53 protein-coding genes and 1 pseudogene (1 of these 54 running past the window's edge) are annotated in these 57671 nt (G+C 48.4%); 26 read left to right on the top strand and 28 right to left on the bottom strand.

Features of this window, described 5'->3' with window-relative positions:
• The 9 genes from K0504_RS09120 to K0504_RS09080 form a co-directional block, all read right to left on the bottom strand.
• Positions 1-303 carry the beginning of a TrlF family AAA-like ATPase gene (locus K0504_RS09120; RefSeq protein ID WP_220103878.1) on the bottom strand. Its footprint begins 2325 nt before the window's first position, so 303 of the gene's 2628 nt are visible here — the first part of the coding sequence; the start codon lies at positions 301-303; its stop codon lies beyond the left edge, outside the window.
• Positions 296-1693, bottom strand: coding sequence for a restriction endonuclease subunit S (locus K0504_RS09115; RefSeq protein ID WP_220103877.1), 1398 nt, complete (start codon positions 1691-1693; stop codon positions 296-298). The genes K0504_RS09120 and K0504_RS09115 overlap by 8 nt, the downstream gene beginning before the upstream one ends.
• Positions 1686-2732 (bottom strand): PDDEXK nuclease domain-containing protein, encoded by a 1047-nt coding sequence (locus K0504_RS09110; RefSeq protein WP_220103876.1) that lies wholly within the window; start codon positions 2730-2732, stop codon positions 1686-1688. The genes K0504_RS09115 and K0504_RS09110 overlap by 8 nt, the downstream gene beginning before the upstream one ends.
• A complete protein-coding gene (locus K0504_RS09105; protein WP_220103875.1) occupies positions 2729-5170 on the bottom strand; it encodes a type I restriction-modification system subunit M in 2442 nt (813 codons plus the stop codon). The genes K0504_RS09110 and K0504_RS09105 overlap by 4 nt, the downstream gene beginning before the upstream one ends.
• Positions 5171-5179: 9 nt before the next feature.
• Positions 5180-5404 (bottom strand): helix-turn-helix domain-containing protein, encoded by a 225-nt coding sequence (locus K0504_RS09100; protein WP_220103874.1) that lies wholly within the window; start codon positions 5402-5404, stop codon positions 5180-5182.
• A 272-nt stretch (positions 5405-5676) separates the two neighbouring features.
• Positions 5677-7419, bottom strand: a complete 1743-nt coding sequence (locus tag K0504_RS09095; protein ID WP_220103873.1) for a DUF927 domain-containing protein — start codon at positions 7417-7419, stop codon at positions 5677-5679.
• Positions 7406-7648 carry a helix-turn-helix transcriptional regulator gene (locus tag K0504_RS09090; RefSeq protein ID WP_100973327.1) on the bottom strand — a complete coding sequence of 81 codons (243 nt, stop codon included), beginning with the start codon at positions 7646-7648 and terminating at the stop codon, positions 7406-7408. The genes K0504_RS09095 and K0504_RS09090 overlap by 14 nt, the downstream gene beginning before the upstream one ends.
• Before the next feature lie 331 nt (positions 7649-7979).
• On the bottom strand, positions 7980-9230 hold the full coding sequence (locus tag K0504_RS09085) for a type II toxin-antitoxin system HipA family toxin (protein WP_220103872.1): 1251 nt from the start codon (positions 9228-9230) through the stop codon (positions 7980-7982).
• Positions 9227-9532, bottom strand: coding sequence for a helix-turn-helix domain-containing protein (locus K0504_RS09080; protein ID WP_036984862.1), 306 nt, complete (start codon positions 9530-9532; stop codon positions 9227-9229). Before K0504_RS09080 ends, K0504_RS09085 begins: the two co-directional genes overlap by 4 nt.
• 318 nt (positions 9533-9850) lie before the next feature.
• On the opposite strand from K0504_RS09080, the gene K0504_RS09075 reads away from it, so the two are divergent.
• Positions 9851-11164, top strand: coding sequence for an ATP-binding protein (locus K0504_RS09075; protein ID WP_220103871.1), 1314 nt, complete (start codon positions 9851-9853; stop codon positions 11162-11164).
• Between the two features lie 144 nt (positions 11165-11308).
• On the opposite strand, the gene K0504_RS09070 is transcribed toward K0504_RS09075, so the two are convergent.
• From K0504_RS09070 to gltS, 5 genes are all read right to left on the bottom strand, one after another.
• On the bottom strand, positions 11309-12427 hold the full coding sequence (locus tag K0504_RS09070; protein WP_220103870.1) for a hypothetical protein: 1119 nt from the start codon (positions 12425-12427) through the stop codon (positions 11309-11311).
• 10 nt (positions 12428-12437) lie between these two features.
• A complete protein-coding gene (locus tag K0504_RS09065; RefSeq protein ID WP_220103869.1) occupies positions 12438-13442 on the bottom strand; it encodes a YecA family protein in 1005 nt (334 codons plus the stop codon).
• Positions 13443-13460: 18 nt separating this feature from the next.
• Positions 13461-14810: a type II toxin-antitoxin system HipA family toxin gene (locus tag K0504_RS09060; protein WP_220103868.1), complete on the bottom strand. Its 1350-nt coding sequence runs from the start codon at positions 14808-14810 to the stop codon at positions 13461-13463.
• On the bottom strand, positions 14800-15090 hold the full coding sequence (locus K0504_RS09055) for a helix-turn-helix domain-containing protein (RefSeq protein WP_001011876.1): 291 nt from the start codon (positions 15088-15090) through the stop codon (positions 14800-14802). Before K0504_RS09055 ends, K0504_RS09060 begins: the two co-directional genes overlap by 11 nt.
• Positions 15091-15493: 403 nt before the next feature.
• Complete coding sequence (gene gltS / locus K0504_RS09050; RefSeq protein WP_220103867.1) at positions 15494-16723, bottom strand: sodium/glutamate symporter; 1230 nt, start codon at positions 16721-16723, stop codon at positions 15494-15496.
• Between the two features lie 321 nt (positions 16724-17044).
• On the opposite strand from gltS, the gene K0504_RS09045 reads away from it, so the two are divergent.
• Genes K0504_RS09045 through K0504_RS09030 form a run of 4 tightly spaced genes read left to right on the top strand, consistent with a single transcriptional unit; the run spans position 17045 to position 20549 of the window.
• The gene (locus K0504_RS09045) at positions 17045-18184 is read left to right on the top strand and encodes an ABC transporter permease (protein WP_220103866.1); all 1140 of its coding nucleotides are present in this window, start codon (positions 17045-17047) and stop codon (positions 18182-18184) included.
• Complete coding sequence (locus tag K0504_RS09040) at positions 18181-18957, top strand: ABC transporter ATP-binding protein (protein ID WP_220103865.1); 777 nt, start codon at positions 18181-18183, stop codon at positions 18955-18957. The genes K0504_RS09045 and K0504_RS09040 overlap by 4 nt, the downstream gene beginning before the upstream one ends.
• Positions 18954-19952: an MlaD family protein gene (locus K0504_RS09035; protein WP_220103864.1), complete on the top strand. Its 999-nt coding sequence runs from the start codon at positions 18954-18956 to the stop codon at positions 19950-19952. The genes K0504_RS09040 and K0504_RS09035 overlap by 4 nt, the downstream gene beginning before the upstream one ends.
• 3 nt (positions 19953-19955) lie before the next feature.
• Positions 19956-20549 carry a PqiC family protein gene (locus K0504_RS09030; RefSeq protein WP_220103863.1) on the top strand — a complete coding sequence of 198 codons (594 nt, stop codon included), beginning with the start codon at positions 19956-19958 and terminating at the stop codon, positions 20547-20549.
• A 9-nt stretch (positions 20550-20558) separates the two neighbouring features.
• On the opposite strand, the gene K0504_RS09025 is transcribed toward K0504_RS09030, so the two are convergent.
• Together K0504_RS09025 and K0504_RS09020 are read right to left on the bottom strand one after the other, a co-directional pair.
• Positions 20559-21008, bottom strand: coding sequence for a GNAT family N-acetyltransferase (locus tag K0504_RS09025; protein WP_220103862.1), 450 nt, complete (start codon positions 21006-21008; stop codon positions 20559-20561).
• A gap of 259 nt (positions 21009-21267) precedes the next feature.
• Positions 21268-21462, bottom strand: a complete 195-nt coding sequence (locus tag K0504_RS09020) for a hypothetical protein (protein WP_220103861.1) — start codon at positions 21460-21462, stop codon at positions 21268-21270.
• Between the two features lie 358 nt (positions 21463-21820).
• Between K0504_RS09020 and gmk the strand changes: the two genes are divergently transcribed.
• The 6 genes from gmk to recG all read left to right on the top strand — a co-directional run bounded on the left by gmk (position 21821) and on the right by recG (position 28254).
• Positions 21821-22453, top strand: a complete 633-nt coding sequence (gene gmk, locus K0504_RS09015; RefSeq protein ID WP_220103860.1) for a guanylate kinase — start codon at positions 21821-21823, stop codon at positions 22451-22453.
• A gap of 45 nt (positions 22454-22498) precedes the next feature.
• Positions 22499-22774: a DNA-directed RNA polymerase subunit omega gene (gene rpoZ, locus K0504_RS09010; protein ID WP_220103859.1), complete on the top strand. Its 276-nt coding sequence runs from the start codon at positions 22499-22501 to the stop codon at positions 22772-22774.
• Between the two features lie 31 nt (positions 22775-22805).
• Positions 22806-24914 (top strand): bifunctional GTP diphosphokinase/guanosine-3',5'-bis pyrophosphate 3'-pyrophosphohydrolase, encoded by a 2109-nt coding sequence (gene spoT, locus K0504_RS09005; protein ID WP_220103858.1) that lies wholly within the window; start codon positions 22806-22808, stop codon positions 24912-24914.
• 19 nt (positions 24915-24933) lie between these two features.
• Positions 24934-25314, top strand: coding sequence for a RidA family protein (locus K0504_RS09000; protein ID WP_220103857.1), 381 nt, complete (start codon positions 24934-24936; stop codon positions 25312-25314).
• Positions 25315-25391: 77 nt separating this feature from the next.
• Positions 25392-26084 carry a tRNA (guanosine(18)-2'-O)-methyltransferase TrmH gene (trmH, locus tag K0504_RS08995; RefSeq protein ID WP_220103856.1) on the top strand — a complete coding sequence of 231 codons (693 nt, stop codon included), beginning with the start codon at positions 25392-25394 and terminating at the stop codon, positions 26082-26084.
• 85 nt (positions 26085-26169) lie between these two features.
• Complete coding sequence (gene recG, locus K0504_RS08990) at positions 26170-28254, top strand: ATP-dependent DNA helicase RecG (RefSeq protein WP_220103855.1); 2085 nt, start codon at positions 26170-26172, stop codon at positions 28252-28254.
• A gap of 679 nt (positions 28255-28933) precedes the next feature.
• Here the strand turns inward: recG and K0504_RS08985 are convergent.
• Both K0504_RS08985 and K0504_RS08980 read right to left on the bottom strand, forming a co-directional pair.
• Complete coding sequence (locus K0504_RS08985) at positions 28934-29683, bottom strand: hypothetical protein (protein WP_220103854.1); 750 nt, start codon at positions 29681-29683, stop codon at positions 28934-28936.
• A 52-nt stretch (positions 29684-29735) separates the two neighbouring features.
• Positions 29736-30689: a bifunctional GNAT family N-acetyltransferase/hotdog fold thioesterase gene (locus K0504_RS08980; protein WP_220103853.1), complete on the bottom strand. Its 954-nt coding sequence runs from the start codon at positions 30687-30689 to the stop codon at positions 29736-29738.
• A 62-nt stretch (positions 30690-30751) separates the two neighbouring features.
• Between K0504_RS08980 and K0504_RS08975 the strand changes: the two genes are divergently transcribed.
• Complete coding sequence (locus K0504_RS08975; RefSeq protein WP_220103852.1) at positions 30752-31426, top strand: polyamine aminopropyltransferase; 675 nt, start codon at positions 30752-30754, stop codon at positions 31424-31426.
• Here the strand turns inward: K0504_RS08975 and dtd are convergent.
• Together dtd and K0504_RS08965 are read right to left on the bottom strand one after the other, a co-directional pair.
• Entirely contained in the window at positions 31423-31857 is a 435-nt protein-coding gene (gene dtd, locus K0504_RS08970; protein ID WP_220103851.1) for a D-aminoacyl-tRNA deacylase, read from the bottom strand. The genes K0504_RS08975 and dtd overlap by 4 nt on opposite strands.
• The gene (locus K0504_RS08965) at positions 31854-32726 is read right to left on the bottom strand and encodes a virulence factor BrkB family protein (RefSeq protein WP_220103850.1); all 873 of its coding nucleotides are present in this window, start codon (positions 32724-32726) and stop codon (positions 31854-31856) included. The genes dtd and K0504_RS08965 overlap by 4 nt, the downstream gene beginning before the upstream one ends.
• A gap of 123 nt (positions 32727-32849) precedes the next feature.
• Here K0504_RS08965 and K0504_RS08960 point away from each other — a divergent pair, with 123 nt between their 5' ends.
• Both K0504_RS08960 and K0504_RS08955 read left to right on the top strand, forming a co-directional pair.
• Complete coding sequence (locus K0504_RS08960; protein WP_220103849.1) at positions 32850-33083, top strand: TMEM43 family protein; 234 nt, start codon at positions 32850-32852, stop codon at positions 33081-33083.
• Positions 33083-33721 carry a DUF2959 domain-containing protein gene (locus K0504_RS08955; RefSeq protein WP_220103848.1) on the top strand — a complete coding sequence of 213 codons (639 nt, stop codon included), beginning with the start codon at positions 33083-33085 and terminating at the stop codon, positions 33719-33721. The genes K0504_RS08960 and K0504_RS08955 overlap by 1 nt, the downstream gene beginning before the upstream one ends.
• A 58-nt stretch (positions 33722-33779) precedes the next feature.
• On the opposite strand, the gene K0504_RS08950 is transcribed toward K0504_RS08955, so the two are convergent.
• The 3 genes from K0504_RS08950 to typA form a co-directional block, all read right to left on the bottom strand.
• On the bottom strand, positions 33780-34808 hold the full coding sequence (locus tag K0504_RS08950) for a Glu/Leu/Phe/Val dehydrogenase dimerization domain-containing protein (RefSeq protein ID WP_318837955.1): 1029 nt from the start codon (positions 34806-34808) through the stop codon (positions 33780-33782).
• Between the two features lie 228 nt (positions 34809-35036).
• Positions 35037-35633: a 3-keto-disaccharide hydrolase gene (locus tag K0504_RS08945; RefSeq protein WP_220103846.1), complete on the bottom strand. Its 597-nt coding sequence runs from the start codon at positions 35631-35633 to the stop codon at positions 35037-35039.
• 169 nt (positions 35634-35802) lie between these two features.
• Complete coding sequence (gene typA / locus K0504_RS08940; protein ID WP_220103845.1) at positions 35803-37617, bottom strand: translational GTPase TypA; 1815 nt, start codon at positions 37615-37617, stop codon at positions 35803-35805.
• 467 nt (positions 37618-38084) lie between these two features.
• Between typA and glnA the strand changes: the two genes are divergently transcribed.
• The 4 genes from glnA to glnG all read left to right on the top strand — a co-directional run bounded on the left by glnA (position 38085) and on the right by glnG (position 42866).
• Complete coding sequence (gene glnA / locus K0504_RS08935) at positions 38085-39494, top strand: glutamate--ammonia ligase (RefSeq protein ID WP_220103844.1); 1410 nt, start codon at positions 38085-38087, stop codon at positions 39492-39494.
• A gap of 91 nt (positions 39495-39585) precedes the next feature.
• Positions 39586-40137, top strand: a complete 552-nt coding sequence (locus K0504_RS08930) for a DUF4124 domain-containing protein (protein ID WP_220103843.1) — start codon at positions 39586-39588, stop codon at positions 40135-40137.
• 194 nt (positions 40138-40331) lie between these two features.
• On the top strand, positions 40332-41411 hold the full coding sequence (gene glnL / locus K0504_RS08925) for a nitrogen regulation protein NR(II) (protein WP_220103842.1): 1080 nt from the start codon (positions 40332-40334) through the stop codon (positions 41409-41411).
• A gap of 6 nt (positions 41412-41417) precedes the next feature.
• Positions 41418-42866, top strand: a complete 1449-nt coding sequence (gene glnG / locus K0504_RS08920; protein WP_220103841.1) for a nitrogen regulation protein NR(I) — start codon at positions 41418-41420, stop codon at positions 42864-42866.
• 71 nt (positions 42867-42937) lie between these two features.
• On the opposite strand, the gene glgX is transcribed toward glnG, so the two are convergent.
• The 3 genes from glgX to K0504_RS08905 form a co-directional block, all read right to left on the bottom strand.
• Entirely contained in the window at positions 42938-45010 is a 2073-nt protein-coding gene (gene glgX / locus K0504_RS08915) for a glycogen debranching protein GlgX (RefSeq protein WP_220103840.1), read from the bottom strand.
• 77 nt (positions 45011-45087) lie between these two features.
• The gene (gene glgC, locus K0504_RS08910) at positions 45088-46317 is read right to left on the bottom strand and encodes a glucose-1-phosphate adenylyltransferase (RefSeq protein WP_220103839.1); all 1230 of its coding nucleotides are present in this window, start codon (positions 46315-46317) and stop codon (positions 45088-45090) included.
• A gap of 290 nt (positions 46318-46607) precedes the next feature.
• On the bottom strand, positions 46608-47462 hold the full coding sequence (locus K0504_RS08905) for an endonuclease/exonuclease/phosphatase family protein (RefSeq protein WP_220103838.1): 855 nt from the start codon (positions 47460-47462) through the stop codon (positions 46608-46610).
• 60 nt (positions 47463-47522) lie between these two features.
• On the opposite strand from K0504_RS08905, the gene K0504_RS08900 reads away from it, so the two are divergent.
• Together K0504_RS08900 and K0504_RS08895 are read left to right on the top strand one after the other, a co-directional pair.
• Positions 47523-49004 carry a phospholipase D family protein gene (locus K0504_RS08900; protein ID WP_220103837.1) on the top strand — a complete coding sequence of 494 codons (1482 nt, stop codon included), beginning with the start codon at positions 47523-47525 and terminating at the stop codon, positions 49002-49004.
• 158 nt (positions 49005-49162) lie between these two features.
• Positions 49163-50293: a methyl-accepting chemotaxis protein gene (locus K0504_RS08895; RefSeq protein ID WP_220103836.1), complete on the top strand. Its 1131-nt coding sequence runs from the start codon at positions 49163-49165 to the stop codon at positions 50291-50293.
• A 61-nt stretch (positions 50294-50354) separates the two neighbouring features.
• Here K0504_RS08895 and K0504_RS08890 read toward each other — a convergent pair whose 3' ends face one another.
• Entirely contained in the window at positions 50355-50702 is a 348-nt protein-coding gene (locus tag K0504_RS08890) for a DUF1820 family protein (RefSeq protein WP_220103835.1), read from the bottom strand.
• A 238-nt stretch (positions 50703-50940) separates the two neighbouring features.
• Here K0504_RS08890 and K0504_RS08885 point away from each other — a divergent pair, with 238 nt between their 5' ends.
• Genes K0504_RS08885 through K0504_RS08865 form a run of 5 tightly spaced genes read left to right on the top strand, consistent with a single transcriptional unit; the run spans position 50941 to position 56685 of the window.
• Complete coding sequence (locus tag K0504_RS08885) at positions 50941-51537, top strand: YhgN family NAAT transporter (RefSeq protein ID WP_225918064.1); 597 nt, start codon at positions 50941-50943, stop codon at positions 51535-51537.
• On the top strand, positions 51537-51857 hold the full coding sequence (locus tag K0504_RS08880) for a putative signal transducing protein (protein WP_220103834.1): 321 nt from the start codon (positions 51537-51539) through the stop codon (positions 51855-51857). The genes K0504_RS08885 and K0504_RS08880 overlap by 1 nt, the downstream gene beginning before the upstream one ends.
• A gap of 2 nt (positions 51858-51859) precedes the next feature.
• Entirely contained in the window at positions 51860-52429 is a 570-nt protein-coding gene (locus tag K0504_RS08875) for a YjaG family protein (protein ID WP_220103833.1), read from the top strand.
• Between the two features lie 48 nt (positions 52430-52477).
• Entirely contained in the window at positions 52478-53536 is a 1059-nt protein-coding gene (locus K0504_RS08870; RefSeq protein ID WP_220103832.1) for an efflux RND transporter periplasmic adaptor subunit, read from the top strand.
• On the top strand, positions 53533-56685 hold the full coding sequence (locus K0504_RS08865; protein WP_220103831.1) for an efflux RND transporter permease subunit: 3153 nt from the start codon (positions 53533-53535) through the stop codon (positions 56683-56685). The genes K0504_RS08870 and K0504_RS08865 overlap by 4 nt, the downstream gene beginning before the upstream one ends.
• Here K0504_RS08865 and rsmD read toward each other — a convergent pair.
• Complete coding sequence (gene rsmD, locus K0504_RS08860) at positions 56661-57242, bottom strand: 16S rRNA (guanine(966)-N(2))-methyltransferase RsmD (protein ID WP_220103830.1); 582 nt, start codon at positions 57240-57242, stop codon at positions 56661-56663. The two genes, K0504_RS08865 and rsmD, sit on opposite strands and share 25 nt — an antisense overlap.
• Before the next feature lie 215 nt (positions 57243-57457).
• Here rsmD and K0504_RS08855 point away from each other — a divergent pair.
• A pseudogene (locus tag K0504_RS08855) lies at positions 57458-57671 on the top strand (hypothetical protein); the annotation flags it as partial.

Below are 57671 nucleotides of genomic sequence, written 5' to 3'. Positions count from 1 at the left end.
GGAAAATATCACCAAGGTATGCACACCAGCCTGACCATCCTTGATGGATAACTCAATGCCCGGCAACAAACCAATGCCTGATTTTTTGGCTTTTTTGCACAGTGCCTTAAATTCATCTACATCAAATTTATTGTGGTTGGTGATAACCCCAAGACCAATGCCCGCATTCGCAAGCGCCGCAACATACTGGTTAGCATAGTCATTTTCTTCACCAGTATAAGTAAATTCTTTATCGGCCCGAGTATGGAGGTGGAAGTCGGCTTTTAACCAACGACTTCCGTACGCAAATACAGATTCACTCATGAATAACCTCCTTTGATGACTTGATTAATCGCGTCTTACCCGTCAGCAGTTCTTGCATCATGCCTTGTTTGATTTGGCGGGTTTTGCCAAGGCGTTGTTCCAGTGCCTGAATCTCTGCGTCCATATCGGATAGGATGGTGGCGATGGCGGTTTGTTCGTACTGAGAATTGGGGACTATCAAATTAAACTCTAAAACATCATCAGTATTCACATAGATCTGTGTGCCAGGCTTAGCCATCCCCACGATTCTTTTGTGAACTGAATCAGAATTGATGAGAAAGTGTAAGAATTTCGATTGCACACCTTCTTTAGGTGTAAGCCTCATCGTTCGCTGATTCATGACATAGGTATCATCTGCTTCAATTAAAAGCACTCTGCCAATTATTGTCCCGACAGCCGTCTTATCGTTTAGGATCATTGTTAAGTCATCACAGCTAAGTACAAATCTTCCAATCTCATTTTTAAATTGTTTGTCAATATAACTACCTGTTTCGATATATCTACCTGATTCAGAATAGTTACCTATAGAAATTACCTTGTAGCCATCATTTGAATTGAAGTATTGCTCTTGAGCTTTCCCATTTTGATAACCGCATAAACTACCTAAAGCGTGTACCTCCCAATCATCCGGTATTTCCCCTAACTCACTTGGTTTGGTGCCTTTTGGCATGCCATCTTCCCGCAAAGCAAATTGCGGCAGGCGGGTGCGGCCGGTGAGGAGTTGTTGCATAGTGGCGGTTTTGATGGCCTGTTTTTTGGCAATCAGTTTTTCCAACTCGCGGATCAGCGCATCGACATCGGACAGCGCATTGGCGATGGCGGTTTGTTCTTCTTTTGGAGGTAGAGGTAGTTCTATCAACCTCATTTTGTTCATTCCAAAAGCTGCTTGCGAGGTAGAATGTAATTCCGATTTGAGTGTTTTTTGGAAGAGTTCCGAGTAGAAAAACTCCATCAAATAGACTGGTTCAATGTTCTTCGGCTGCAATAAAATGACATTAGCGCTTAGCGCAAATCTAAAGGGAACTTGAGGTACAAACTTTGGCACTCCAATAGTTCCAATTTTCCCAAAAACAATATCTCCTTTTTGGAGTTGGAAGCTTTTTTCTTGCTTGTCTACTGCTTTAGATATAATTTTCCTACTTGCAGTCCAGTCAACTTCCTTACTGTTAATGAAATCACTGATGCCAATGTATGGCTCACCATTCGATGATTCTGGTGGCGTTCTGTGATCTGGTTGCGGGTCAATAATACCGGCTAGTTCTTCTATTGTCGCAACATCCCAATCTTCAGGAATCACCCCCACTTCTGTCTGCTTATAACCAACAGGCACAGCCTTCTCTGCTGCTTCCACCAGATATTTTGCACTCACTTCTGCAACCTGATTACTCATCTCTTAACTCCTGCTGTTGCAGTTGTGCTGCGGCCTGTTCGCGTTCGCGCTCCAGTTCCCGTTTCAGCTCTTCTTCCGTCGGCAGGTAAGGCAGGTATTTGGCCGCAAATAGCTGTTTCTGATCCGCCAATACTGAGTACTTCACCACCGCTTCGCTTTTTTCGCTGCATAGCACTAGGCCAATGGTGGGGTTGTCGTCATCACCCTTGCGCTGTTCATCGTACAGACGCACATAGGTATCCATCTGGCCAATATCTTGGTGTTTCAGCTTGCCCAGTTTCAGATCAACCAGCAGAAAGCACTTGAGCTTGAAGTTGTAGAACACTAAGTCGATATAAAAGTCTTCATCCTCAAAGCGGATACGCTGCTGGCGTTCAACAAAGGCAAAGCCTTTGCCCAGCTCTAGCAGGAATTGTTGCAGGTTGCTGATAATGGCCTGCTCCAGCTCGCTTTCTTGGTAGCTGTTATCTTGCAGGTTTAAAAAATCGAGAATGTAAGGGTCGCGCAGGTAATCCTTGGCGCTTTCTGCCAAGGGTTGCGTATTGGCTTGCGCTTCTTGTTCGACTGGCGCTTTTTCTTGACTGGCTAACAGGCGCTCGTAGTAGAGCGTGCTGATTTGGCGTTCCAGTGCGCGGGCGCTCCAGCTTTGGCTGATGGCCTCTTGTAAGTACCAATCACGCGCTGCGGGATTTTCCAGACGTAACAGGGTGCGATAATGAGACCAACTCAATTCGGTACGCAGTGTGTTCCGAATTGGAAAGGTTTGATAAAACGCCCGCATATTGCGCAAGTTTCGCTCATCAAATCCTTTGCCTAAGCGCTCGGTGAGCTGCCGAGAAAGCTGCTGCAACTGCTGTTTGCCGTAGGCGGCGCGGCTTTCGCCCTGCTGCTCCTGCTCAACAATCAAACGGCCAATTTGCCAGTAGCTTTGCACCATTGCGCTATTCACTGATTGGCGAACTTGGTTTCTGGCTTGCTCAATCTGGCCGGCAATCGCCTCCACCAGTTTGCTCAAGCCCGTGGTGTTTAATGCTGTCATAGCGCCCACTCCAGCCCCATCGCTTTTAAGTGAGCCGCCACTTTTTCGCTGAGGTTTTCTACCGATTGAGTGATGGCAGGCAGGGGTTCGCTGTAGCGCTCTTCCAGTTCTTTTACACGATTGGCCAATTGCTGGGTAACGCGCTCGATTTCGGCGATGATATGGCTTTCAAGCGTTGCCAGCCATTTATCGTCCACAATCAGGGATTTGATCTCATCGATACTGAGTTTGGGATATTGCTTACATACCGCTAAATCGAGCGCATCTTGCGCTTCTTTTAGGGCTTTTTTAGCATCGGCCTCAGCATCAAACAGCTTTTTGACTTGTTTTAGTGCGGCTTTTTCATCCGGGTCGCTGGCGAGTTTTAAGCGCGCCGTGACCGTGGATTTTGTGACTTTGTCTTTGTCGTTCAGCGCATCATTCAGCAAACCGTCTTCGCCACCGCCGGAGCCTGATGAAGAGTTTTCTTCAAGGTAGGTTTCTAGCTCTTGGCTGGCGCTATCTAATAGCGATTGCAGCGTATCGACTTTGGCTTGTTCAGCAGCAAAAAAGCGCGCGACGATGAGCGCAGGGGGAATAAGTTCGGCTTTGTATTTGGCTTTACCAATCATTAAATCAGGGGTTTCTTTGAGCTTTTCGCCTTTATTCACCACCAATTCACGCAGTACCTTGCCCGCTGGCCAGCCGTCTTGCACCAGTACATACACATCGTCTTGCATGCTATCGGCCCAGTAATCCATCAGGATCTGGTAGATGTCGTATTTACTCAGTAGCGGCGTTTGGGCATAGCTTTGCAGCAAATCTTCGCTGATGCGATGAATAATATGTTTAGGTAATTCACCTTGCTCAATGGTGTGCAGGTTTGAGCGCTGCGACCACTCAGTAAAGGGCACTAGGCTTTGTGCAGCAAAGGTTTTGAACTCGTCATGGTTCAGAATGGTGCTTTTCACCTCTGAGGCTTTGACCAAGGCTTCGCTATACCCTTCACGCGCATGTTCAAATAACGTTGCTCGAATATTCGGGAAAACTTGCCAGTAACGCTCTAACGCATCGATGTCGCGGTTTGGAATGCCGCCTTGAAGATGAGCGCTTAAATCGTGTAAGTCTTCCGGTTCGCTGGAATCAATATAACGCGGAATATTCAGGTTGTAGTCGTTACCGGCAATTTCACTGAGCGGCACCATACGCGAGTAGCGTGGCAGTTCTAACTGCTTGGTAAAAACATCGACGATTTTGTGAATATCCTGGCTGCGCAATCGGTTTTTGTTGCCATCTTTGATAAAGCCTTTGCTGGCATCGACCATAAAAATCCCGCTGCGAGCGTTCGCGTGCTCTTTGTCGATGACAATAATGCAGGCAGGAATCCCCGTACCGTAAAACAAGTTGGCCGGTAAGCCGATAATGCCTTTAATGTACCCTTGTTTAATCAGATTCTCACGGATGCGCGCTTCGGCATTGCCTCGGAACAAAACGCCGTGAGGCAGAATCACAGCGCCTTTGCCGGTACTTTTTAGGCTCTTAATGATGTGCAGCAAAAAGGTGTAGTCGCCGTTTTTCTCTGGTGGTATTCCCCAACTGAAACGGCCAAATTCATCTTCAGTGGGGTTAATGCCATTGGTCCAGTTCTTATTGGAAAAAGGGGGGTTAGCAACTACGAAATCAAAACGCTTTAATTCACCGTTATTCTCTTTCCACTCAGGGGAAGAGATAGTGTTCTGGCCTTTCACGATTTTTGCGGTGGCGTTGTTATGCAAAATCATGTTCATACGAGCCAATGCTCCCGTACTTCCTTCTTTTTCCTGCCCGAAAATAGACAATCCACGTGGCGCTTCATCACTGGCTTTTAACAATAGGGAGCCAGAGCCACAAGTAGGGTCATACACGGTGGCATCTTGCGGGGTGTTGCTATTAATACCTATCACTTTAGAAAGGATGCGCGACACTTCCGACGGTGTATAAAACTGGCCTTTGGATTTGCCCGATTCGGTGGCAAAGTGACGCATCAGATATTCATAGGCATCGCCTAGCAGATCATCACCATCAGCACGGTTGTCTGAAAGGTCTAAGCCTTCAAATATTCCAATTAATTTGGAAAGGCAGTCGATCATATCCTTGCCTTTGCCAAGCTTGTCTTCGTCGTTAAAGTCGGCGACGTCAATCACACCTTTGAGGTCGTTTTCTTCAGCGAGCGCACTGATGACCTTATTGATTTTATCGCCGATTTCTTTGTCGCCTTTTAGGGCAACCATGTCCTCAAAGCTAGCACCTTGTGGCACCACGATCATGCCGTAAGGGTCACCTTTGTATTTGTCGGAGACGTACTTCATAAACAGCATGGTCAGCACATAGTCTTTGTACTGACTGGCATCCATACCGCCGCGCAGCTCGTCGCAGCTGGCCCAAAGGGAAGAGTAAAGTTCGGTTTTCTTAATGGCCATTTGGGTTCCTTAATCTTTCATCGTCTGGCTTTTGGCCGGAATATGTTCCAATAATTGGTTTAACTCGCAGTTAAACAAACTGCACAGCTTATCGAGCGCCTCTAAGTCCGCCTTGAGCGCGGTTTCTTTGTACAGTAGCGTGACGGTGGTACGGCTGAGGCCGGTTTCTCGCATCACGTCGCTAATGCGCATTTTTCTCTCACCCATTAATCGGGCTAGGTGGCAGCGGATCATGCTCTCTCCACGGTGTTTTCTTAACCATAAACTTGGGGATTTTTCACTGTTGCTTACCCTACCACGATTATGATTATTCTCAACTTATTTGAGTTAAAACCAAATAATTGAGCCCATTTGTTATTCGTTCGGTGCTGGTTGTTGGTACGCTGGCGGTTCACGGGAATGCCTCTGGCGGTATTGTCTGCGTTGGACTTCAAGCATCGCTAGCTATTTATGTTGACTGGCGGTACGCTGCAAGGCGACAAGCCTACACAGAATTCATCGCCTCGTTAGTCATCCAAAATACTGCCTTTCACGCAGTACATGCGTGGGCGGGTATTGTCGGGCAAGCTGACTTTGCGCTGTGGTCGGTTGCCATCGGGGATTAGGTAGCCTGCGGCCATCAGTGCTTTAGCGGCGCGATCTGGGCTGAGGCCTTCGGTTGCTTCACGCCAGCCAGTTGGGTAAAACAGGTAGAGGGTTTGTGGGCCTGTAGAATCAAGCCAACCCGCACGCTGACGTACTTGGCTGCTGTAACCGGTTTGTTTGGGCGTAAAGCGGCTTTCGCCATGCTGCTCAATAAAACTTCGTACTTGGCGAATGGCTTGTTGGTCTTCATTGGCGGCCACACCACCGCGGGCGAGTATCCATTGGTTTAGCTGGCTTAAACAGGCAGCCTCGACACTTTGGGTTGGCCAATCAAGTACTTTGGCTTGAATGGCTAACAGGCCTGCGCTAGCCAGTAAGGCAAATTTTTCGGCGACTCGGCGCACTTGGCCGTCAGCCTCGGATGGTAAGCTGGTTAAAAAACGTTGGCGTACATTTTGGAAAACGGGTCGCACCTGCGCGCTGTGCTGCGTTAAATACCGTAACCAGTCCAAGGCCAAACTGCCGTAATGTTGGCGGCTTTGCTGTTTTAGGTGATCGGCTAAATCGGCGGCGTTCATGCCATGGCTCTGATTAAACACACCCATTTGCGCACCGGCATCGGCACTGAGATCAATCACGCGCACTTGCTGGCCGGCTTTTACGCGCTTGCCGATACTAGCAAGATGGCTTTCGAGCGTGACTTCGCCAGTGGATAAAAACACCAAGCGCCAACGAGCGGGTAAGCGCATTTCACCGTATTTGCCTGCACGGGTTTTACCTTGGCCATTGGCAAGCATATAAGCGACATCGCCTGCTTCTTTTGGGTCCACTTCGCCCATTTCATCGAGCGCCAGCAAGGCATCGTTATGGGCTAACGCTGTGCCTTCTAAACCGTTGGCCGTGGCACGCCAACTGTGGCGTAGCTGATTAGGTTCGCCCCACACCGACAATGCCGGATACAGCGCCGCGGTTTTACCAGTACTGCTGGCACCGTAGAGGTGTAAACCAAAACCATCCACCCCGCACAAGTGTAACAAAGGTGCAGCCAGTGCAGCACAAACGCCAACAATTAATAGCGTGTTATCCAGACAATAACGGCCTACGTGCTGCCGCCAACTGTCGCTACTGCCTTGTTGAATAAAGCCTTCTATCGGGTGCATGGTTTGCAGCACCATGCGCGGGTTGTTGCTGTGTTCGATTGGGTAAAAGGTGAGGCGCGGATGCACATAAGCGTGGTGATGCCAGCCAATGCAGTTCACGCTAATGGCCTTTTGCGTGGCCAGTTCGCCCATTTGTTGAATAAACAGGGAGAGCAACTGCCGCGCTTTGACACTGTTACTAAGCCGCATGCCTCGGCTGAGTAGGATTCGACGGTACTCGCTGCCGTCTCCGGCCAATAGTTCTGCGGGCATGGCCCAATAGCGATGGCGATTGTCATCGTCTAACCAGTGCAATAAATAGCCGTAGTTGTCCCCTTGCGGATCGCGAGTACGGGCGGCCACTTGCAGCCAAGAGCAGATTTTAACGGGGCTATCTTGCCCTGCTGGGTGCATCACCAGCCAGTTTTGCGCGTTATAGGCAAAACCAGCCGGTAATGTTGGCACTTTGCTATGCATATCACTGGCAGGTAATTGGTTTGATGCTAATGGTTTATCCACGGCCATAAGCAGCACCGATACGGCGGGTTTCAATCCACTGGTCGATATCGCTTTCTAACCAACCCACGGCACGCGCGCCAATCCGGATGGATCGCGGAAATTCACCATTGGCCATCAGGGCATAAATGGTGCTGCGGCCAAAGCCTGTTTTGGCTTTTACCTCGGGCAAGCGCAAAATCCGTTGCTGACGCGCTGGGTGTGCTGATGTGGTGGATGATTGGGTAGTTGGGGTCATCGTTTGCTTCCTCACTGATCTGTTAAGTTCAGTTAGGAGTTTGACAGTACTAAACGGACGCAGTAGGTAGATAAATGCCCAGATCGTGCAGCTTTCTGAGGGTATAGGTAGCTACCTGCCCCTGATTTTAGATAGTGCCCCAAGTAATAAATACCGTGTGGGCAGGGTTAGTGGATGTCTAAATAGCGTGAATTAAGGCTTTGCCCATACTGCCCCAAAAGCCCAAGAGTTAAGTGGTGTGTGACAACACATGGAGAGTGAGGCAAAGCATAAAAGTGAAACTATAACTTCTCTATATGCTAAGAATTGAAAATATAGTTTCACTGACTCATTAAACGTTAAACGCCGATTGTTTCATGACTTGCTCGGCTCGGCTGATCCCTAGGCGCTTTGCAACGGTTTGCCATTGCTTCACCGCATTTAATACTTCGTCGTAAATTTGCGTGGCTTGGGTTTGCGAAAGTCGGAAGAAGTCTTTCACATCAAAGGCTAATTGGTAGTCTAAAGTGTTGTCTGAATCGGTAATATTCAGATGCAGGCCATGCTTACCCACTATCGGGTTTAAATCATAAGCGGGTGATAACTTCCAGCCATTCGTTGTTAATAAAAATCCATGGTTACGCAGGTGATCATCCGTGTTGGACACCGCAATATTAAACACGATACGTCGCCATAACTGTGCTAAATCAGCTTCGGTTTGTGCACCAGAATTGGAAATAAATTCAGCAATTTCTAAGTAGCTGGCACCTTGAGATTGTTCACCATCATAGTATTGAAGCTGTGTCATGGCCGATGAAAAATGCAGCCGCTTTTCACCGTCGCGGTCAAACCGTTTGGTTAAAAAGGTATGATGCCCAGAGGAAAACCGTCTAATCTCACTTGGAAACATGTCAACACCTGCCGCCAGCGCCAATTCATAGCAGACCATCTCCCACGCGCCCACGTCATGGGTGTCATTTAGATTGGGAAACTTGGCAATCCACAAGTGGCCTTGTTCGTCTGTCACACAAGCCTTGGGCCTTGCACCGCCTAATGATGAGCCTGGAGAAATCAGCATTTTCAACCAGCGGTAATACTCGTCACTGTCGATGTTATCGTCTTTTTCAATCTGCATTGCTGCGTGCTCTAGCTCTCGCAAAGAAGCCATTGGCGGCGCAGCAAACTCAGCGTTGTTATCTAAGAACGCAGCCGAGCCTGTTCGCTTAAATCGAATACCACCCATCCGGTAAGAGTCGTGCACGCCCAACAAGTAATCCAATTCGTTTAATCGACTTGTTGCTCGAATGCCTTTGCGCGCTTCAATGGCTGCACGCCGCTGCATTAAAATACGTCCCCATCTATCAGGCGATGAATCAAGAAATGCACGAAAGTTTTTATTGGCTTCATCGTTGTAGAGTTCACCGGAGTGGAGGGTCAGAATGGGATCAATTTGTAAACGATAGGCTGAAGTTAAAAATGCTTTATCGTAGGCAAAACTAAACACGCCACCTCGACTTGAATCGCTGTAAGTCAGCTGTCCTATTAGCAAAGGCGCCTCAATTGGCTGCCAGTCGGCATAGACTTCAACGATTTCACGGCTCATTTTGAACCTTCCAGTAATTTTATATTTTGCAGCTTGATGCCCACTTCATCATGAGCGGCCATTTCTGCAAAGTTGCTTTCCATGCCAAGAACGGCCATCACCTTTAAGTAAGTGCCTATGGCAACGCCCGGATCACCTGCGAAGACTTTGTTCACTGTTTTATGATCAAAGCCAGTACGTTCACACAGCAGCTTTTTTGTAAAACCACGTCGTTTCATAGCCAACAGCAAGTCTTCACCAAAATGAGTCAGAATTTTGCGCTGCTTTGGAAACAGTACATTGTGCAAATCACGTTTAGCCATATCACCAACCGAAGGGACTATATTCCCACTATTCAACCGATAATGGGAATATAGTCCAACCTTGATTCCCAAGCAACTCCAACAAGTTACATGTGGGACTATATTCCCACTTTGCTCAATATAATCGGATTAATATCCCGCCTTTAGGTTTAGCTTGCGCGTTGGCCAAGGCGATGATGTGGATCCCTGAATGCCAAAGGCCATCAAATTACACTTTTGTGCGCATAAAAATGTAAAAATCCGCACTTTTATGCGCGTAAAAGTGTAGACTGAGTTATACTACAGGCAGTTAACAGTCTTAATTGGCGGGAAATGACAATGCAGCGCAACTTACTAAACGCCCTAATAGCATGGAAAAATCAACCGGTGCGCAAGCCATTATTGATCGATGGTGCAAGACAAACAGGTAAAACCTATCTGCTACAAGAGTTATTTGGGAACACCTTTGCCAACATCCTTCGTATCGACTTCCTTGAAAACCCTGCCTACAAAGAAGCGTTCGATGGCTCTCTGTCAACTGACGAGCTAGTAATGAACATTGAGTTGTTAACCAACCAAGCGTTCAACCCAGAAACCGATCTGCTGATATTAGATGAAATTGGCGAATGTGAACGTGCCGTTACCTCACTAAAGTACTTTGCTGAAAAAGCACCGTCCTATTTTGTCGCTGCCAGCGGCTCGAATATTGGTTTGCTCAACACCTTCCCTGTGGGCAAGGTAGAACAATACAATTTACGACCACTGACCTTCCAAGAATTTATTTACGCATCCAACGAGCAAGCGCTGATCAAAGCGTTTGATAGTCAAGCAAGCACACCGGCAGTACACACCAAATTGATGGACAAACTCACTGACTACTTTTTTACTGGTGGTATGCCGGAAGCCGTTTCTGCTTGGTATCAGTATAAGGATTCAAGCATTCTAGAGCGTGTTGAAAAAGTCACAAAAATTCATGCCGATTTAGTGGAAGGTTATCGCCGCGATTTTGGTAAGTACGCGGGCAAGGTCGACGCCACACTGATTGAATCGGTATTTAATAGCATTCCAGCCCAGCTATCACTTGTCAGCGATGAGTCGGTTAAACGCTTTAAATTTAAGCATGTGCATGAGCGTAAATCTCGTTATAGCGATTTTGAAACCGCGATCCATTGGCTTAACTGCTGCCGCTTAGCTTTGCCAAACTACCCTATTGAAGGATTGCCGAAATCTCCGTTAGCGGCCTATAAAAAAGAAAATATGGTGAAACTGTTTCTGTTTGATGTGGGCCTGCTTAATCATATGCTCGGCAGCAGTTATAAAGAAATTAAGCAACAAAACTATGAATACAAAGGTTATGTGGCTGAAAACTTTGTGCAACAAGAGCTCACTGCCATTGGCGTTGACCCAAGCTATTCATGGAATGACGCCCGCGCCGAAATCGAATTTATTTTGGCGACCGATGAAGGCGATATCGTCCCTGTGGAGGTCAAAAGTGGTAAACGTACAAGAGCAAAATCGTTGGCATCCTACGTTGAAAAATGTGCTCCAAGTAAAACCTTTAAGTTAACGGGTACACAAGGCTCATCCGCATTAGAGCAAACCAATATCGTGATGCCTTTGTATTTCACGCAGTATTTACCACAGAGATGGTAAAAGCGCGTTGCTTAGACCCCGAGGTCTACACAAAGTTACCTTATGGGTAACAATTTGTAGACCTTTTGGTGGGCTTACAACCTTTCAATCCCCCCTCAATCAGTTTATTGCTAACGTCATTTGGCCAGCCTATCGCCTCATCGTTTAAAGCAAATCACTCAAACGATTTAACAGTGCTTTACGGCTATTATTCGCCACAACAAAGCGCTTAAAACGTTGTTCAAACGCCGCTTCATACGCTTTGAACTGATAGGCATCAAACAGCTGATGCAGATAGCGTGATGCCGCATCGTAACCACTAGCGCAAGTTCGATCTGCTTGCTCTTGTGATTGCTGCCAGTAGTGCTCACGCTGATTGTAGATATCCGTCAACGCTTTTTCTTTTTCCGCTTTTTCGATGGCTAATTTTTTTGCGAGTGCTGCGGCTTGTTCTTGCTGTAATTGACTTTGCGCTTGCTCAATGAAAGGGGAAATCAGATCGGGTGTTAACCAGTATTGATAGATCTCGTCAGTGTTGGCAGGTTCTTTTCGCGTCAGCGCTAAGGCTTGGTGACGGGTTAGCTGGCCTTGCTCAAACAACGTGCGTAATAGCGTGTCTTTCTCTGCTTGCGAGAGATTATGGAGCCACGCATCAAGCGTAAGCTGAGTTTGTTTGGCTTGGTGACTGGGTTGTTCGCTCAGTACCATGGCGAGCGCCTTAACCAATGCTAAGGGAATATCATACAGCGCTGCAAACGCCTGCTCCTCTTCACTGAGGTGCTCAAAATCGAATTGAATTAACGGCACTCGCTCAACGTCATCATTAAAATCAAACGCTTTGAGCCACATAAAGTACACAAGGCGCCAATCCCCTTGCATTAACCTGCTGCGTAAAGCGGCTAAATGCTGGAAAAAGTCGTCAGCATGCTCATCGTCAAAATACTCGTCATACTCCTCAAGGGAAAAAATCAGCAACTGCCACTCATCGTTTTCGTGAACATGAAGCCCATCACTTGAAAAGCCAAGTAACGCATCTGGAAGCGTTCCTGCTGGTAGCTTGATGTAGGCATCGATTGAGCCCCAATCGGCATAGTAAAAACCGATATCAAAGTATTTTAACATCAGCTCAAAAGGCTCTGCCTTTAGATCACTGTAGGTGTAATACACCTGAAAAGCCGTAGCGCTGATCTCGGCACGGCTTGAAATGGCTCTGAGTACTTGACGTGCTTTAGCATCTAAATACCCATCCAGACGCTCAAATTTATAGTATTGATATTCGCTCACGGTGACCTTGCTATTTATTTATTGTGAATTGAAAAGTTTGTTTTAACAAAGGCTGTACCTGAACCACTCTGGCGACTTGTTCAGCGTTTATATAACGTCTTGGGTCAATCGTTACAAATCCCCAAAACTGCAAAAATCGCTCAATAAATCGTGATTCGATGAGCATACTTAAGTTTATTTCTGGCGAGAAGTAATCATCCGTAGGGAATACCAGCAATAGATCAGGGAAAGCTGTCATCACCTCTTTCACAAGCTGCTCCACACTGTTGTGGCTTTGAATACGCCACAGCATAAACAACCAAAAAGTGCGCAAGTCGACATCGTATTCCAAACTGTCCAAATAACCCCAGTTATATTTGCTGATGGCGGCCTCTAACATAGGTTTGAAAAAGGCCTGTATGCCTAGCGCTTGATACTGCTTTTGCGCTGATTTTTTTACATGGTAGCGGCCACTGCGCCGATAAATAATACCGCTAATTTCGGCAAGTACTCGGGTGTAGTGCAAGGCATTAAATTTGTCTTCGTTGCTGCCCGAAAACTCGCTGATGCTTATACTACGTTCGAATTGAGCAACGGCAAACTCAGGCAATAACTCACTGGCCTGTTTAACCAACTTAGCCGGTAAGTTGCCTTTATTCGTGGCTTTGAAGAAGCCTTCTTGTGCCATGGCCTCATCAAGAATTAGCGCTAGATAACGCATTATTGGGCTGGCAGAAAGAGAGTCGGGTGTGCGAATTGTCACCCACTTTAATTCATCAAAAGGCGCATAAAGCCAATTGGCCATTTGCGTTGGCGTTACGCCACAAAAATCGGGATGAGGTTGATGATTGCGTTCTTGCACTTTGTGCTGCAAAGCGGCATTGAGTTCATCAAGACTCAAATTTGGGTTCATTGCCAGCATGGTTTCAACATCATCGAAGACTTGGGCATGTTGCTTGGAAACGCTGCTCATACAACAACGTTTAAATTTTTTACCACTGCCACAATGGCAAGGATCGTTTCGGCCGAGTTTCATTATTGTCCCTTCTTATTGTTATAGAAACAGCGCGGCATTTTCCTGTTTGCGCTGATCCAATGTCTTAGCAATCCCAGACACTGTTGTTTTACTGATCCCTTGTTGCTTAGCAAGATAAGTAAATTGACTAATAGCTTCTACTACTTCTTCAATGACTTGCCTTGCCTCATGCCAATTCGCAAAGCCAGCACCAGTCGCTAGTTTTTGCATCACTTTAAGCGGCGGCGCTTTGCCATAACCGCCGAACGCAGTGGCGTGTTCGTTAAATGGATGTGGGCTGTAGGTAACATCGTAAAAAGGTGCAGGGTTCCATTGACCGTCATCCGCTTGCAAAAACGCCCAGTTTTTACTGTGGTCGTCTTGATTAGACGACAGCAGGTTAAAAACGGCACGGCGAAATTGCAGCTGCCCAGCGGCTGGAGATTTACAGAGCTGTCGGCTGGCTTTAATTAAGTCAATATAATCTAAACTTGGCGTTCGAAAATCTGCATCCAGTAGCCCGCAAGCGCTGTGCATATGCAACCGACCTGCACTGCGCTTGCTGCCTAAGTCGGCCTGTTCAGTGCCATAATCAAAACGCTTAAGCGCTAACCAGGCAGGCGCACCGCTTGTAGTTGGTGCTTCAATGAGTTGCCATTGCGGCGGTTGACACTTAGCAAGTTCTGCCATTTGTAAATAAACCGCCTCACACAAACCTTCTTCATGCCCGAGCGCGAGATTTTTCGAGGTAAACTTAATCAGCCAAGCCTCATCTCCAGGCTGAGCAAAGGTTCGACAATGCTGAGTTTCCCCAGCAGGCATATAAATCTGCGCCTTGGGCCTTGCTCCGCCCGAACTTCCACCCGCGACCAATGCAGCCAAAACCTGTTGCGTATGCCCATCTAACTCATCGTGATTATCATCCATATAATCTGACATTGAAGAATCGAACAGGGTTTGTGCTTCTAGGCCTAAAGTAGCTAAATCAATATTCGCATGCGTGGTGGCTGAAAACTCAGACACCGGAGAAAAAGACAATGCTCCCATGCCTTTATCACCGACAAAGGCCAGTCTATCCATCGCAGTTAATTGATTAGGTAGGATGCCCTTTTGCCGGAAAATACGATCTTGTAACAACATGCCCCAACCATCGGGCAAACAATCTCCAAATACGCCATGTACACCTTGGTGCGGCGCTTTAGGGGCGGCTTGAACTTGCGTATTCGACTGCAAGGTAAACGGTGATAAATTGCCAAACTGCTGCAAATAGTCGTCAGCATACTGAAAAAAAACGCCTTGCCGATTCTGCGCCAAGACTCCAACAGAGATCTGCTCACCTGAGCTTAGCGTACGAGTAACATTAAGCTTCTGAATCGGTTTAAAACTCATCTTTTAGCACCTCATCAATACTCGTGGGTATAGCAGCGCGTTCTTTGCTAAGTTGCGTGAGCTGATAAAGCCTATCTAGCGAATCAAGGGTCTGCCATAGCAACAGCAATTGACGAAATGAAATTTGCCCGGTCAGCTCAAATTTCTTAATGGTGGCCGCAGGTACGCAGCTTCGCTCAGCCAATGCAGCGCGCGACAGCTTTGCCTGCTTGCGTAACTCACGTAAATAAGCCGCATAAGCTTGGCTTACATCGGTATCATCAAGTAAGGTAAAATTCATCCGCAAAGACTAAATGGATACAGTTATACCCATTATAGCCAAAAAAAACACAAAGTGGATACTATCATATCCATTGCTGGGTGAATTGTTGAAAAATCACTCGATAAAGCCTTTCTAAACTGCTATTTTTAGACCCTAACAGCAGCATAAAAACGGCACTGCTTTTCCATTGCTAACCACTAAGATTTAGTAAAAGCCAGAGGCAAGTGGTGGGCAGTTTGGTGGGCAAACAAGCATTTTTGAACGGTTTCTTTTCGATAACTCATTGAGTTTGTTAGGGTCTAGACCGCTACTCAATGAGCAGATCCAGAACATTGAGTAACCCATCAACTTAAAACCTAAAATACGGGTACAAAAAAGGAGCTGAATTCAGCTCCTTTTTTAATGGGTTTCGATTAGCGGTTTAGAAGTTCGCTAAGAAGAACGGAATCATCAGCGCATTCACCAAGTCAATAAAGAACGCGCACACTAACGGCACGATAATAAATGCGAGGTGGGAGTTACCGTAACGCTGGGAAACAGCTGACATGTTAGCCATGGCCGTTGGCGTGGAGCCGAGGGAAATACCACCAAAGCCCGAGCACACCACAGCAGCATCGTAGTTTTTACCCATCGCTGGGAACACGATGAATATGTTGACCATAATCGCAATAATAAACTGAGCAGCCAAGATGGTGAAAATAGGGCCAGCTAAGTCAATCAGCGTCCACAGTTGCATACTCATCAGTGACATTGCCAAAAACGTACCCAACGCCAAGTCTGCAATTAAAGCCACCGCTGGTTTGCGGCTAGGCCATTTGGTACCAGAGATACGCGGAAAGTTATCAGGAATGATATTCGAAATGATGATACCGGCGAACAAGCATGTCACAAACAGTGGTAAGTCTAATCCCAGTTGCGATACGCCTTCGTTAAGAAGCACACCAGCAATGCCACAAACATGAAGGGCAAGCACAGCATCTAAAAACTCAAACGCTGTAATTTGGCTCTCACTCTTTTTATCTGACACGCCTATGTCTAACGCTTCTTCTTTGTTTGGTGTCAGGTTATGGCGGTTGATGAGAAATTTGGCAATCGGACCACCCATTAAGCTGGCGAGGATCAAGCCAAATGTTGCGCTGGCAATGCCAATTTCCATGGCATTAGTGACCCCAAAACCTTCTTGAATCTTCGGCGCCCAAGCGATAGCAGTACCATGGCCACCAATAAGCGACACCGAGCCTCCCAACAAGCCAACCGGCGCTTCCAAGCCAAAGATTGAGGCAATGCCAATACCCGTTAAATTTTGTAGCGCCATGTAACCGATGGTGACAGCCAGCAAAATAATCAGCGGCATACCGCCTTTGAGCAAATCTTTCAGGCTGGAATTAATACCAATGGTGGTAAAGAAGTAAATCAGCAGGATGTCGCGCGCTTGCAGATCGAACTCAACTTCAATGCCGCTAACGGCATATACCAAGCCGAACAACACAGAGAATAGAATGCCGCCACTTACGGGCTCAGGAATACTAAATTCTTTTAAGAAGCCAACAGACTGATTGAGTCGCCGCCCCACAAATAACACGACAATACCAATGGTCAAGGTTAGGAAGCTGCTGAGGCTCAGCACGCTATCAACCAGTTCAATTCCCATGTGTTCTCTCCAGAATAAATCGTACAGTCCAATTGCTTTGCAGGCAGTATAGAAGAATAAGATAAATCAGCAACTTGACTAATTAATGAACCTTTTCATTCATATTAAAATTATGCTGTGTCAGCATCCCCCGTTAGATTGCTTCCGCGCTGCCAGTAAGTTTGGCGGTTCGTTTGCCAACGCCCCTCGCCTGCGACGAATCAGTTCCACAACGGCATTAACCGTTCGCAGCGATTAAAAAGGTACCTTGACGCCCCATAGCCATTCCACTAGCTTGTTGATGTTATTTGTAAAATTTACTCATCTAAAGGAGAAAGTCGGTTGTCCGAGCAGAGTCGCAAGCTTGTTGTGTCAACAACCGCCGATCAAACCGAGGCTCGCTTATCGCTGCTAGGGGATTGGCGAATCGATGACGGACTGCTCAATGGTGAACAACTGCGCCAGCAGCTAGCACCCGCACCTTCATGGCAGCGCTTGGTTGTTGATGGCGATCAGCTTGGTCGCTGGGATTCGTCATTGATGAGTATGCTGCGCGAACTGCGCAACCTGTGCCAAGAATTAAATGTTGAACTTGAATTGGCAAGCTTGCCACAAGGCGTTCTGCGATTAATGCAGTTGGCCGATAGCTACCCCACTCGCAATACCGATAAAAGCACCAAACCTAAGCTTTCTTTGTTTGAGCGCATTGGCAAAAACGTTCAATCGTCACTGCGTAACCTCGATTACATCCTCGATTTTCTGGGCCACCTCACCATGGCACTCGTACGTTTGGTTAAAGGTCAGGCACGCTATCGCAGTGAAGATGTTCGACTCTTTTTGCAAGATGCCGGGCCAGGCTCCTTCAAAATTGTTGCCTTAATTAGTCTTTTGGTCGGCGTCATTCTGGCCTTTGTGGGGGCTGTGCAATTACGCCAATTCGGCGCAGAAATCTATGTTGCCAGCCTTGTTGGGTTAGGCATGGGCCGTGAAATGGGCGCCATGATGACGGCAATCATCATGGCCGGTCGCACTGGCGCAGCCTATGCCGCTCAAATTGGCAGCATGCAAGTCAATGAAGAAGTTGATGCGCTCAAAACCATGGGCCTGTCAGACGTTGAATTCCTGGTGCTTCCGCGTGTCACCGCCATGTTGATCATGTTGCCGCTATTAACCATTTTCTCCATTGCCATGGGCATACTTGGCGGCGCGCTGGTTTCATCCCTCATGCTTGATATCGGTTGGCTGCTTTATATTAAGCAAATGTCCGATACGGTAGCCCTTTACCATTACGCCATTGGTTTAGCGAAATCGATTTTGTTTGCGCTTGTCATTGTCATGTCGGGCTGTATTCATGGCCTTAACTGTGGCCGCAGTGCAACTGCCGTCGGTAAGGCAACAACGCTGGCGGTGGTACACGCCATTGTTGCCATTATTGTCGTCGATTCGGTGGTGACCATATTGCTCACGGTGCTCGGCCTATGAGCCAATCTCACATTGAAGTGAACAATCTGACCATGGCATATGGCCCCATGGTGGTTCAACGCGACCTGAATTTCACCATTAACCGTGGCGATATTTTTGTCATTATGGGCGGCAGTGGCTGCGGTAAAAGTACCTTGATGAAGCATTTGATTGGCCTCAATCGACCTGCCCAAGGTGAAGTTTTATTTGCAGGCAAAAGCTTGTGGCATATTGACGAGCAGGAAAGACGCAATTTATTGCGCCGATTTGGCATTACATACCAAGCCGGCGCCTTGTTAAGCTCGCTCACCCTTGGCGAAAATGTTGCGCTACCACTGCAGCAGTTCACCCCCCTCAAACCATCAGAAATTGATGATTTAGTGCGCTATAAGTTGGCGCTGGTTGGGCTAGAGCCGTATCAACACTTTATGCCTTCGGAAATTAGTGGCGGCATGCGGAAACGTGCCGCATTAGCTCGAGCTATTGCGCTTGATCCCGAAGTGCTGTTTTTTGATGAACCTTCGGCCGGTTTAGACCCAATTAGTGCGCGCTTACTTGATGATTTGATTCTAGAATTACGCGATAGCTTAGGCGCGACCATTGTCATCGTGACCCATGAATTAGCGAGTATTTTTGCCATTGGAGACAATTCGGTGTTTCTCGATCCTGAAACCAAAACCCAACTGGCAACAGGCGATCCGAAGCAATTACTCGCGAGCTGTGAACTACCGCAGATTCAACGATTTTTAACCCGCGGCGAGCGGCAAGCCCCTACAGGGAGCATTACCTCATGAATGAACATGCCAAGGCGCGTTCTATTGGAATTTTTGTATCAACCGCATTGCTGGTATTGGTCATTGGCGTTGCATTGCTCAGCTCAGGCTCATTATTCAAAAAGACCGACCACTTTGTGGTGGTATTTGATCGCTCCATTAAAGGCTTAAATATTGGCTCAACCGTTACCGCTCAAGGTGTACCCATTGGTCAAGTTGTTGATATTCAAGTTGTCTTCTCCGAGAAACTAGGCAAAATTGTTCTCCCAGTCATTCTCGAAATCAAAGAAATTGGCTTAAAAACTTCCCGTGGTGTCAACGTTGATATGTTCACCCCTGCTCACGAAGCGATTGTTGACCATATTCAAGCTCGTTTAGTGCCCCGCAGCTTAGTGACCGGTCAGTTAATGATCGAGCTAGAGGTGAATCAAAGCTCGGTTGGCCGCACCATCGACATCAAAACGGACATCACCCAGATCCCGCTTCTTCCTTCGCAATTTGATGAAGCAGGTGCCGCAATCGAGGGCATTTTGCAAGACATCAGGGCCGTTGATTTTAGAGCGATTGGTGGTGAATTTAGTCGATTGCTAACCAACATTAATCAATTGCTCGAATCCGAATCGCTCGACACGCTCCGCGCAGAAATGGCTACCGCGAGTAAAGAGCTGACCACATTGCTGACCCAATTGAATGCCAATCTACCCGAAACCATCGAGCAGTTTCACAGCAGTATGGCGTCGGTGCGGGACTCGTCCGAGCGATTCCGCCAATTTAGTGATCGAGGCGTTGCCGTGATGCCAGATGTAGAGAAAGCTGTGGTGCAATTGAGCACGACGCTAGAGCAAGCGGAAACCACACTCAAAGCTTATGAAGGGATGGTGAACAGTGACTCTAATTTGCGCTATCAGGCACAGCAAAACTTGCAACAAATGGAGCAAACACTGCAATCAACCAATGAGTTATTGGAAAATTTGCAGCGCCATCCTGAATCAATCATTTTTGGAAAGTCGGAGTAACGCATGCGCGTCCTAGTTAGCCTGTTTTTGCTACTGCAGCTGGTAGCCTGTTCTTCCACCAGCGCGCCTACTCGATACTATTTACTAAATCCGGCGCCGGCGGAAACGCCCAATCTGACGGTTGAATTAGAGCTCATGGTGGGGCCGGTACAAGTTGCCGATCATTTGCAACGCCGTGGTATTGTAGACCGCCGCTCCGATCATCAATTGCATTACTCAGCTACCGAGTTGTGGGCTTCAGCATTACCACAACAAATTCCAGCGGTATTGCGCCACTCACTACACCAACAACTTCCCAACGCAAACCTTTCTAGTTTTAGTCGGTCGTTACCGAAACCCGATAGCAGTAGCCACCAGTTGATGCTGGAGATTTTACAATTCGATGGCGAACGAGGCGCTGAGATTCAGCTAGTGGCGCAATGGCAAATTTACCACAGGCCAACTCATCAAGTGCTTGCTCAAGGAGGCTTTGAGCAACAAACATCAACCAACGATTCAAGCTACCAATCGCTGGTTGAAGGGCATAACCGTTTACTGTCGGAGTTAACCCGCCAATTAGTCACTGAGCTTGTCAAAGTAACAGAAGCCCAAGAGTGACAATGGCGGTTACCTAAGTTGTTTGACGCTGGGGCTATAGCCTCGCTGACTTAGACTTTCGGCGCGTGGCAACACCCAGCAGTTATCATGTTTCTGATAACCAATGCTGGCGTAATAATCATCTAAACCCGGCGCAGCTAATAAAATCAATTTGCAGTTCTCGCCTAACTGCTGCTGCGTTAATACTTGCAAGTTGTAGCCAATCAAATGCCCTTGATAGGCCTTACTCACGGCCAAATCCGATAAATAGCAAGCATAGTGAAAGTCGGTCATAGAGCGCGCAATGCCGACAAGCTCTTCGTTATCCCATGCCGAAACGATTAAGTTACTGTGCTTCAACATGCCTTGCATACAGCTGAGATCATTAACTGGCCGACGATTTGCTAATTCGGATTCATGAAGCAAATGCAAAAATTGGCCCACCGTCACAGGTGAGTTAATACGATATTTCAGTGACATAACATCCATCCGTGAAAAAAAGCTACTCAAACAAAGACTGGACTGATCGCTTCCGCTGCGACAAACAACAAGGGTGGAGCGAGTAGCGTGAAAATAATTAGCGCTTTAAATCTAGCACAGGATCCGCAGCGTGCTGGGGTTTGTGGGGGTTTTACGATGATTCCGTTAACATTAGAATTTCGAACTGGACTGTGGGGTTCTGATCGTTCGACATAAAAAACCCGCCTTATCAGCGGGTTTTGTTGCGATATGTTCTCACTTAGGCATGATTTGTTTGCGGCTTACTGTGAGCATCGTAGGGCATCGTCAGCTTATATTTTGTTTGCTGTTTGGTACCACAAGCTAAATAGGGGCGCTGATCAGGGATCAGCATTTCATAACTTTTACAGTCACCACTGATGCGAACGCATGCCATGCGCGGTGAATAAACACTTATTTGCCAGCTCGATTGCATGTGTGATCTCTCGATAGTCTAATGTGGGTAAGTTGATTGACCCAAACGATGTGGCTGCCACAGCGCTTTTGCGGCTATATTCGGCGTGATGCTCTTTTCTAAACAGCCACCGTTTGTAAATAAAAGGTCAACGTCCACTAATTAGATATACCGGATTGGAATTGGTTCAGAGCCGTATTAAATCTGAGTTTGATCGAAGTCAAACAATTGGTCAGTCCAATTATAAGTGGCCCTAGGTGAGTTTTTGCTCTAGTTCCACAGGCAAATAATGGTTGCAAATAGCAGTCTTGCTAGCCAAAAAACCTCAACAGTGTTAATTTAAGGCGCTTTCTGAAACAGCTGGAAAGTGAATCACACCATGACCGATCGCGGTTCTCTCATAATTGTCTCTGCTCCAAGCGGTGCTGGTAAATCCAGTCTGATTGCCGCCATGATTAAAGCACGTGGCCAACACAAGGTTCAGGTTTCTATTTCTCACACGACGCGCGCGCCGCGACCGGGTGAAGAAGATGGCAAACACTATCACTTTGTGTCGCAGCAAGAGTTCATGAAGATGATTGATGATCATGCTTTTTTTGAGTGGGCCGGCGTTTTTGGCAATTTTTACGGCACCAGCCGCCATGCTGTTGAAGCGCAATTGAATCAAGGCGTGGATGTGATGTTCGATATTGACTGGCAAGGCGCGCAGCAAATTCGAAAACACGATGCCGATGCCATTAGCGTATTTATTTTACCGCCTAGTCGGGCCGAGCTTGAACAACGATTACGCAAGCGTGGTACCGATTCGGAAGATATTATTGCCGGCCGTATGGCCAAAGCCGTGGCAGAAATGTCGCATGTTCATGAATATGATTATGTGATTGTTAACGATGATTTTGACCAAGCGGTGGAAGATCTGACGTCCATTGTAGTGAGCAGTCGCCTGCGTCATGCTGGACAATCAGAACGCCACAAAGCTATGCTCAACGAATTACTGGCGGAAGGCAGCTGATTTCGGTAGAATTCCGTCCCTTTTTTGAACAAGTAGGAGGCCGTCATGGCTCGCGTTACAGTAGAAGATGCCGTCGACAAAATCGGCAACCGTTTTGATTTAGTGTTGGTTGCAGCACGTCGCGCTCGTCAGTTGGCCATTCAAGGTAAAGATCCACTCGTTGACGAAAACAACGATAAGCCAACTGTATTGGCTTTACGTGAGATCGAAGAAGGCTACATCACAGCTGCATCGTTGGACGCAGAAGAAGCACGCGAACAACAAGAGCAAGAAGCTGCCGAAATGGCTTCTGTTGCTTCGATCACTCAGCCAAACTTCTAAAATTTGGCGGCAGTATTTAGCGGGGTGATGCTTGAAATTGTTTGAAGGACTAAAGCAGCAAATCGCTGAATATTTAGATCCCGCCAAGGTTGCGCTCGTCGAACAGGCTTACATCGCCAGTCGCGACGCGCATGAAGGCCAAACCCGCTCAAGCGGCGAACCATACGTTACTCATCCGGTAGCCGTTACCCGCATTCTTGCCGATATGCGCCTCGATCATGAGGCGCTTATGGCAGCGTTGCTGCACGATGTCATTGAAGATACTCACTTAACCAAAGCCGACTTGGCCGAACAGTTTAATGAAACTGTTGCCGAGTTAGTTGAGGGCGTCTCTAAGCTCGATAAAATTCAATTCGATTCGAAAGAAGAAGCGCAAGCCGAAAATTTCCAAAAAATGGTCATGGCCATGGTTGTGGATATTCGAGTGATCTTAATTAAGCTCGCCGATCGAACCCACAACATGCGCACCATTTTTGCGCTGCGTCCCGATAAACGCCGCCGCATCGCCCGCGAAACCCTCGAGATTTATGCGCCAATTGCCAATCGCTTAGGCATTCACAACATTCGTAACGAGCTAGAAGATCTCGGATTTGAAGCGCAGTACCCGATGCGCCATCGGGTCCTTGGTAATGTGGTGAAGCGCGAGCGCGGGAATCGCAAACAAATCACCGAAGCCATTGCTCAAGATATTGCCGGCCGTATTAACGAAGCTGGCATTCCAGCAAAAGTAAAAGGCCGTGAAAAACACTTGTTCAGCATCTATCAGAAAATGCGCAATAAAGAGTTGCCGTTTACTGAAGTGATGGACATTTACGCGTTTCGGGTCATTGTTGATGACGTTGACACCTGTTACCGCGCCCTTGGTTTAGTGCACAGCCTGTTCAAGCCCAAGCCCGGTCGCTTTAAAGACTATATTGCCATTCCCAAAGCGAACGGCTACCAGAGCCTCCACACGTCCCTCATGGGCCCGCACGGTGTGCCAGTGGAAGTACAAATACGTACTGAGCACATGGACCAAATGGCTGATCGCGGTGTTGCTGCTCATTGGCTCTATAAAGACGATAGCGAAACCGCAGGCACAACGGCTCAAGTTCGCGCACGTCGTTGGATGCAAAGCTTATTGGAGCTTCAGCAAAGTGCTGGCTCATCATTTGAATTTATTGAAAGTGTTAAATCTGATCTATTTCCAGATGAAATTTACTGCTTTACACCTGATGGCCGAATTTTAGAAATGCCAGAAGGCGCCACCGCTGTTGATTTTGCTTATGCGGTACATACCGATGTGGGTAATAGCTGTGTCGGTGCTCGCGTTGATCGCCAGCCGTATCCGATTAGCCAGCCATTATCGACCGGTCAAACCATTGAGATCATCACCGCCAAAGGCGCTCGTCCTAACGCCGCCTGGCTAAACTTTGTGGTGACCAGCCGCGCTCGCATCAAGATCCGTCAATACCTGAAGAACCTAAAGTCAGAAGAAGCCCTTAAGCTAGGTAAGCGCTTACTAACGCACGCATTGGGTGGTCAAAAGCTGCTGTCAGACTTCGATCCGGCGCAGGTCAATCAACTGCTTTCAGAGTACAAATTCGAGCATGGCGACGAACTGCTTATTGATATTGGTTTAGGCAAAATCATGAGTCCGGTGGTCGCTAAGCGCTTGGCCGGCGACATCAAATTGCAAAGCAGCAAACGTAAGCGTCTTCCAATTATTGGCGCCGAAGGTGTACTGACCACATTTGGTAAATGTTGTCGGCCGATTCCCGGCGATCCGATTATTGCTTACATGAGTAAAGATCGAGGCTTGGTCATCCATCATGATCAATGTTCCAACGTGCGCGGTTATCAACACGAACCGGACAAATACGTGTCGGTGCGTTGGGATGATAACCACACCGGCGACGAAGAATTTTTGACCGAGCTACGAGTCGAAATGATGAATCACCAAGGCGCATTAGCAACGCTGACCTCAATTGTGGCCAATTGCGGCTCTAATATTCAGGGCATCAGCAGTGATGAGAAAGATGGGCGCCTGTACAGCGTTAACCTAGTATTGACCACCACCAGTCGAGTTCAGCTGGCTAATGTGATGCGTCGCATTCGCGTCATGCCAGAAGTGGTCCGAATCGTTCGTAATCGTAACTAACCTCAGATCAGGAAGCATCATGAGCAAAACAGTGATTTCAACCGACGCTGCGCCAGCCGCTATCGGTACTTACTCACAAGCCGTTAATCACAATGGTACGCTTTATCTGTCGGGCCAGATTCCATTAGTTCCCGCAACCATGGAACTGGTCAGCGATGACTTTGAACAGCAAACCGTGCAAGTTTTTGAAAACCTGAAAGCCGTATTGGCGGCTGCCGGTGGCACCTTGAATGACATGGTCAAAGTTCAAATTTACTTAACCGATCTGAGCAATTTTGCGACCGTCAACGAAGTGATGGCGCGCTATTTTGATCAGCCATACCCTGCCCGCGCCGCCATTGGTATTAACCAGTTGCCACGTGGTGCTCAGGTTGAAATTGACGGTGTTGCCGTCGTTTAAATTCCCAGTTGTGTAATTCCAACACGCAGCGCTGAGTTGATGACTCTGCTGCGTGTTTTTTGTTTATGAGTTTGACTATGGCCACAGACGCCCGCTTTGAGCGCATTAACACCGTACTCGATCGCCGCCAAATGGACTTAACGGTTTTGATGGAGCACGTCAACAAGCCCCATAACCTATCTGCCATTGTGCGCACTGCAGACGCAGTTGGCGTTCATGATCTACACGCCATTTGGCACGACCAAGATTTAGAACGTTCCAATTTCTATAGCTCCGGCAGTAACAATTGGACGCGGGTTCATCGCCAACCCGATATCGACACGGCCGTTGACACGCTTAAGCAGCAAGGCATGCAAATTCTGGCAACCAACCTGAGCGATAGCGCCATCGATTTTCGTGAAGTGGATTACACCAAGCCCACCGCCATCATTCTCGGGACGGAGCGGTTCGGTATTTCAGAGCGGGCGCTAGAACTCGCCGATCAACATATCGTGGTGCCAATGATGGGGATGGTTCAGTCGTTGAATGTATCGGTAGCGAGTGCTTTGATTTTGTACGAAGCGCAACGCCAACGTGACATAGCAGGCCTGTATCAACACGCTCAAGGTGTTGAGGCGCAAGAAAAACAACGCTTATTGTTTGAAGGATGCCATGAAGCGTTAGCAAAACGTTGTCGCCAAAAAGGCCTGCCGTACCCACAAGTCGATGACAAAGGCGACGTTGTAGCCTCCGAACAATGGTGGAAAATCATGAGAAGCCCGTCTAAATAAGCCAAACTGCGCCACAACAGGCCTTGCTGCACTGGTTGTATATCCAGTACACTTGCAAACACATTGTGCTTAAAGAGATCTTGGCTTGCCTGTCCACACTCTCGCCAAATTGCCGGTTACCGATCTGAAAGGTGTCGGTAGCAGCCTTGCCAAAAAGCTAACCAAATTGCAGCTGCATTCAGTGCAAGATGTACTGTTTCACTTGCCGTTGCGGTATGAAGATCGAACCCGCGTGTATGCCATTGACGATCTGCTGGCCAATCAAACTGGCACCATTGTTGGAACCATTCTGGCGAGTGAGATTAAATTTGGCCGTCGTCGCATGCTCGTGGTGCGTGTCAGCGATTCATCGGGCAGCCTAACCTTACGGTTTTTCACCTTCAGTGCCGCGCAAAAAAATGCATTTGTGGCCGGTCACCAAATCCGTTGCTTTGGCGAAGTAAAACGTGGCCCGAACGGTTTTGAGATGGTGCACCCTGAATACAAAATCAGCGACGATACTGACGAGCTGCCACACGTTGAGGAAACCCTCACGCCGGTTTATCCAACAACCGAAGGCGTACGCCAAGCTAGTTTACGTAAACTGACTGATCAAGCGCTGCAAATGCTTAAGCGGCACCCTTTGCCAGAATTATTGCCAGCCGGCTTGTATCATAGTCAATTACCGCTCAATGAAGCACTAGCCCTACTCCACAGGCCTAGTGCCGACGTATCAGCTGAGCAGCTGCTAGAAGGTGAACATCCAGCGCAACAACGACTGATTATTGAAGAGCTTTTAGCTCATCATCTCAGCATGCAACAACTACGACATCGCATGCAGCAGATCCGTGCACCGCAATTTCCTCATGCCGCCGACTTACAACAACAGCTGCTCGCACAACTGCCCTTTTCGCCAACAGGCGCACAACAACGAGTGGTTGCCGAGATTCAAGCTGATTTAGCCAAACCCCACGCGATGATGCGGTTGGTGCAAGGGGATGTTGGTTCGGGCAAAACCTTGGTTGCAGTCTTAGCGGCGCTCAACGTCATCGGCCATGGCCAACAAGTCGCACTTATGGCGCCAACAGAGTTACTGGCCGAGCAACATGCAACGAACTTTCAAAGCTGGCTTGAACCACTTGGGATTTCCATTGTTTGGCTGGCAGGCAAAACCAAAGGAAAACAACGACAAGTCGCGCTTGATGCCATTGCCGATGGCAGTGGCCAAATGATTGTTGGCACCCATGCACTTTTTCAACAGCATGTGGAATTCAAGCAATTAGCCTTGGTGATCATCGATGAGCAACACAGGTTTGGTGTGCATCAACGATTAACGCTGCGGGAAAAAGGTGAAGCCGATGGCATAACACCGCACCAATTGATCATGACGGCAACCCCAATCCCTCGAACACTCGCCATGACCGCATACGCGGATCTCGACACGTCAGTGATTGACGAGCTACCGCCGGGGCGCACGCCGGTCACGACCGTCGCCTTGCCGGACTCTCGGCGCGAACAAGTATTAGAACGCGTTCGCTCGGCATGTTTAAACGATAAACGCCAAGTTTATTGGGTTTGCACACTAATTGAAGAATCTGAAGTACTTGAAGCGCAAGCGGCAGAAGACGCCCAGACGCTGTTAAAAGAAAGCCTACCCGAATTACGCATTGGCATCGTTCATGGCCGCTTAAAAGCCGCGGAAAAGCAGCACGTCATGGCTCAATTCAAAAATGGCGAGTTAGACTTGTTAGTAGCAACCACAGTCATTGAGGTCGGCGTTGATGTTCCCAATGCGAGCTTGATGATTATTGAAAACCCGGAGCGGTTGGGGTTAGCACAATTACATCAGCTACGTGGCCGAGTTGGTCGCGGCTCCATTGCCAGTCACTGTGTGTTGTTATACAAAGCACCGCTGTCAAAAACAGCAACCAAGCGACTGGCGGTATTGCGAGACTCGAATGATGGCTTTGTGATTGCTCAACGCGATTTGGAAATTCGCGGGCCTGGCGAAATTCTAGGAACCAAGCAAACGGGTTTGGCCGATCTCAAAATAGCAGACCTCATTCGCGATCAGCATTTATTGCCATTGATTCAACAGCTGGCGCAGCAGATTCAAGCTCAATATCCTCAACATCTCCAGCCTCTTGTGGATCGCTGGATGGCTGGGCGCAGTCAATTTGGTAGTGCCTGATGGCCTCGTGTAAATCGTAGCCATAAAAAAAGCCTCGATTTTATCGAGGCTTTTAAGTTGGTGAGGCCGAACGCTGATGATGATTATGCATCATTGCGGAAGGCTTGGCTGCGACGACGGCTACGACTTGTACGACCTACGCTGTAGCTACCTTTTACGCCAAAAATATTCATATTGTTGCTCCTTGTTTGTTTTTAGTTACGAGTTAACTATACACCAAATTCTAAAAATGAACAGTTTTATTTGATGTTCATCACACTTTTTTTGTTTCCCTTCTAAATTATTAATTTATTGATATTGATCACCTGTAAGCCAACCCGCCAAAATTCACATAAAATACTGTTTTAATTACACTAAATATGATTAATCGATAGATAATTAGAGCTAAGCGTGATCTGAATAGGGGTTTGGGGGCAATAAAAAGCCCCGAACAAATCGAGGCTTTTAAAATCTGATGATGTGTTGCTTTGCTGACTTACGCATCGTTGCGAATGTATTGACTACGACGACGACTGCGAGTGGAGCGACCAACACTATAACTACCTTTTACGCCAAAAATATTCATCTCATTCCTCTCTCTATTCGTTAACTTTCGAGTGTAATTATATTACACAAACTCAAAATATCAAGCTTCATGAGACATTGATCACATTTATTTAGGCGCAAATCCGTAATTAAATTACATATTAGCCTGTTTGTCGCTAATTAAACGCTCGGCGAAAGTCGGTGGAGGAAAGATTAACTGGTAGTTCTGATAGCTTTGTTGAGTGTCTTGGGCAAACACATTAAGTCCATCAACTTGTCCCTCAAAACGCATTTCTACTCGCTGTGGCAACACGAATCCCTGTTCACGAACAAAGGTAAGGGTTAAGTTGAAATCAGAAAAGATCACCCCTGAGGTACTGTTTAGCGGTGCCGTCGATTTGATTTCTACCTTAGTTATGTGCTGGTGCTTCACATCAAACCAAAGTAACCCGACTAAATCAGCCAACGACGTTTGATCGATACTGTTTAAACGAGGCGAAAATGAATAACGTGCAGAGACTTCGGTTTTTGATAGTAACGCCAAGCTGTCCGGCTGAACCATTCGCGTGAGCCGATTTTCAACTAAAGGTTTGTTTTTGGATTCTGGTTGGGCAGGCGCGAAGTCTTGTAAAAACTGCCATTGCTCATCAATTGATGACGGTTTGCCGTTGACCGAACGTAAACTCCAGCCATTAAAGTGTTGCTGCCTAGGCTCATGATGGGCTATGCGGGTTTGGTCGTCAGCGCGGAGTATTCGGTCAAAGGCCCAGCGTTCTAACTGCACCTCATCAATCATTAACATGCTGTGTTCAACGGCCGAGTTTATGCCTGGTGCCGCAATGGCAACGCGGCAATGGATAACGCTCAATAAAATAACAGTCAGCCAAAAAATCCGTTTGAACACAACAACTCCTGATCGCGACATTAGCAGCCATGAGTGTAGTTAGCCCATGGCGTTATTCAAATGGCAAATTGCCTTGCGGCGTGTCGAAGGAATCCGCGTGGGGATCGTCTTTTTCAGGATAGAGAATGAATTTGCCAGTGAATTCGGCGGCCTCTTGTTCACCAGAAAATAAGGTGACAGCGACTTTTAGCACGACTTTTTTATCGCGGATCAGTGGCCAAATGCTACCCGCAATGTCTTTGCGACTTGATACTGCCGATGCATCACCGGCAACCGAGTTGAGGTATCGAATATCGCCGTGAACCAACATGATTCGCGCCGCAATATTGCGTTCCTTTAGCATCAGATATAACAGGCCCCACCCGGTGAGGCAGCCCAATGCATACATGCTGCCGGCAAACATACCACCATACAAGTTCGCATTTGGCGAAGACGGCGCGCACACCCGCAGCACATCGCCGGTGTAGTCATCCACAGTCACGCCCATCTGGCTACTCAGTGGAATTTGATCGCGCCACATGCCAGCTAAAGCGTCACACCATTCGCCATATTTTCGATTGGTAGATTTCGGCGTAATGTCTTTTTGCATCTGCTGATGCTTAATCTTGCCAAAGTGAGTTGGCCCTTCACCCACGGGGTGATAACCATTCTTTTGATAGAAAGGAACCGCAGCCAAACGCGCATTCATCATCACGCGCTTGATGGATTTAGCGCGGGCTAACTCTTCGAGCGTCGCAACCATGCTCGAGCCAATGCCTTTACCTCGGTGCGTATCACACACGGCCATATAACGGATTTGGGCTTCATCGGCGCTGATTTGATACAATCGCCCAACCGCAACAGGGTTACCTTTGCGGTCCAAGATCATGCGGTGTTCGCTGAATTGGTCGTACTCATCCTTTTCAGAGCCTTTTGGCAAATTAAAGGGTGCGCGCAACTGCTCCCAGCGAAACTGAAAGTAACGTTCAAAATCTGCGTCAGTGACGGGCTCTATGACCTTGTACATGCAATTAAACTCTTTACTCTCAACTCGGGCTCAAACGACCACGACGACTACAGGAAATATTGGTGTCTTCAACTAATTGGCAAGAAGCAACCCGCTACGGCAGCATCGTACGATTACTACGGCAGGGTGACCACTGTATTAAGGTTAAAGAAAACGATCAATATCGTTGGCTTGAAATTAACGGCATCATGCAAAGCTTGATGAAACTGAATACGCCTGCAGCCCCGGTACTGCCTCCGCATCAAGCGGTTCAACAGCTTTTTCCCCCAGAGCAAAACAAAGGCTTCGCCCTTGAGTTAGGTTTGGGCGGCGGTGCAATGCAGCGCTACTTTGCCCATTATCGACCCAATTGGCAACTTATATCTGTTGAAATAGATGCGGTGATCGTGGAGCTATTTCAAGAACACTTCGCACCGGAGAACAATCCCAATCAGGTTATTCACAACCGAGCAGAACGCGCCATTACTGAATATGATGATGATGCGTTTAACGGCTTAGTTGTTGATATCTGTACCGATGAAGGGCTTCCGGAGTTTATGTCTGATGTCTATTTCTGGGCTGAAATCGAGCGAATATTGGCGCCGAATCCGACCATTGCGGTTAACTTAATTCCAAAAGATGAGCAGGAATGGCAACGCGTTACCGACGCCATGCGCTCGGTATTAACGGCTCCTTTGGGTTGGATTCAAGTACCAAATCACCTGAATATGTTGGTGGTTACAGAATATTCTAGCTAGATCTGCAACCAGAACGTCACCGGCCCATCGTTTAGTAGTGACACCTTCATATCCGCAGCAAAACGACCATTTTCAGTCATGACTTTATCGGCGCAAGCCGCGCTGAACACTTGGTACAGATGGTCGGCAAACTCGCCGGATGCAGCACTCGAAAAGCTCGGCCGATTGCCTTTTTGCGTATCGGCCGGCAGAGTGAATTGCGAAACCACCAGCACTTCGCCCCCTGTTTGCTGGACATTCAGATTCATTTTTCCATGTTCGTCTTCAAACATTCGGTAGTTGCATACGCGCTCTGCTAAGCGCTTTGCCTTGGCCTCATCGTCATCCTTTTCAACACCAAGAAACACCAAAAGTCCTGGGCCAATTTTGCCAATTACTTCGTCATCCACCACAACTTGTGCGTGTTGAACTCGCTGGATTAAAGCAATCATTCCGCTACGTCCTGCGCTTCATCTCGCTCGCCTAATGTAGCGGTAAATTCGGCCCCCAACAGTACGATATACCAAGACACATAGACCCAAACAAAAATTACGGGCACCGCAGCCAACGCTCCGTAAATTGCCTGATAACTGGCAAATTGGGCAATATAAATAGCAAAACCTCGCTTGCCGACTTCAAACAGGAATGCGGTCAACAGCGCGCCATAGAGGCCATGCTTCCATTTCACATCTTTATTGGGCACCAGCAAGTAAAGCAACATGAACACCAGTGTTGATAACAAGAATGGGAAGAATTTGAGCATTTGAGTTTTCAGCCAACTGACATCCCCCACCACATTGAGGCTTACCAAATAGGATGTTGCTGCCAAGCTGGCGCTGACCAAAATAGGTCCCATGGTGAGCACCATCCAGTAAATGGACAGCGATAAGATTAAGCGGCGCTTATTATGAACTTTCCAAATGCGATTAAGCGCTTTATCAATGGCGGACATCAGCATGAACGCAACAAGAACTAACGCCAAAATGCCAATGGACGTGGCCTTTGATGCGTTGTTCACAAAGTCGTTCATGTATTGCGCCACGACTTCACTGGCGGTTGGTACAAAGTTTTCGTAAACGAACGCTTCAATGTCGCCGCGCAATTCCTCAAACACCGGAAACGCCGAAAACATTGCGAATGACACGGCAATCATTGGAACCAGAGACAATAAGGTGACGTAAGCCAAGTGGCCTGCGGTCATAGAGACTTGGTCATCGCCACATCGACGCACAAAATGAGAAAATACGTCGTAGCCATGACGCCACTTTTCGAGGCTGTATTGGCGTAAGCGTTGCCAGTCCATTTGTTTTTCAGAATCCATTGCAAACCTCAACTTGTGTGTACCGCCTATTGATTAAAAAATAGTAACAATTCAGCAGCTTTTGCATCAGAGTAGATTCGGTTAAGCTAACTGAAGTCAACATGAGTTAAAAGGATAAACGAAATGGCAGGTCAAGGTTCAGGTGGTAATGTGATTGCTGCGTTGTGCAGCTTTTTTATTCCAGGTTTAGGGCAATTGGTGCAAGGCCGCATCATGGCGGCGATTCTATTTTTTCTCGCCATGGCCATTTCTTGGGTACTGGTAGTTATTGCCGTAGGTTGGCTATTAGTCCCAATCGTCTATATTTGGTGCATCATTGATGCGGCCAAATACAAGGGCCCTGCTGGAGGTAGCTAATGCTGCGAATCCTAATTGTCTCAACCGCTCTGCTACTTACCGCCTGTGAGAGCACCTACTACTCCGCCATGGAGCAAGTGGGCGTGCACAAGCGCGATATCATGGTAGACCGCGTAGAAGAAGCTCGCGATGCTCAGTCCGACGCTCAAGAAGAGTTTCAATCGGCACTGGAGCAATTTCAGGCACTCACTAACTTTGATGGCGGCGATCTGCAGCGCATGTATGAAGCCGTTAGCGATTCCTACGAGGATAGTGCCGAATCTGCGGCTCAAGTCAGTGCTCGAATTGATGCGGTAGAAAGTGTTGCCGATGCGTTGTTTGATGAGTGGGAAGATGAGTTGTCACAAATCAGTAGCGACCGGTTACGCCGCGATAGCTCCACCAAGCTGAAAGCAACTGAGCGCAACTACAACAGTCTGATCCGCTCCATGCGTCGAGCTGAAGCGAAAATGGATCCCGTCCTGACGGCGTTAAAAGACAACATGCTGTATTTGAAGCATAACCTGAACGCAGCAGCCATCGGCTCGCTTGATCAGGAATATCGCGCGATTAAGAGTGACATCGACGCCCTCATAAGTGAAATGAATGCCTCGATCGATAGCTCAAATCAGTTTATCGATAGCCTCAAAGGCAACTAATAAAAAGGCCCGTATCAACGGGCCTTTTTTTATCATTTCTAAAAAACTCTCTCGGGCGTTACGCGGCCGTTAGTTTTTGTTCAGCCAGTTGCGCCGCCACAATCCCCGTAGGCAAATCGTTTTGTGCCGCTTGAGCAAACACCTGACTTAGGGTGTCGTAAATGCCCTCAACTTGCTTTTTGCTCGCATCAGCGTCATATGCATGCTCGTAGGACACATTAATAATGCCACCGGCGTTAATCACATAATCTGGCGCGTACAAAATGCCTTTGTTCTTCAGGATTTCATCGTGGGCATCGGTGGCCAACTGGTTATTTGCGGCGCCAGCAATGATGCCTGCTTTTAACCGTCCAATGGTGTCGTCGTTCACGGTTGCACCGAGTGCGCACGGCGCATACACATCCACTGCCTCATCATAAATGTTATGACTCTCAATGACCTTCGCGCCAAATTCTTGAACGGCTAGTTTCAATGCCTCTTGGTTGATATCAGCAACCACGAGCTGAGCTCCGGCTTGATGCAGGTGACGGCACAAGTGATAGCCGACATGACCAATCCCCTGCACGGCAACACGCTTACCGTTCAACGATTCATTACCGGTTTGATGTTTCAAAGCGGCCTGAATACCGAGGAACGTGCCATAGGCAGTGAATGGTGACGGATCGCCGGACTTACCTTCCAAGCCTGCAATATAGTCTGTGTGTTGAGCTGCAATGGCCATATCTGCCGGCGAGATACCGACATCTTCAGCCGAGACGTACTGACCACCTAATCGCTGCACATGACGGCCAAAAGCGCGCATCAGCTCTGGTGTCTTTTGAGTTTTGCTATCCCCAATAATCACCGCTTTACCGCCGCCCATTGGCAGGCCTGCCATCGCATTTTTGTACGTCATACCTTTGGACAGTCTAAGCACGTCAAAAATGGCTTCTTGCTCAGATGCATAATTCCACATGCGGCAGCCGCCAGTGGCTGGGCCAAGGCGTGTATCGTGAATAGCGATAATGGCTTTTAAACCGGAGGCACGATCATGACAAAACACCACTTGCTCGTGGTTATCAAATGCAGTCTGCTCGAACAGAGACACAACAACAATCCTTATGAGAGAAGTCAGAAAGGCTGACTCTAGCATTGGATTATGTGATCTACACCACATCGCAAAGGGAGATGGACAACCTTATCTGGCAACTTTGTTTTACATAAATGTAATGCGGCCACGTGACAACCATGGCCATGCCTCAATCGAAAACGAGGGCGACAAGCAATAAAAAAGGAGCTCGAAAGCTCCTTCGGGTCATAAATTTGAGGGTGTGGATTATAACTCTTCCACCGTTACCTTACGCCACTTAATCGCGCCGATTGCGCCAGCCCCGTAACCAATTTGCAGCGCAATGGGGCCGCTGTCATGACGATCACTGGTGGTGTTGACCGTTTCCACACCGTTGAGTGTTACGATGAGCTGATCGCCTTTTGCAACGATTTCATAGGTATTCCACTGACCGCCGGCTTTGGGCATCGGATCCACCTTGGCCACGCCAACAATGCCGCCCGTACCATACGTTGGGTCTGAGCGCTGATCGAAGATATTAACTTCATAGGCGCTATACGCATTGATATAAGACGGATCATCAGCACGAATGAAGATGCCACTATTGGTGGTGTGATCGGCCCAGAATTCTGCGACAAGGCGAAAATCGCCATACGACTTTTTGCTCACCAACAAACCGCTTCCAGCATCTGCAACAATGGCATCTGCTTGCGCACTCCAATTACCGCTACCCGTTTGATTCCAATTTTCTAATCCTTTGCCGCCATCAATTAGCGTTTCAGTAGTGCCGGCCTCCGCTGCATGACTAACAGCGGCAAACAATACGGAAATAGCGACCACACAAGATTTCAATAGATTCAACATGTTCATCATAATCCTTTGGAGTTAGCGCCTTTCGACGGAAAAATGAAGTAAATTGAGCGGGTCAGTTTGTTTTAAAATGCCGTCGGTATCAAACGAATTTAAATTTTGACTAAAAAACAAAAAAGGGACTCCTGAAGAGTCCCTTTTCAAGTGTTACTTAGTTGGAAGCTTAAACGCGGCCGGCGCGTTTACGGTCGCTTTCAGTCAGTAACTTCTTACGAATACGAATGCTCTCAGGCGTTACTTCAACCAGCTCATCATCGTTAATGAACTCTAACGCTTGCTCCAAGGTGTATACCACTGGCGGCGTCAATACCTGCGCTTCGTCAGTACCCGAAGCACGAACGTTGGTCAGCTGCTTACCCTTCAAGCAGTTGACGGTTAAGTCGTTGGCGCGGCTGTGAATACCAATGATCTGGCCTTCATAAACTTCATCGGCGTGTTTGGCAAACAATTTACCGCGTTCTTGCAGGTTGAACAGCGCGTAGGTCAATGCTTTACCCGTGGCGTTTGAAATCAATACGCCGTTTTGGCGTTGACCAATAACGCCGCCTTTGAATGGGCCGTAATGATCGAATGTGTGGTAAAGCAAACCAGACCCAGAAGTCATGGTCATAAACTCGGTTTGGAAACCAATTAAGCCACGGCTTGGGATCATGAAGTCTAAGCGAATACGGCCTTTACCGTCAGGCGTCATGTTGGTCATCTCAGCTTTACGCAAGCCAAGCTGTTCCATCACAGAACCTTGGTGTTCGTCTTCAATGTCCACGGTCAAGGTTTCGTATGGCTCTTGTTTTTCACCATCGACTTCTTTAATGATTACTTCAGGACGCGATACCGCCAGCTCAAAACCTTCACGGCGCATATTTTCAATCAAGATGCCCAAGTGCAGCTCGCCACGGCCAGATACGCGGAACTTATCCGGATCGTCGGTTTCTTCAACGCGCAATGCCACGTTATGAACCAGCTCTTGCTCTAAGCGCTCAAGGATATTGCGCGAGGTAACGTACTTACCTTCTTTACCCGCAAACGGAGAGGTGTTGACCTGGAAGGTCATGGTAACGGTTGGTTCATCAACACTCAGCGGCGGCAATGCTTCGGCAGCATTCACATCACAGATGGTGTCAGAGATTTTCAGCTCACCTAAGCCAGTAATCGCGATGATGTCGCCAGCATGAGCTTCTGTCACTTGGTGACGCTCAAGGCCTAAGTAGCCCAGTACTTGGCCAACTTTGCCGTTGCGAGTTTTACCATCAGCACCAACGATAGTGACTTGTTGGTTTACCTTAGCAGTACCGCGCTTAATACGACCAATGCCAATGACGCCAACATATGAGTTGTAGTCAAGCTGGGAGATTTGCATTTGCAGCGAACCTGCGGCATCAGCTTCTGGCGGCTCAACGTTATCGATGATGGCTTGGAACAGCGGCTCCATAGAATCAGACTCTTCGTCTAAGTCTAGCGTCGCCCAACCGTTAATCGCAGACGCGTAAATCGTGTTGAAGTCGAGCTGCTCATCGGTAGCATCTAAGTTATCGAACAAGTCGAATACCTGATCCATAACCCAGTCAGGGCGCGCGCCCGGCTTATCGACCTTGTTGATAACAACAATAGGCTTCAACCCTTGGGCAAATGCTTTTTGAGTCACAAAGCGAGTTTGCGGCATTGGGCCGTCAACAGCATCAACTAACAACAACACGCAATCGACCATCGACATAACCCGCTCAACCTCACCACCGAAATCGGCGTGGCCTGGGGTGTCTACGATGTTGACGTGGTAGCCATTCCATTCAATCGCCGTGTTTTTGGCCAGAATGGTGATGCCACGTTCTTTTTCAAGGTCATTGGAATCCATAACCCGTTCGCCCGAATCGGCGCGAACATCCAACGTACCTGATTGCTGCAACAACTTATCTACCAGGGTGGTTTTACCGTGGTCAACGTGGGCAATAATTGCGATGTTGCGAATTTGTTTGGTTTGCATGTGCTTTACTCTGTGAACTCTGCATTTGTTGGCATGGCAATCAATCGCGTGCACGTGCCAGCAGCGTGGGGGCGAAGTTCGCCCAATCTTTGGATGCGTATTATGCACAAAAAAGAAACTATTGCTCGGTCTTTGTGATCTCGATCTAATCTGACCATTTAGTTTCATCTCGTCATAGTGCGATCTAGATCACTCCAGAATTTCACGATTACTGTAAAAGTAAGGACGCTTTGCACTCATATGGACAACTGAACACTTAAGCACCAAACAAGTGCATTGCGCACCATTTTAGTTCTTTTTGTCCACTTTCAAAGCATGGTTTTGTTGCACTTATATAGGCAACTAATTGTTATTAAACAACATGTCCATTTTGGCACATTATTCGCTTTGAAGTCAGACCCCTTTTTTAAAACAACAACGTGGATTGACCAGAATTTCCTAGATTGGAAATCGGAGGTATTTAAAGGATGTCCGTAGAAAACGTACTGAACCAGCTAAAAACTGAAGAAGTTAAATTTGTTGACCTGCGCTTTACCGACACAAAAGGTAAAGAACAGCACGTCACTATCCCACATCACCAAGTTGACGAAGACTTCTTCGAAGACGGTAAAATGTTTGATGGTTCGTCCATTGCAGGTTGGAAAGGCATTAATGAGTCAGACATGATTCTGATGCCAGACCCAAGCACTGCATTGCTTGACCCATTCTCAGATGAAGCAACTCTGATTATTCGTTGTGACATCCTTGAGCCTTCAACCATGCAAGGCTACGATCGTGACCCACGTTCTGTTGCAAAACGCGCTGAAGAATATCTGAAGTCTACCGGTATCGGTGATGCTTCTTACTTCGGTCCAGAGCCTGAGTTCTTCATGTTTGACGATGTACGCTTCAGCTCTGACATGTCAGGCGCTAGCTATAAAGTCGATTCTGAAGAAGCTGGCTGGAACAGCGACAAAGAATACCCAGAAGGTAACTTGGGTCACCGTCCAGGCGTTAAAGGCGGTTACTTCCCAGTACCACCAGTCGATTCTGGCTACAACATCCGTCATGCAATGTGCATGATCATGGAAGAGATGGGCCTGACTGTTGAAGCACACCACCACGAAGTGGCGACTGCTGGTCAGAACGAAATTGCTACCTTGTTCAACAGCTTGGTTAAGAAAGCTGATGAAATCCAAGTGTACAAGTACGTTGTTCACAACGTTGCTCACGCATACGGCAAGTCTGCGACTTTCATGCCTAAGCCTCTCGTTGGCGACAACGGTTCTGGCATGCACTGTCACCAGTCTATCTTCAAAGAAGGCGACAACACCTTCTCTGGCGATAAGTATGGCGGACTGTCTGAGACGGCTCTGTACTACATCGGTGGTATCATCAAGCACGCTAAAGCGATCAACGCTTTCGCTAACGCTTCTACCAACTCTTACAAGCGTCTGGTTCCAGGCTTCGAAGCTCCAGTAATGCTGGCATACTCTGCCCGTAACCGCTCTGCTTCTATCCGTATCCCATTCGTGCCTTCTCCGAAGGCTGTTCGTATTGAGGTACGTTTCCCTGATCCAACGGCTAACCCATACCTGGCATTCGCTTCTATGCTGATGGCTGGTATCGACGGTATTAAGAACAAGATCCACCCTGGCGATGCCATGGACAAAGACCTGTACGACTTGCCAGCTGAAGAAGCTGCTGCAATCCCTCAGGTTGCTTCTTCTTTGGAAGAATCTCTGGCTTGCTTAGATGCAGACCGTGAGTTCTTGAACGCTGGTGGCGTATTCTCTAACGACATGATCGACGCTTATATTGAGCTGAAATCTGCAGAAGTTGAGCGCCTGAACATGACAACTCACCCTGTTGAGTTCGAAATGTACTACAGCGTATAAACAGTTTAGTAACAACGAACTGTGAACAAAGCCCGTGCATTGCGCGGGCTTTTTTTTATACTGGCGGTAGGAACACTTTGCAGATGTGGACATGAAACCAGTCGTCGTTATTTTCTGCTTGTTGAGCACTTGGACGCTTACTAGCAACGCCACCGTTTACAGTTGGACTGATGAGAACGGCAATGTGGTCTATTCGGACTTACCGAGGCCGGGAGCTGACACCATCGATCTGCGCGCGCGCGTACAAAATGTTACCGACACTGCAACCGCACTACCGACACTTCAAACTGCATCAACATCAGAGTCTATTCCGCAACCGGCCATCAGTATTTCAGAGCCAGAAAACGACGCTACCATTCGCAGCGCCGAAGGTAATCTGATGATTGCCGCTGAGCTGGCGATTCCTGCCGGCGTAACACAGCGCTTGCAACTGCTCATTGACGGCGAGACCCAAGGTAAGCCTCAGCGAGAGAAAACGTTTGTGTTAACGGGGGTCGAGCGCGGCACTCACACACTACAGTTGCAGCTCGTCAATAACCAAGGCTCCGTCTTAGCTTCATCGCCAACCACCACCATTCATATGCATCGCCCGTCCAAACTGCATAATGCGAAAACCGGCCCAGTCCCTACGCCCTTAAACTGAGCGCTAACCAAGATAAAGCCCCAACATTAGGCACAGTATTTGCTCTTCTTCAGTTTTATTGTCTTTTTAGACATATGTCAGCGATCTGCCACCCTTTACGCACCATTTTAGTGCGATAAGTGTTATCATTCCTTCTCTCACAATAGATGGGCTTGATTTTGGTGCATCGCAAAGATGTAGGAACATCGACAGCCATGACGGCCATAGATTCAACACAACAAATAATTCCCGACTTGTCGGATACATTGCTTGAAAACTTGTCGACAGCAATCTTGCTGCTCGATCATCATTTGTTGATCCGCTTTATCAATGCAGCCGGCGAACAAACGTTGGCGCAAAGCGCGCACCGTCTAATTGGCGAGAAATTCACCACGCTATTTGAACATTCATCATTGCAGTCAGAGCTACTGCAAAATGTATTTTACAAGTCGCAGGGGTTTTCTGACGCGGAAGTGTCCTTAGTACCAACCGATGCCGCGCCGTTGTTGGCTGATATATCTGCATCGCCCATCATTATTGAAGGCGACACCTATGCATTGATTGAATTGCGCCGTGTCGATCAGCAGCGCCGTATTAGCCAAGAAGTGATTCAGAATGCCCAGCAAACTGCCGCGCGCGATTTAGTCCGCAGTTTGGCCCATGAAATTAAAAATCCGTTAGGCGGCCTCCGAGGAGCTGCGCAACTGCTTCAAAAAGAATTAGTAAACAACGATCTGAACGAATTTACCGGCATCATCATTGAACAAGCCGATCGACTAAGAAACTTGGTGGATCGCTTGTTAGGGCCGCAACAGTTGGGTCAGCGCTCAGAACACAATATTCACCGAGTATTAGAAACCGTGCGCCAATTGGTCAGCATGGAAAAATCCGAAGATCTTGCTTTAGTCCCCGATTACGACCCAAGTATTCCTGAGTTTCCAATGGATCCTGAGCAGATGCAGCAGGCCATTCTAAATATTGTAAAAAATGCCGTGGAAGCACTTGAGGGCAAGGGCACCATTACCATGTCGACGCGAATAACCAATCAGGTCACATTAAAAGGTATTCGCTACCGACTGGCAGTCGAGATCTCCATTGTGGATAACGGCCCTGGCGTACCGCTGGAGCTACAAGATACCGTGTTTTACCCAATGGTATCAGGTAAGCCCACAGGTACAGGTTTAGGGCTCTCCATTGCTCAGACACTAGCCGCCCAGCACAACGGTCGCATTGACTGCAGCAGTTGGCCGGGACACACAGAATTTAAAATTACACTACCGATACGCAAGGATTAAAGCGGCATGAGAAATTCCTCTGTATGGATTGTTGACGATGACAGCTCAATTCGTTGGGTTTTAGAGCGCGCCCTGAGCGCAGCCAACATCAGTAATCAGAGCTTTGCCAGTGCTGAAGATGTGCTGGACGAACTCAATCGCACCCGTCCACAAGTGATGATTTCGGATGTGAGAATGGCTGGCATGGACGGCTTAGACATGCTCAATCGCGTCAAAGAGCATTATCCAGAAATGCCGGTCGTCATTATGACTGCACACTCCGACCTTGATAGCGCTGTTACCGCATTTCAGAGCGGTGCATTTGAATACCTGCCAAAACCGTTTGATGTTGATGATGCGGTTACCTTAGTTAATCGTGCACTCACTCACGCTAAAGAACAGGCTAAAGCAGACAGTCAGGAAGGCGACGCGGCAGATCAAATTGAAATGCCAGAAATTATTGGCGAAGCACCTGCCATGCAAGAAGTGTTTCGCGCCATTGGCCGCCTATCTCGCTCGTCCATCAGCGTATTAATTAATGGTGGCTCAGGTACCGGTAAAGAGTTGGTCGCAGGCGCATTGCACAAACATAGCCCGCGAGCCAGCAAGCCGTTCATTGCACTGAATATGGCTGCCATTCCGCAAGATTTAATTGAATCAGAGCTATTTGGCCACGAGAAAGGCGCATTTACCGGTGCGGCCGGCCCGCGCCATGGTCGCTTTGAACAAGCCGACGGCGGCACCCTATTCTTGGATGAAATTGGCGACATGCCAATGGAAGTGCAAACACGCCTATTACGCGTGTTGTCCGACGGTCAGTTTTATCGTGTTGGCGGTCATGCACCAATTTCGGTAGATGTACGCATTATCGCAGCAACCCACCAAAATCTGGAAAATTTGGTGGGTCAAAATAAGTTTCGCGAAGATTTATTCCACCGTTTAAATGTCATTCGCGTTCATTTGCCTGCACTGGCTGAGCGCCGCACTGATATTCCGCAGTTAGCGCTACATTTTTTACAACGTGCCGCGGTCGATCTTGGCGTCGAAGCCAAAACGCTGCACCCAGATACAGAGCTGTATTTATCCCAACTGCCATGGCCTGGCAACGTTCGTCAGCTCGAAAATACCTGCCGTTGGTTAACCGTCATGGCAAGCAGCCAAGAAGTACTCGTCGCCGATCTGCCGCCAGAACTTTTGAATGAGCCGTTATCATCGTCGGCACCGACTGCAACCGGCGAGCCCGGTGAGCCTCAAGATCCAGGTAGTCAGCAGTGGCAACAATTGCTGCAATACTGGGCTGATAGCCAACTCGCCGCAGGCCGCAGCAATATTCTTGACGAAGCAACACCTGAGTTTGAGAAAGTCATGCTACGTTGCGCGTTGAATCATACCGGTGGGCATAAGCAAGAAGCCGCCCGCCGCTTAGGCTGGGGGCGTAATACCTTGACCCGCAAATTAAAAGAACTTGATATGTAACGCCGATGGCGCTCAACAAATAAAAAAGCCCGCTTTGCGGGCTTTTTTATTAGTCAAAACAGCGTCGTTGGCTACGTTAGGTCGGAGCCTTTTCTAGCCCACAACAACAACACCGATCGGGCGTCTAATTGGTAGTGATCAACGGTTAACGCAGGTGCACAGCCCAATTCAACATAATCATCAGGACTCGGCAGCGACGTATCAACAATCCGATACCAGTGACTATTTTCCACGTCAGGCAATTCAAAGCTCAGTGGTTCGTGATACGTATTAATCGCGAAGTAGACTGTTTCAGAAGAATGAGGCGCCTGCATTTTGATGGCAATCGAGCGAGAATGAGATGACCAATCGGGCGCGTAGGCCTTCGTGCCATGCCATTCGATGTTGGCGCTGTTGAGCATATCCGCTAACGACTGATTCAACTGCTGGCTAAGACCAGCGTTAAGTAACCGTAAACGAATCAAACTTTGAGTAAATCGAAGGAGATCTTGATTTTTAGCAACATCATCCCAGTCAAACCAACTTAGTTCGTTATCCTGACAATAGGCATTATTGTTGCCCTGTTGGCTCCGTGCGACCTCATCGCCCATATTGAGCATCGGCGTGCCCAAAGAACAGAACAACACCGTCATGAAGTTTTTCATCTGACGTTGGCGCAACGCTAGAATAGCGGGATCGTCCGTTGGCCCTTCAACACCACAATTCCAACTATTGTTGTGGTTGTCACCATCACGGTTGTTCTCACCATTCGCTTCATTGTGCTTGTCGTTGTAGCTCACAACATCGTTCAAGGTGAAACCATCGTGAGCGGTCACAAAATTAATGCTTCGCTGTGGCGCCGAGTTATGGTGCAAGTAGATATCTGGGCTGCCGATCAAACGGTTGGCAAACGCACTAAGCTGGCCTTCGTCACCTTTGATAAACGCGCGAATATCATCGCGATACTTACCATTCCACTCTTGCCAGCGATCACCAATGAAGCTGCCAACCTGATAAAGCCCTGCGGCATCCCAAGCTTCAGCAATGATCTTGGTTTGTGCCAAAACGGGGTCCGTATCAATGGACCACAAAATAGGTGGGCTTGCCATTGGGTGCCCGGCTTCATCCCGCGATAACACCGACGCCAAATCAAACCGGAATCCATCCACATGCATTTGCTGAACCCAGTACCGCAACGAGTGACGGATCATCCGTCGTACCACCGAGTGATTGGCATTAAAGGTATTGCCACAACCACTGTAGTTGGTGAACTGATCATTCTGATCGAGGATGTAATAAGTGTCGTTATCTAAGCCTTTGAAACTCAGAATCGGGCCATCGGATCCGCCTTCTGCGGTGTGGTTAAAGACCACATCAAGGAACACTTCAATGCCAGCTTGATGCAACGCTCTCACCATTTGACGAAACTCATTAACAGGCCCCAGCGGCGACTTGTCCATGGCATAGTCAGAATGTGGCGCAAAAAAGTTGATGGGGCTATATCCCCAATAATTTGCGGGGCTGTTAGGCGGTACATCTTGCGGATCAAATTGCTGCACCGGCATTAACTCAATGGCCGTTACGCCCAATTCTTTCAGGTACGGAATTTTGTCGATCACACCTAAATAAGTGCCTCGCCGCTCTGGTGCTACACCGGAATTAGGGTGGGCGGTAAAGCCTTTGACATGCATTTCATAAATGACAGTTTCTGACAGCGGGCGCGCAATGCGGCTGGTTTCTTGCCAATCAAACCCTTTGTGATCGACCACCGCCCCTAAAAAGCTATGGCCGACATTATCAACACCAAATTCGCACGCCATTGCCCGCGAATAAGTTGGTGGCCGACAGACGCTTTGAGCATACGGATCGAGCAAGACCTTGCTCGCATCATAATACAAACCTTTTTCAGGCACGTATGGCCCATGAACTCGATAACCATAGAGCTGGCCCGGCTTAATGCCTTTCAGCCAAATATGCCAATAGTGCCCACTATGGTGAAATTCTGGGTTGAGCGTGATGGTTTCAGGACAATCATCTTCCAGGTCGGCAAACAGCAGCAATTCAACGCCAGTGGCCAAGCGACTAAATAGACTGAAATTTACACCACCATTGAGGAACGACGCACCCAGCGGGTAAGTGCGTCCAGTATCTGCGACATATTTCATCAAGCGTGTCCGTTGTGGCAATTCAATATTAAGTTAAGCATAGAAAAAACCCCGGGGAGTGCCCGGGGTTTTATAGCTTAGAATCCGATTCGCGAACCTTTCGGTATCACCACGATTCCACCTTCGGATATGTGGAAGCGCTTGCGATCTGACTCTGGATCTTCACCAATCACCGTGCCCGGTGCAATATGAACATCCTTATCAATAATCGCTCGGCGAATTCGGCAACCTTCACCAATATCGTTATTACCCATGATCACACACTTTTCCATATAAGAATGGCTGTGAATATGGACGTTATGGCCAATGATACTGTTGTAAATAATAGCGCCACTGATAATGGAGCCTGCGGCAACCATGGATGAAATAGCTTGACCCGTTCGGTTGGTCTCATCATGTACAAATTTAGCTGGCGGCACTGCTGGATGATAACTGCGTAGCGGCCAGAATTTATTATACAAATTGATAGGTGGCTGAATTTGGATTAAATCCATATTGGCTTCAAAGTAAGCGTCAATGGTACCTACATCACGCCAGTAGCCACGAGCATACTCAGGCTCACCACGAATTACGTTGGTCGAGAAGTCGTAAACAAACACCTTACCTTGCGCATAAAGCTTAGGAATGATGTCGTGACCAAAATCGTGCTTCGAACCTTCCGCTTCGGCATCTTCTTCTAGGCTTTGCACCAGTGTTTTCGCTTCAAACACATAGTTGCCCATCGAGGCCAGACACATGTCAGGGCGGCCAGGAATAGTTTTTGGATTCTCTTTTGGCTTTTCTTCAAAGCCAATCATGCGGCCGTCTTCATCAATTTCGATAATACCAAATTGATCGGCTTCGCTAACATGGACAGGGATCGCCGCAACGGTCAATACCGCGTCTTTATCATGGTGATAATTAATCATTTGGCGAATGTCCATCTTGTAGATATGGTCACCACCAAAGATACAAACGTGCTCTGGGTCGAGGCCGCGAATCAAATGCAAGTTCTGGTAAATGGCATCGGCTGTGCCCATATACCAGTTTTTACCGGTTTGCATCTGCGCCGGAATCGGATCAATAAAGCGATTGGTCAAACCCGAAACCTGCCAGGCACGGGACATATGCTTCATCAACGAATGCGACTTAAACTGAGTTAATACGAAAATCTGAAGCAAATCCGAGTTCACGAAGTTGTTCAGTACAAAATCCATAATGCGATAGTTACCGCCGAAAGGTACTGCTGGTTTGGCTCGAATCCCAGTCAATGGCGACAACCGTGTACCTTCACCCCCTGCCAAAATCATGGACAAAATTCCAGACATGACTTCTCCTTTGCAATTCAATTTACGTCAACTGCGGCACCGAGAAACCGGTACCACAAACATTTATTATTTGCTCCCCAACGTTACAAACCCATGAATCATTGTTTTTAAAGTGAACAAACAATTCATGGCTTGTTGCGCCAAGTCAGCGAGCTGTGATTTGCTGTTTTTATCGAAACTATTATCCGTGCCAGATCGAGACAACAAGTTGATTTGAGGCAGGTTTAAAGAGTTAACAGTATCACAGTTTTTGTGCTTCACAAGTTAGAGGGTAATTTTGCTTAAAGCCATTAATCCGCATTAAAAAGCTTAAAACGAACTCTTAACCGACTATGGTCGGACACCTGCGTTGCCTCCACCGCAGCCTGCTCAACCACTAACCCTCGATAAAAAACATGATCAACCGGTTGGCCCAGAAACGTCACTCGCTCATCCGGCTGCCAGGAAACGGCTTCAAGGCCTAATTCCTGGTTAAACGCTACTAGTGCATCATGCCGTGTTTCACGCCAGCTGTTAAAGTCCCCACTCACAATAATGGGGCCTGTGTGCCATTTTAATAACCGACTGATTTGCTCTAATTGATTTTGATAATCAATTACCCCCAAAGTGAAGTTAATTGCATGCAAATTGACCAACCAGAGCGCGCCTTCATCCGATAATGAAAACACCGTGAGCAGCGCCGTTTTAGGCACCGGTAACCATGGCTCTTCAGCCCACCATCCACAAACGTGGCGGGCGGGCACTCGCGCCGAGGTACTTACGCCAGTCGCTGCATATCCGTGTTGCCGAGCAGAAAAAAATGCATTGCTCTGGTGGCGAAACCACTCGGGTTGCCCCAACAACGTCACAAGCCAAGGTTCAGCAACCACTTCTTGCAGCGCCAGCACATCGGTTTGCGAAGCAACGCGCTCGAATTCCGCCTGAAAGCCGGGCAATTGCTGCTTATACGTATTCCAAACCACCAGCTCAAAAGGGTTCGGCAACGCGATTGACGGATCGTTCAATCGAGAACGCGTTGCATCGAGCCATTGCGATGAACATTGACCTGCCACAACTTGCTGTTGATTATTTAAAACCTGATGGTGCTCGACCAATTGCCATGGCAAACTCAAATTAACGGCGAGCAACCAACTTAATACGCTCATAAGTCAGCTACACGTTGTTGGGGGGAGAACCAGGTTGGACTTAGGCCCGTACCTGTCATTATGAAATCGTCCAGCATTATTCGAATTCCTCGTAACTGGAAAAGTAAGGCGAGCCACGCCCTTCCAGCCGATTGGCAGTGCCCGATTGGCCAACAGCTAACCGCGGCCGAACTAACCCTGCGCGATGACGCTGCATTCCGTCTCATCAGTCGAGACGATGAAGCGCTAGCCATTCGCCTCGCACTCATTGACCAAGCGCAATGCAGCCTGGACATGCAGTACTACAAGTGGCTCGATGATAATAGTGGTTCACTGTTGATGTCGCATGTCATCGCCGCCGCAGAGCGAGGCGTGCGCGTTCGTTTACTCATTGATGATATTCACTTTGATGCCGATCTCAACGCACAAGCGCTTGATCACCACCCGAATATTGAGATCCGTTTGTTCAACCCCTTTAATTCGCGCCGCATGACCCCGCTGACCCGACCTCTTGAATGGTTACGCAACGAACGAGTCAATCACCGCATGCACAATAAATTGATTCTGGTGGACTCGCTGGTGGCGTTATGTGGTGGCCGCAATATTTCCGACCAGTATTTTGGTTTGTCGAGTCAGGTGACGTTTCGAGATCTCGATTTGCTGTGCCTGGGCAATGTTATCCCGGCCATGCATCTGGCGTTTGATGATTTTTGGAATAGCCGCTGGGCAATACCGGTGAACTCTCTGCTCAAAATTAGCTTACCCGCGCGCCAACGGCGACGGCTTCAGTTAATGTTGAGGCGCTTTAAGCGGTCGCGCCAATATGGTCACGTTGCTCGCTTACAGGAATTGGCCAAGCTTCCAGTCGCTGCGATTACTCAAAATCTGATTCGCGCGCAAGCGACTGTGATTTATGACTCGCCAGATAAAGTGCAACAGGGCCCGAACCAGCCGCGTTACAGTGTTGATCCGTTATTGGCTGCGCTACGACGCGTCAAGCAAGAGATTCACCTTATATCACCCTACTTGATTCCAACGCCGGGGATGCTCGCATTAATGCAGCAATATCAAGAGCGAGGTGTAAAAGTGAATATACTCACCAATTCTCTGGCCAGTAATGATGTTGTGATGGCTCATGGCGGCTACATGGCGCATCGTAGTCGTTTGTTGCAACTGGGCGCCAAGTTGTTTGAGTTATCACCTAGCGCTCAATTTGATCCACCGGCGCCGTCGCCATACAGCTTGCACAGCAAAACCTTGGTACTCGATCAACAACATGTGTTCATTGGCACCCATAACGCCGATCCCCGCTCGATTCATCTCAATACTGAAATGGGCCTGCTGATCTACAGTCAGCCGCTCGCCCAACAAGTGCTTGAGCAATTTCATCAGCACACGCAATCCGGCAACAGCTGGCGAGTATCTCGCCGCAGAGGTAAATTATTCTGGCGACGTCGTTGGTGCGGGCAAACCCAACTCAAGCGACAAGAGCCGGAAAGCAGTTGTTGGCGGCGCTGGCTTGCTCGCTTTTCAAGTTGGCTGCCGATTCACAAACAACTGTAAAACTACATAGCTATCAGCACCTAAGATGAGAAATGGTTTACATCACGTAACCAAAAAATTATTGTCAGACAATTCAAGCTTCGGCCAACAGTGTCGATAATAGCTCGACATACCGTCGTCGCCTCAAAGCGGCACGAATTACAAAAGGAATCATTCCTATGGCTGGTCTTGCACTGCGCTTAACCTTACTGAGCGCCGCACCGGTGACACTCATCATTATTGGCTCTACGCTAGTGACTAACTCGCTTAGCATCGGCGCAGCCGTTGTGCTTACTGCGGTCATTTTGTTGCTGTTGGCCTTGGCAAATTGGTGGGGCACCCAACAATGGCTCATGCAGCCGCTCCAACAAATGGCCAGCAAACATCCTCAATTGTCTGCGAATCAACCAGATCCAGTGACACTGGTGCAAGCCATGTGTGCCGAGCAACAAACCAAGCTGTCTCAAGTCGCCAGTCAAGTTCATCAGCTCAGCGAAACGGTGGAAATGAACGCCGAAAGCATGGCTGCTGCCAGTGATAACACCTTAACGGTTAACGGCCAGCAACAACGCGAATTGACGTCTCTTGCAGAAACCCTGTCTGAACTCAATAGCAATGCGACCGCAGTGGCGAGCAATGCCAGCAGCGCCGCCGAGCAAACCCACAGTACGCGTGAATTTGCAGATAACGGTGCTGCCATTGTGATCAGCTCTATGGATACGGTGAATCAGTTGACGGAGCAAATTGATACCACCGCAATGAAAGTGGAAACACTGCGCGAAAATAGCGACAACATCAGCTCTGCGCTAACGGTGATTCGTTCCATTGCAGAACAAACCAATTTGCTGGCGTTAAACGCCGCAATTGAAGCGGCTCGCGCCGGGGAGCAAGGTAGAGGGTTTGCCGTGGTGGCCGACGAAGTTCGATCGCTGGCTCAAAAAACTCAGCAATCCACCGAAGAAATTGAATCCATCATTAATGAATTGCAGCGCGCATCAGGCGAAGCCAATACCGCCATGCGAGAAAGCCAAACGGCCGCGCAGCAAACCATTGAAACCTCGGCCAAGGTTAGCGATGCGCTCGAACATATTCGCGCCAGCGTCACGTCGATTAGCGATATGAACAATGAAATTGCTCAAAATGCCACATCGCAACAACAAGTGGCAGAAACCGCCAGCCAACATGTCAGTTCATTGCAAGCGTTGTCAGACAGCGTATCGGGTAATATTCAGGTGGCAAAAGACAATGGCCAACAGTTAGCCGGTGAAACCAATGCGTTGCGGCAAGTCGTCGCCCAGCTACAACAGTAAAGCACTCACTGCTGTTAAACGACGCACGTTTGACAGCAGCGCTCCGTTCAACGGATAAGCGCTACTTACCCTTGGTATAGATTGGCGCGGGAAACGGCGTTACTTTGTCTGATAGCGGTTTGATGCTCGCGCGCCCTCGTTGCTCAACGGCATCAATTCGCAACACGTTATGCATTGGCAAGTAAGTGCGATTCACACCGGCAAACTCACTCTTTAAACGCTCTTCCGCGGTATCGACAAGAAGCTCAGATTGGGTATTCCAAACAAAGTCGGCAATTTCAATAAAGCCCCATAAACTTCCTTGCACGACTTCACGCACAAATAGTTGATACTGCTCACCATTGACGACAAATTGAATGCGATACAAAAGGCGTTGCTCTGAGCTTTGTTTTGAGCCTTGTTCTGACATGACAGCCTCCAAAATAGGTGCGCTATTCTAATCATTCGCACTGCCGGCAACAAGCGTTCGTAAAAGCCCCAAACAGCCGCACACTAGCCACTACAGACGTTAGTTTCCGGTGCTGTTCTATAATCCTTACAATTATTTACAGTTCTTCTTTTGCAAAGGCTCTGGTTGCTAGGCATTTTGCTCAAATCACTGTGGTAGACTCGCGGCCAATTTTCTTTGGCATTTCATTGAGGTGATAATGGAAACCCTATCGGCTGCCGCCATGTTGTTTCTAATCATGGATCCTTTGGGCAACTTACCCATATTCATGTCCATCCTGAAACAAGTTGATCCGAAGCGGCGTCGCATCGTGTTAATCCGCGAGTTGGTCATTGCTTTGGCGATCATGTTGCTGTTCCTTTATACCGGCTCAGCGATCTTGTCGTTTTTGCACCTAAAGCAAGAAGCAGTCAGCATTGCTGGCGGTATCATTTTGTTTTTAATTGCAATTCGAATGATCTTTCCACAGCCCGGTGGCGTTATTGGCTTAGCCGCAGGTGAAGAGCCGCTCATTGTGCCCATGGCGATTCCGCTGGTTGCCGGCCCGTCCATTTTGGCGGCGCTGTTGCTACTTGCTAATCAAGAGCCCGGCAGGATGACCGATTGGACCATCGCGCTACTGGCCGCTTGGGTACCAACGACTTTGATTCTGTTGTTTTCACAGAACTTCCATAAGTGGCTCGGTGAACGAGGCTTAACAGCAATGGAAAAACTGATGGGGATGATATTGGTAATGCTGAGCGTACAAATGTTCCTCGATGGCATTGCCGATTACCTTGAAGCGAGCATGCATTAATGCCACGCCAGCGCCTTTACAGAGCAGAAAACAGTATTGAAGCGAGGTTGCTTGCAGGGTTACTCGAGCAACAACGCATTGAGGTAGACATTCGTGGCGAGTCGCTCACCGGAGCCGTCGGTGAGTTGCCTGCAGACTTGTTGCAAATTGAGCTTTGGGTTGATGAGACAAGCTTCAACCAAGCACAACAAATCATGCAACAGTGGCAACAACAGAAAAATGTAACAGGGCATTGGCATTGCCAACAATGTAATGAGTCGAATCCCGCCAGCTTTGATATTTGCTGGCAATGCGGCTCCCCTGCACTAAGGAGTCAATAGTCATGTCATTTAACGACCAACTCAGAGCAATCGAGGACTGGCAGCATGTTGCTTTTTGTGCCGCGATTGCCGAACGAATGCTGCCCAATTGGCAATTGTTTGCTGATGCTCAGGAAAACGATGCTGGCCGCAAAGCGCGCGCAATTTTGGACACCGTTTGGGAGCACTTAACGGTAGCAGGCAGTCGGATCGACTTCGTCAAACAAGCCGAAAAATTGCAAGACTTAATCCCCGATCCCAGCACAGATGACAGCTTAGGTAGCTACCTCAGCCTCGACGCAGCCATGGCCATCGATCATTGCCTGCAATTACTGATTCAAAAAGATGTCGAGCAAGTCGTGAGCATTAGCCGGTTATCACGGGCTAGCGTTGCTCGCTTCATTGAAGCAACCGTTGAGCTTGGTGACGGTGACCGTTTAAGCGATCAACCCTTGATGGCATTTGAACACGACTGCCAACAAGAAATTCTGGCTCACGTAGCCGGTAAAGCCAAACTCGACTACCAACACAATAAAGCATTGCGCCAACTGATTCGGGAGCAAGGCGTTAGCAGTATTGGCATCGAACGATAACTAATAATTAAAACTAAAAATCCAGTTTACCGACAGGAAACCGTCCCAATGAAACGTATCATTATTGCACTCGTTATTATCGCAGTTGCGGGTGGCGTCTACTGGCGTTACCAGCAGAATGCCGCCATTGAAAAACGACAGCGGCCAATGGCTTCTGTTGTCGCAGCGACAATGACTCAAATGATTATGGAAGATCGCTTCGAAGCGCTTGGAACCTTGCAAGCCAACAGTAATATCGAAGTAACCGCCAACACCACCGACAAGATTGTCGAAGTGCGTTTCAAAGACGGACAGGCCGTTGAACAAGGCCAAGTTCTGGTAAGACTGCAAAGTGGTGAGCAGCAAGCACAATTACAAGCAGCCAAAGTCTATTTGGCGGAGCAGCAACGCGAGTACAAACGGATTGAGGACTTAGTCCGCAAACGCACCGTGGCCAGCTCAGAGTTAGACCGCCTGCAATCCTTGATTGATGTTGGCCAAGCGCGCGTTGCAGAAGCCCAGTCTAATCTCGATGATCGCATCATCACAGCGCCATTTCCTGGTCACCTTGGTTTTCGCCAAGTCAGTACCGGCGCCTTGGTCACCCCAGGTACGTTAATCACTACCCTCGATGACATTAGTGTGCTCAAACTGGACTTCCAAATCCCTGAACGCTTCCTCACAGCAGTCACTCCTGGAACCGAAATCGCCACCACAAGTGCAGCCTACCCAGGCCGCACCTTTACTGGCAAAATTAGCAGCTTAGCAACACGTATTGATCCAGTAACGCGCGCGATCAGTGTGCGTGCATTAATTGACAACGAGGACTCTGCCCTGCGTCCAGGCATGCTGATGCGGGTGCAAGTGATACGCGCACGCCATGAGGTGTTCGCAGCGCCAGAGCAAGCGTTGATCATGCTGCAAGACAAGCACTACGTTTACTTAATTGATGACGAAAACACCGTAAGCCAAAAAGAAATCGAAATCGGCATGCGCCAAAATGGCATGGTTGAAATCCTAAGTGGCATCGAGCCCGGCGAGCGCATGGTGATTGAAGGGCGACTAAAAGTTCGCGCCGGCGCCAAGGTCGAGATCCAAGAAGAAACTTGGCGTGAGGGTGAATCATGATCCTGACCGACGTTTCTGTAAAGCGTCCCGTCTTCGCCTCGGTTCTCAGCTTATTGCTGCTGGCCTTTGGCTTGGTCGCATTCGATAAGCTGCCGTTGCGCGAATATCCGGACATTGATGCGCCAGTGGTTTCCATTAGCACCAACTACCGAGGCGCCTCCGCGTCGGTGGTTGAAAGCCGCATTACCAAATTGATTGAGGATCGAATTGCTGGCGTTGAAGGCATTCGCAATGTGGTTTCTAGCTCTCAAGATGGTCGGTCACGGATCACTATTGAGTTCAATATCTCCCGCGACATTGATGCCGCAGCGAACGATATTCGAGAACGAGTTTCACGAATTCTCAATAACTTACCGGAAGAAGCAGATCCACCAGAAGTCACCAAAGCAGGCGCTGATGATGACACCATCATGTGGCTTAACCTGACGTCCGATCGCATGAATTTAATGGAGCTGACAGATTACGCCAGGCGTTATTTGGAAGACCGGTTCAGCGTGATTGACGGTGTAGCGCGCGTGCGTATTGGTGGTGGTCTCGATTATTCATTGCGTATTTGGCTCGACCGCGAAGCGCTAGCTGCTCGCGACCTTACGGTCAATGACATTGAAAGCGCACTGCGACGTGAAAATGTTGAATTACCTGCCGGTAACATTGAATCCGACAACATCATGTTTACCGTGCGTATTCAGCGAGCCTATGACACTGCCGAGCAGTTTTCTAACTTGGTGATTGCGCGCGGCGATAATAATTACTTAGTACGGATGCGCGATGTCGCACGGGTCGAAATTGGCCCGTCGGAAAAACGAAAATCGTTCCGCGGCAATGGGGTTCCCATGGTCGGCTTGGGGATTACCAAGCAGTCCACCGCCAACACACTGGAAGTAGCCAAAGGCGTTCAGGCGCTGGTTAAAGAAGTGAATGAACAATTGCCCGAAGGCATGGAGGTCCTCAACAGTTACGACTCGTCGGTATTTATTGAGCGTTCCATTGATGAGGTTTACCAAACACTATTTATTGCCATGGGTTTGGTCATTCTCGTCATCTTGCTATTTCTGGGTAACGTTCGAGCCATGCTGATCCCAGCATTGACGGTGCCGGTTTCCCTAATGGGCACCTTTATCATTCTGTATTTGCTCGGCTTTACCATCAACCTATTAACCTTACTGGCGATGATTTTAGCCATCGGGATGGTGGTTGATGACGCCATCGTGATGCTCGAAAATATCCACCGACGCATTGAGTCAGGCGAATCGCCACTCGTTGCCTCTTACCTCGGTGCTCGTCAGGTTTCATTCGCAGTTGTTGCCACCACGCTGGTTTTGATCGCCGTGTTCTTGCCCATCACGTTCTTGGATGGCGATATCGGCAAGCTATTTACCGAATTTGCCGTGGCCATGTCGGCAGCTGTGGCTTTCTCAAGCTTAGTTGCGTTGACCCTGTCACCGATGATGTGCTCGAAGCTACTTAAGCCCAACGAAAAGCCAAGCTGGCTGACGCGCAAAATGGATTCGGCGCTCGATCGGGTGCGGACCAGCTATCAAGCCAGCCTCCGTAAGCGCATTAAAAAACCTTGGCTGACCTTTGCCATCATTATTGCTGCCGTTGGTGCGGTAACCGTGCTGTTCAGTCAAGTACCTGATGAATTCACGCCAAAAGAAGATCGCGGCGCATTTTTCATTATTGTGAATGCGCATGAGGGCGCCACTTATCAATTCAGCAAAGAATACATGGATGAGATTGAACGCCGCCTGATGCCGATGACCGAACGTGGTGACGTGAAGCGCTTGCTGATCCGAACGCCGCGTTCATTTGGCTCCACCTCAAACTTTGCTGGCGGCTTTGCCATTTTGGTCCTAAATGACTGGGAAAACAGGCCAAGCGCTTGGCAGTTAATGAATGAGGTGAAGGAAAAAATTGGCGATTTGGCCGGCGTTCGTGCATTCCCTGTCATGCGCCAAGCTCTAGGTGGCGGTGTTGGCAAGCCAATTCAATTTGTTCTTGGTGGCAGTGACTACGAGGAGTTGGCGCGCTGGCGTGACATTATGATCCGTGAAGCCAGCAAGAACCCGAATATCGTTGGTCTTGATCATGACTTCAAAGAAACCAAGCCACAACTTCGCGTGGTGGTTGATACCGAACGAGCCGGTGATCTTGGTGTTTCAATCTCTGAGATTGGTCGCACGCTAGAAACCATGCAAGGCTCGCGTGTTGTGACCACCTTCATGATGCGTGGCGAAGAATATGACGTCATTCTAGAAGGTGAACGTGACCGCCAGAACACCGCCACAGACATGACTAATATGTACGTGCGCAGTGCCAATACTGGTGAGCTAATACCGCTATCGAACTTGGTAGAAGTCGAAGAGTTTGCCGACGCCACGTCGCTTAATCGCTATAACCGGATGCGCGCCATTACGTTAGAAGGCAGCTTGGCCGATGGTTACACCCTAGGTGAGGCATTAAGCTACCTTAACGATATTGCCCACACCTACCTGCCCGCCGATGCCATGATTAGCTACAAAGGCCAATCACAGGACTATCAAGACTCCGGCGGCTCCATCTACTTCGTGTTCACCATGGCGTTGTTAGTGGTGTTTTTGGTGTTAGCGGCGCAGTTTGAAAGCTACATCCACCCGCTTGTGATCATGCTGACGGTACCGCTAGCGATATTCGGTGCATTGTTGGGGCTGTACTTGTTTGGTCAGTCGCTCAACATTTACAGCCAGATCGGCATTATTATGCTGATTGGCCTCGCAGCTAAGAACGGTATTCTGATTGTAGAATTTACCAACCAGCTGCGTGACCAAGGTACGCCATTCGAGGATGCGATTGTCGAGGCCGCAGGTCAGCGTTTACGGCCAATTCTCATGACCGCTGTCACTACCGCATTGGGCGCATTACCGCTAGTACTCAGCTCGGGGGCCGGTAGTGAAACCCGCATTGTGATTGGCGTGGTGGTATTAACCGGGATTATCGTGGCAACGGCGTTCACCCTCGTGATTGTGCCGTCGGTATACGGTTTACTCGCACGTGGTAGCGGCTCGCCAGATGACGTTGCTCACGAACTTGATCGTCAGCTGGCCCTCCAGGCCGGCAAAGCCTCGTCTGCGCCTGCCGAGGAAGCTCAGTCTTCAGAGGTTAATCGATAAAGTCTGGCGTGGGCTTGCCCCGCCACTTTTTCGCGCCACAGCTGCCAGTTCGCCGGCAGTTGTGGCAATACCAACCCCGCTTCTGATTCCGTATAAACCCAAGCCTCTTCCGCCAACCAAGGCTGCAGCGCACTCAAGGTTGGTGCTAATAGGTCTTTGCCATAGGGTGGATCGACAAACACCAAATCAAATGAGTGCGGCGTTTGCTGCAAGTAGCTGAGTACATCAGATTGAATAATTTGTGCTTGCGCCTGCAATGTTTGTGCATTGGCTTTAAGTTGCTTAGCCGCCTGACCATCTCGCTCGACGGCAATCAATGATTCGGCATACCGCGATAAGGCTTCAAACCCCAAGCCACCCGCACCAGCATATAAATCCAGTACGTTGGCGCCATCTAATTCGCCTTGAAGCCAATTAAATAAAGTTTCTTTTTGCCGATCGGTGGTGGGCCGCAAGCCTTGCAAATCATGAACAGGTAATTTTCGCCCGCGCCACTGGCCGGCAATGATACGAATTTGGCCGCCGCTCGCGGCATGTTTGTTAGATTTTTTACGCATGACTTAGCGGGCTCAACTCATTTTACTGACATGGTGTTAGCGCAGGTGAATCGCTTGGGATGAAAAAAACACCAGAAGCAGGTAACATCCGCGACAACACAAATTTTAACGTCGGTTTCACTCCGGTACGCTGGAGTAAAGCGGCAATAGTCTACCAGTTTTTCTCAACCCTCACCGTTTCTCAAGCGGGTTCATACCAACGGGTTCAAAATTAGATGGCAAAATCGAAAAAGAAAGGTTTATTTTCCTGGTTCAGCAAAGACAAAGTTGAAGCCGAACAGCAGCCGGAAAATGAACAAATAGAAGCGGAAGCCGAGCAACCGCCTCAAGCGGAGCCTGCGGCAAAATTGGCGCCAGAGCCAGAGCCAGAGCCAGAGCCAGAGCCAGAGCCAGAGCCAGAGCCAGAGCCAGAGCCAGAGCCAGAGCCAG

Source organism: Neiella holothuriorum (assembly GCF_019457915.1).
GTDB classification, from domain to species: Bacteria; Pseudomonadota; Gammaproteobacteria; order Enterobacterales; family Neiellaceae; genus Neiella; species Neiella holothuriorum.
The sequence above is the reverse complement of the archived record's forward strand: the minus strand, read 5'-3'. Positions and strand labels throughout refer to the sequence as shown.

Bases quoted from the DNA above. Each gene is read 5' to 3' on its own strand.
- K0504_RS09115 (WP_220103877.1), bottom strand. From the start codon at position 1,693: ATGAGTAATCAGGTTGCAGAAGTGAGTGCAAAATATCTGGTGGAAGCA.
- K0504_RS09110 (WP_220103876.1), bottom strand. From the start codon at position 2,732: ATGACAGCATTAAACACCACGGGCTTGAGCAAACTGGTGGAGGCGATT.
- K0504_RS09105 (WP_220103875.1), bottom strand. From the start codon at position 5,170: ATGGCCATTAAGAAAACCGAACTTTACTCTTCCCTTTGGGCCAGCTGC.
- K0504_RS09100 (WP_220103874.1), bottom strand. From the start codon at position 5,404: ATGATCCGCTGCCACCTAGCCCGATTAATGGGTGAGAGAAAAATGCGC.
- K0504_RS09095 (WP_220103873.1), bottom strand. From the start codon at position 7,419: ATGGCCGTGGATAAACCATTAGCATCAAACCAATTACCTGCCAGTGAT.
- K0504_RS09090 (WP_100973327.1), bottom strand. From the start codon at position 7,648: ATGACCCCAACTACCCAATCATCCACCACATCAGCACACCCAGCGCGT.
- K0504_RS09085 (WP_220103872.1), bottom strand. From the start codon at position 9,230: ATGAGCCGTGAAATCGTTGAAGTCTATGCCGACTGGCAGCCAATTGAG.
- K0504_RS09080 (WP_036984862.1), bottom strand. From the start codon at position 9,532: ATGGCTAAACGTGATTTGCACAATGTACTGTTTCCAAAGCAGCGCAAA.
- K0504_RS09075 (WP_220103871.1), top strand. From the start codon at position 9,851: ATGCAGCGCAACTTACTAAACGCCCTAATAGCATGGAAAAATCAACCG.
- K0504_RS09065 (WP_220103869.1), bottom strand. From the start codon at position 13,442: ATGAAACTCGGCCGAAACGATCCTTGCCATTGTGGCAGTGGTAAAAAA.
- K0504_RS09060 (WP_220103868.1), bottom strand. From the start codon at position 14,810: ATGAGTTTTAAACCGATTCAGAAGCTTAATGTTACTCGTACGCTAAGC.
- K0504_RS09055 (WP_001011876.1), bottom strand. From the start codon at position 15,090: ATGAATTTTACCTTACTTGATGATACCGATGTAAGCCAAGCTTATGCG.
- gltS (WP_220103867.1), bottom strand. From the start codon at position 16,723: ATGGGAATTGAACTGGTTGATAGCGTGCTGAGCCTCAGCAGCTTCCTA.
- K0504_RS09040 (WP_220103865.1), top strand. From the start codon at position 18,181: ATGAGCCAATCTCACATTGAAGTGAACAATCTGACCATGGCATATGGC.
- K0504_RS09035 (WP_220103864.1), top strand. From the start codon at position 18,954: ATGAATGAACATGCCAAGGCGCGTTCTATTGGAATTTTTGTATCAACC.
- K0504_RS09030 (WP_220103863.1), top strand. From the start codon at position 19,956: ATGCGCGTCCTAGTTAGCCTGTTTTTGCTACTGCAGCTGGTAGCCTGT.
- K0504_RS09025 (WP_220103862.1), bottom strand. From the start codon at position 21,008: ATGTCACTGAAATATCGTATTAACTCACCTGTGACGGTGGGCCAATTT.
- K0504_RS09020 (WP_220103861.1), bottom strand. From the start codon at position 21,462: ATGCAATCGAGCTGGCAAATAAGTGTTTATTCACCGCGCATGGCATGC.
- gmk (WP_220103860.1), top strand. From the start codon at position 21,821: ATGACCGATCGCGGTTCTCTCATAATTGTCTCTGCTCCAAGCGGTGCT.
- rpoZ (WP_220103859.1), top strand. From the start codon at position 22,499: ATGGCTCGCGTTACAGTAGAAGATGCCGTCGACAAAATCGGCAACCGT.
- K0504_RS09000 (WP_220103857.1), top strand. From the start codon at position 24,934: ATGAGCAAAACAGTGATTTCAACCGACGCTGCGCCAGCCGCTATCGGT.
- trmH (WP_220103856.1), top strand. From the start codon at position 25,392: ATGGCCACAGACGCCCGCTTTGAGCGCATTAACACCGTACTCGATCGC.
- K0504_RS08980 (WP_220103853.1), bottom strand. From the start codon at position 30,689: ATGTACAAGGTCATAGAGCCCGTCACTGACGCAGATTTTGAACGTTAC.
- dtd (WP_220103851.1), bottom strand. From the start codon at position 31,857: ATGATTGCTTTAATCCAGCGAGTTCAACACGCACAAGTTGTGGTGGAT.
- K0504_RS08965 (WP_220103850.1), bottom strand. From the start codon at position 32,726: ATGGATTCTGAAAAACAAATGGACTGGCAACGCTTACGCCAATACAGC.
- K0504_RS08960 (WP_220103849.1), top strand. From the start codon at position 32,850: ATGGCAGGTCAAGGTTCAGGTGGTAATGTGATTGCTGCGTTGTGCAGC.
- K0504_RS08955 (WP_220103848.1), top strand. From the start codon at position 33,083: ATGCTGCGAATCCTAATTGTCTCAACCGCTCTGCTACTTACCGCCTGT.
- K0504_RS08945 (WP_220103846.1), bottom strand. From the start codon at position 35,633: ATGTTGAATCTATTGAAATCTTGTGTGGTCGCTATTTCCGTATTGTTT.
- typA (WP_220103845.1), bottom strand. From the start codon at position 37,617: ATGCAAACCAAACAAATTCGCAACATCGCAATTATTGCCCACGTTGAC.
- glnA (WP_220103844.1), top strand. From the start codon at position 38,085: ATGTCCGTAGAAAACGTACTGAACCAGCTAAAAACTGAAGAAGTTAAA.
- K0504_RS08930 (WP_220103843.1), top strand. From the start codon at position 39,586: ATGAAACCAGTCGTCGTTATTTTCTGCTTGTTGAGCACTTGGACGCTT.
- glnL (WP_220103842.1), top strand. From the start codon at position 40,332: ATGACGGCCATAGATTCAACACAACAAATAATTCCCGACTTGTCGGAT.
- glnG (WP_220103841.1), top strand. From the start codon at position 41,418: ATGAGAAATTCCTCTGTATGGATTGTTGACGATGACAGCTCAATTCGT.
- glgX (WP_220103840.1), bottom strand. From the start codon at position 45,010: ATGAAATATGTCGCAGATACTGGACGCACTTACCCGCTGGGTGCGTCG.
- glgC (WP_220103839.1), bottom strand. From the start codon at position 46,317: ATGTCTGGAATTTTGTCCATGATTTTGGCAGGGGGTGAAGGTACACGG.
- K0504_RS08905 (WP_220103838.1), bottom strand. From the start codon at position 47,462: ATGAGCGTATTAAGTTGGTTGCTCGCCGTTAATTTGAGTTTGCCATGG.
- K0504_RS08900 (WP_220103837.1), top strand. From the start codon at position 47,523: ATGAAATCGTCCAGCATTATTCGAATTCCTCGTAACTGGAAAAGTAAG.
- K0504_RS08895 (WP_220103836.1), top strand. From the start codon at position 49,163: ATGGCTGGTCTTGCACTGCGCTTAACCTTACTGAGCGCCGCACCGGTG.
- K0504_RS08890 (WP_220103835.1), bottom strand. From the start codon at position 50,702: ATGTCAGAACAAGGCTCAAAACAAAGCTCAGAGCAACGCCTTTTGTAT.
- K0504_RS08885 (WP_225918064.1), top strand. From the start codon at position 50,941: ATGGAAACCCTATCGGCTGCCGCCATGTTGTTTCTAATCATGGATCCT.
- K0504_RS08880 (WP_220103834.1), top strand. From the start codon at position 51,537: ATGCCACGCCAGCGCCTTTACAGAGCAGAAAACAGTATTGAAGCGAGG.
- K0504_RS08875 (WP_220103833.1), top strand. From the start codon at position 51,860: ATGTCATTTAACGACCAACTCAGAGCAATCGAGGACTGGCAGCATGTT.
- K0504_RS08870 (WP_220103832.1), top strand. From the start codon at position 52,478: ATGAAACGTATCATTATTGCACTCGTTATTATCGCAGTTGCGGGTGGC.
- K0504_RS08865 (WP_220103831.1), top strand. From the start codon at position 53,533: ATGATCCTGACCGACGTTTCTGTAAAGCGTCCCGTCTTCGCCTCGGTT.
- rsmD (WP_220103830.1), bottom strand. From the start codon at position 57,242: ATGCGTAAAAAATCTAACAAACATGCCGCGAGCGGCGGCCAAATTCGT.